58 protein-coding genes (2 of these 58 only partly in view) are annotated in these 56,990 nt (G+C 63.9%); 49 read left to right on the forward strand and 9 right to left on the reverse strand.

Annotation, left to right across the window (positions count from 1 at the left end; translation table 11 throughout):
• Both D779_RS01900 and D779_RS01905 read right to left on the reverse strand, forming a co-directional pair.
• A protein-coding gene (locus D779_RS01900) for a hypothetical protein (protein ID WP_198295648.1) crosses the window boundary here: on the reverse strand, positions 1-693 show its 5' portion. 1,263 nt of this gene lie to the left of the window's left edge; the window shows 693 of its 1,956 coding nt (coding positions 1-693); the start codon lies at positions 691-693; its stop codon lies beyond the left edge, outside the window.
• Between the two features lie 38 nt (positions 694-731).
• The gene (locus D779_RS01905) at positions 732-1,286 is read right to left on the reverse strand and encodes a Smr/MutS family protein (protein ID WP_043748626.1); all 555 of its coding nucleotides are present in this window, start codon (positions 1,284-1,286) and stop codon (positions 732-734) included.
• 309 nt (positions 1,287-1,595) lie between these two features.
• On the opposite strand from D779_RS01905, the gene surE reads away from it, so the two are divergent.
• The 23 genes from surE to D779_RS02020 all read left to right on the forward strand — a co-directional run bounded on the left by surE (position 1,596) and on the right by D779_RS02020 (position 23,935).
• Positions 1,596-2,345 (forward strand): 5'/3'-nucleotidase SurE, encoded by a 750-nt coding sequence (gene surE / locus D779_RS01910; protein ID WP_043748628.1) that lies wholly within the window; start codon positions 1,596-1,598, stop codon positions 2,343-2,345.
• Complete coding sequence (locus tag D779_RS01915; RefSeq protein WP_094300749.1) at positions 2,345-3,007, forward strand: protein-L-isoaspartate(D-aspartate) O-methyltransferase; 663 nt, start codon at positions 2,345-2,347, stop codon at positions 3,005-3,007. Before surE ends, D779_RS01915 begins: the two co-directional genes overlap by 1 nt.
• Before the next feature lie 171 nt (positions 3,008-3,178).
• Positions 3,179-3,955: a peptidoglycan DD-metalloendopeptidase family protein gene (locus tag D779_RS01920; RefSeq protein WP_052347689.1), complete on the forward strand. Its 777-nt coding sequence runs from the start codon at positions 3,179-3,181 to the stop codon at positions 3,953-3,955.
• Between the two features lie 29 nt (positions 3,956-3,984).
• On the forward strand, positions 3,985-5,007 hold the full coding sequence (rpoS, locus tag D779_RS01925; protein WP_052347721.1) for an RNA polymerase sigma factor RpoS: 1,023 nt from the start codon (positions 3,985-3,987) through the stop codon (positions 5,005-5,007).
• Between the two features lie 278 nt (positions 5,008-5,285).
• The gene (gene ccoN, locus D779_RS01930) at positions 5,286-6,737 is read left to right on the forward strand and encodes a cytochrome-c oxidase, cbb3-type subunit I (protein ID WP_043748635.1); all 1,452 of its coding nucleotides are present in this window, start codon (positions 5,286-5,288) and stop codon (positions 6,735-6,737) included.
• Positions 6,738-6,754: 17 nt separating this feature from the next.
• On the forward strand, positions 6,755-7,501 hold the full coding sequence (gene ccoO / locus D779_RS01935) for a cytochrome-c oxidase, cbb3-type subunit II (protein ID WP_043748638.1): 747 nt from the start codon (positions 6,755-6,757) through the stop codon (positions 7,499-7,501).
• Entirely contained in the window at positions 7,494-7,706 is a 213-nt protein-coding gene (locus D779_RS01940) for a cbb3-type cytochrome c oxidase subunit 3 (RefSeq protein WP_043748640.1), read from the forward strand. The genes ccoO and D779_RS01940 overlap by 8 nt, the downstream gene beginning before the upstream one ends.
• Complete coding sequence (ccoP, locus tag D779_RS01945) at positions 7,693-8,595, forward strand: cytochrome-c oxidase, cbb3-type subunit III (protein ID WP_043748642.1); 903 nt, start codon at positions 7,693-7,695, stop codon at positions 8,593-8,595. The genes D779_RS01940 and ccoP overlap by 14 nt, the downstream gene beginning before the upstream one ends.
• 177 nt (positions 8,596-8,772) lie before the next feature.
• On the forward strand, positions 8,773-10,194 hold the full coding sequence (gene ccoG, locus D779_RS01950) for a cytochrome c oxidase accessory protein CcoG (protein ID WP_043748811.1): 1,422 nt from the start codon (positions 8,773-8,775) through the stop codon (positions 10,192-10,194).
• A gap of 24 nt (positions 10,195-10,218) precedes the next feature.
• The gene (locus D779_RS01955) at positions 10,219-10,728 is read left to right on the forward strand and encodes a FixH family protein (protein WP_043748645.1); all 510 of its coding nucleotides are present in this window, start codon (positions 10,219-10,221) and stop codon (positions 10,726-10,728) included.
• 52 nt (positions 10,729-10,780) lie between these two features.
• A complete protein-coding gene (locus tag D779_RS01960; RefSeq protein WP_052347723.1) occupies positions 10,781-13,288 on the forward strand; it encodes a heavy metal translocating P-type ATPase in 2,508 nt (835 codons plus the stop codon).
• The gene (gene ccoS / locus D779_RS21460; protein WP_081763273.1) at positions 13,288-13,506 is read left to right on the forward strand and encodes a cbb3-type cytochrome oxidase assembly protein CcoS; all 219 of its coding nucleotides are present in this window, start codon (positions 13,288-13,290) and stop codon (positions 13,504-13,506) included. Before D779_RS01960 ends, ccoS begins: the two co-directional genes overlap by 1 nt.
• 88 nt (positions 13,507-13,594) lie before the next feature.
• Entirely contained in the window at positions 13,595-13,888 is a 294-nt protein-coding gene (locus D779_RS01970) for a PilZ domain-containing protein (protein ID WP_043748818.1), read from the forward strand.
• A 133-nt stretch (positions 13,889-14,021) separates the two neighbouring features.
• On the forward strand, positions 14,022-14,246 hold the full coding sequence (locus D779_RS01975) for a DUF2835 domain-containing protein (protein ID WP_043748648.1): 225 nt from the start codon (positions 14,022-14,024) through the stop codon (positions 14,244-14,246).
• Between the two features lie 96 nt (positions 14,247-14,342).
• Positions 14,343-15,500, forward strand: coding sequence for a DUF5610 domain-containing protein (locus D779_RS01980; RefSeq protein ID WP_043748650.1), 1,158 nt, complete (start codon positions 14,343-14,345; stop codon positions 15,498-15,500).
• A gap of 205 nt (positions 15,501-15,705) precedes the next feature.
• Entirely contained in the window at positions 15,706-16,911 is a 1,206-nt protein-coding gene (locus tag D779_RS23070; protein WP_043748652.1) for a methyl-accepting chemotaxis protein, read from the forward strand.
• Positions 16,912-16,931: 20 nt separating this feature from the next.
• Positions 16,932-17,300 carry a response regulator gene (locus D779_RS01990; RefSeq protein ID WP_043748655.1) on the forward strand — a complete coding sequence of 123 codons (369 nt, stop codon included), beginning with the start codon at positions 16,932-16,934 and terminating at the stop codon, positions 17,298-17,300.
• A gap of 20 nt (positions 17,301-17,320) precedes the next feature.
• The gene (locus D779_RS01995; RefSeq protein ID WP_052347691.1) at positions 17,321-17,650 is read left to right on the forward strand and encodes an STAS domain-containing protein; all 330 of its coding nucleotides are present in this window, start codon (positions 17,321-17,323) and stop codon (positions 17,648-17,650) included.
• Positions 17,647-19,866 (forward strand): chemotaxis protein CheA, encoded by a 2,220-nt coding sequence (locus D779_RS02000; protein ID WP_043748657.1) that lies wholly within the window; start codon positions 17,647-17,649, stop codon positions 19,864-19,866. Before D779_RS01995 ends, D779_RS02000 begins: the two co-directional genes overlap by 4 nt.
• A gap of 33 nt (positions 19,867-19,899) precedes the next feature.
• Positions 19,900-21,855, forward strand: a complete 1,956-nt coding sequence (locus D779_RS02005) for a HAMP domain-containing methyl-accepting chemotaxis protein (RefSeq protein ID WP_043748660.1) — start codon at positions 19,900-19,902, stop codon at positions 21,853-21,855.
• A gap of 13 nt (positions 21,856-21,868) precedes the next feature.
• Positions 21,869-22,441 carry a chemotaxis protein CheW gene (locus D779_RS02010; RefSeq protein WP_043748663.1) on the forward strand — a complete coding sequence of 191 codons (573 nt, stop codon included), beginning with the start codon at positions 21,869-21,871 and terminating at the stop codon, positions 22,439-22,441.
• A complete protein-coding gene (locus D779_RS02015; RefSeq protein ID WP_052347693.1) occupies positions 22,428-23,297 on the forward strand; it encodes a CheR family methyltransferase in 870 nt (289 codons plus the stop codon). The genes D779_RS02010 and D779_RS02015 overlap by 14 nt, the downstream gene beginning before the upstream one ends.
• Positions 23,298-23,317: 20 nt before the next feature.
• Positions 23,318-23,935, forward strand: a complete 618-nt coding sequence (locus tag D779_RS02020; RefSeq protein ID WP_052347695.1) for a chemotaxis protein CheD — start codon at positions 23,318-23,320, stop codon at positions 23,933-23,935.
• A gap of 199 nt (positions 23,936-24,134) precedes the next feature.
• On the opposite strand, the gene D779_RS02025 is transcribed toward D779_RS02020, so the two are convergent.
• Together D779_RS02025 and D779_RS02030 are read right to left on the reverse strand one after the other, a co-directional pair.
• On the reverse strand, positions 24,135-25,751 hold the full coding sequence (locus tag D779_RS02025) for a methyl-accepting chemotaxis protein (RefSeq protein ID WP_043748666.1): 1,617 nt from the start codon (positions 25,749-25,751) through the stop codon (positions 24,135-24,137).
• Between the two features lie 188 nt (positions 25,752-25,939).
• Positions 25,940-26,545 (reverse strand): YfbR-like 5'-deoxynucleotidase, encoded by a 606-nt coding sequence (locus D779_RS02030; RefSeq protein WP_094300750.1) that lies wholly within the window; start codon positions 26,543-26,545, stop codon positions 25,940-25,942.
• A 177-nt stretch (positions 26,546-26,722) separates the two neighbouring features.
• Between D779_RS02030 and D779_RS02035 the strand changes: the two genes are divergently transcribed.
• From D779_RS02035 to D779_RS02065, 7 genes are all read left to right on the forward strand, one after another.
• Positions 26,723-28,522, forward strand: a complete 1,800-nt coding sequence (locus tag D779_RS02035) for an AAA family ATPase (RefSeq protein WP_043748668.1) — start codon at positions 26,723-26,725, stop codon at positions 28,520-28,522.
• A gap of 121 nt (positions 28,523-28,643) precedes the next feature.
• Positions 28,644-29,432 (forward strand): putative metalloprotease CJM1_0395 family protein, encoded by a 789-nt coding sequence (locus D779_RS20870; protein ID WP_052347699.1) that lies wholly within the window; start codon positions 28,644-28,646, stop codon positions 29,430-29,432.
• A gap of 114 nt (positions 29,433-29,546) precedes the next feature.
• Positions 29,547-29,867, forward strand: a complete 321-nt coding sequence (locus D779_RS02045) for a hypothetical protein (protein ID WP_043748669.1) — start codon at positions 29,547-29,549, stop codon at positions 29,865-29,867.
• Between the two features lie 74 nt (positions 29,868-29,941).
• Positions 29,942-30,223: a PilZ domain-containing protein gene (locus D779_RS21465; RefSeq protein WP_081763284.1), complete on the forward strand. Its 282-nt coding sequence runs from the start codon at positions 29,942-29,944 to the stop codon at positions 30,221-30,223.
• Positions 30,224-30,358: 135 nt separating this feature from the next.
• The gene (locus D779_RS02055) at positions 30,359-31,261 is read left to right on the forward strand and encodes a hypothetical protein (RefSeq protein WP_052347701.1); all 903 of its coding nucleotides are present in this window, start codon (positions 30,359-30,361) and stop codon (positions 31,259-31,261) included.
• Between the two features lie 132 nt (positions 31,262-31,393).
• Complete coding sequence (locus D779_RS02060; protein ID WP_043748674.1) at positions 31,394-32,605, forward strand: HDOD domain-containing protein; 1,212 nt, start codon at positions 31,394-31,396, stop codon at positions 32,603-32,605.
• 37 nt (positions 32,606-32,642) lie between these two features.
• Complete coding sequence (locus D779_RS02065; RefSeq protein WP_043748675.1) at positions 32,643-33,521, forward strand: HDOD domain-containing protein; 879 nt, start codon at positions 32,643-32,645, stop codon at positions 33,519-33,521.
• A 31-nt stretch (positions 33,522-33,552) separates the two neighbouring features.
• On the opposite strand, the gene D779_RS02070 is transcribed toward D779_RS02065, so the two are convergent.
• From D779_RS02070 to motA, 4 genes are all read right to left on the reverse strand, one after another.
• Positions 33,553-34,320 carry an OmpA/MotB family protein gene (locus D779_RS02070; RefSeq protein ID WP_052347705.1) on the reverse strand — a complete coding sequence of 256 codons (768 nt, stop codon included), beginning with the start codon at positions 34,318-34,320 and terminating at the stop codon, positions 33,553-33,555.
• On the reverse strand, positions 34,317-35,420 hold the full coding sequence (locus D779_RS02075) for a hypothetical protein (protein WP_043748677.1): 1,104 nt from the start codon (positions 35,418-35,420) through the stop codon (positions 34,317-34,319). Before D779_RS02075 ends, D779_RS02070 begins: the two co-directional genes overlap by 4 nt.
• Before the next feature lie 218 nt (positions 35,421-35,638).
• On the reverse strand, positions 35,639-36,526 hold the full coding sequence (gene motB / locus D779_RS02080; RefSeq protein ID WP_043748680.1) for a flagellar motor protein MotB: 888 nt from the start codon (positions 36,524-36,526) through the stop codon (positions 35,639-35,641).
• 15 nt (positions 36,527-36,541) lie between these two features.
• On the reverse strand, positions 36,542-37,396 hold the full coding sequence (gene motA, locus D779_RS02085) for a flagellar motor stator protein MotA (protein WP_043748839.1): 855 nt from the start codon (positions 37,394-37,396) through the stop codon (positions 36,542-36,544).
• A 143-nt stretch (positions 37,397-37,539) separates the two neighbouring features.
• Here motA and D779_RS02090 point away from each other — a divergent pair, with 143 nt between their 5' ends.
• Positions 37,540-38,961 carry an HDOD domain-containing protein gene (locus tag D779_RS02090; RefSeq protein ID WP_198295649.1) on the forward strand — a complete coding sequence of 474 codons (1,422 nt, stop codon included), beginning with the start codon at positions 37,540-37,542 and terminating at the stop codon, positions 38,959-38,961.
• A 22-nt stretch (positions 38,962-38,983) separates the two neighbouring features.
• On the opposite strand, the gene D779_RS02095 is transcribed toward D779_RS02090, so the two are convergent.
• Positions 38,984-39,265: a late competence development ComFB family protein gene (locus tag D779_RS02095; RefSeq protein WP_043748685.1), complete on the reverse strand. Its 282-nt coding sequence runs from the start codon at positions 39,263-39,265 to the stop codon at positions 38,984-38,986.
• Between the two features lie 179 nt (positions 39,266-39,444).
• On the opposite strand from D779_RS02095, the gene D779_RS02100 reads away from it, so the two are divergent.
• The 18 genes from D779_RS02100 to flhA all read left to right on the forward strand — a co-directional run.
• Positions 39,445-39,999, forward strand: coding sequence for a PilZ domain-containing protein (locus D779_RS02100; RefSeq protein WP_043748688.1), 555 nt, complete (start codon positions 39,445-39,447; stop codon positions 39,997-39,999).
• A gap of 149 nt (positions 40,000-40,148) precedes the next feature.
• A complete protein-coding gene (locus D779_RS02105; protein ID WP_052347707.1) occupies positions 40,149-41,579 on the forward strand; it encodes a sigma-54 interaction domain-containing protein in 1,431 nt (476 codons plus the stop codon).
• Positions 41,580-41,950: 371 nt separating this feature from the next.
• Positions 41,951-42,289 carry a flagellar hook-basal body complex protein FliE gene (fliE, locus tag D779_RS02110; RefSeq protein ID WP_043748693.1) on the forward strand — a complete coding sequence of 113 codons (339 nt, stop codon included), beginning with the start codon at positions 41,951-41,953 and terminating at the stop codon, positions 42,287-42,289.
• 34 nt (positions 42,290-42,323) lie between these two features.
• Positions 42,324-44,021, forward strand: coding sequence for a flagellar basal-body MS-ring/collar protein FliF (gene fliF, locus D779_RS02115; RefSeq protein ID WP_043748696.1), 1,698 nt, complete (start codon positions 42,324-42,326; stop codon positions 44,019-44,021).
• Positions 44,011-45,021, forward strand: a complete 1,011-nt coding sequence (fliG, locus tag D779_RS02120) for a flagellar motor switch protein FliG (RefSeq protein ID WP_043748842.1) — start codon at positions 44,011-44,013, stop codon at positions 45,019-45,021. Before fliF ends, fliG begins: the two co-directional genes overlap by 11 nt.
• Positions 45,018-45,989 carry a FliH/SctL family protein gene (locus tag D779_RS02125; RefSeq protein WP_081763275.1) on the forward strand — a complete coding sequence of 324 codons (972 nt, stop codon included), beginning with the start codon at positions 45,018-45,020 and terminating at the stop codon, positions 45,987-45,989. Before fliG ends, D779_RS02125 begins: the two co-directional genes overlap by 4 nt.
• Positions 45,986-47,383: a FliI/YscN family ATPase gene (locus D779_RS02130; protein WP_043748699.1), complete on the forward strand. Its 1,398-nt coding sequence runs from the start codon at positions 45,986-45,988 to the stop codon at positions 47,381-47,383. The genes D779_RS02125 and D779_RS02130 overlap by 4 nt, the downstream gene beginning before the upstream one ends.
• Before the next feature lie 2 nt (positions 47,384-47,385).
• Positions 47,386-47,823 (forward strand): flagellar export protein FliJ, encoded by a 438-nt coding sequence (locus D779_RS02135; RefSeq protein WP_043748701.1) that lies wholly within the window; start codon positions 47,386-47,388, stop codon positions 47,821-47,823.
• A gap of 19 nt (positions 47,824-47,842) precedes the next feature.
• Positions 47,843-50,041 (forward strand): flagellar hook-length control protein FliK, encoded by a 2,199-nt coding sequence (locus D779_RS20875; protein ID WP_052347709.1) that lies wholly within the window; start codon positions 47,843-47,845, stop codon positions 50,039-50,041.
• A gap of 81 nt (positions 50,042-50,122) precedes the next feature.
• On the forward strand, positions 50,123-50,698 hold the full coding sequence (locus tag D779_RS02145; protein ID WP_043748703.1) for a flagellar basal body-associated FliL family protein: 576 nt from the start codon (positions 50,123-50,125) through the stop codon (positions 50,696-50,698).
• A gap of 9 nt (positions 50,699-50,707) precedes the next feature.
• Positions 50,708-51,685, forward strand: a complete 978-nt coding sequence (gene fliM, locus D779_RS02150) for a flagellar motor switch protein FliM (protein ID WP_043748705.1) — start codon at positions 50,708-50,710, stop codon at positions 51,683-51,685.
• 73 nt (positions 51,686-51,758) lie between these two features.
• Positions 51,759-52,259: a flagellar motor switch protein FliN gene (gene fliN, locus D779_RS02155; protein WP_043748708.1), complete on the forward strand. Its 501-nt coding sequence runs from the start codon at positions 51,759-51,761 to the stop codon at positions 52,257-52,259.
• Between the two features lie 149 nt (positions 52,260-52,408).
• Positions 52,409-52,705 carry a flagellar biosynthetic protein FliO gene (fliO, locus tag D779_RS02160; RefSeq protein WP_232424039.1) on the forward strand — a complete coding sequence of 99 codons (297 nt, stop codon included), beginning with the start codon at positions 52,409-52,411 and terminating at the stop codon, positions 52,703-52,705.
• A 20-nt stretch (positions 52,706-52,725) separates the two neighbouring features.
• Positions 52,726-53,460 (forward strand): flagellar type III secretion system pore protein FliP, encoded by a 735-nt coding sequence (gene fliP / locus D779_RS02165; RefSeq protein ID WP_043748713.1) that lies wholly within the window; start codon positions 52,726-52,728, stop codon positions 53,458-53,460.
• Positions 53,461-53,471: 11 nt separating this feature from the next.
• Positions 53,472-53,741 (forward strand): flagellar biosynthesis protein FliQ, encoded by a 270-nt coding sequence (gene fliQ, locus D779_RS02170; protein ID WP_043748715.1) that lies wholly within the window; start codon positions 53,472-53,474, stop codon positions 53,739-53,741.
• Between the two features lie 26 nt (positions 53,742-53,767).
• Positions 53,768-54,541, forward strand: coding sequence for a flagellar biosynthetic protein FliR (fliR, locus tag D779_RS02175; protein ID WP_043748717.1), 774 nt, complete (start codon positions 53,768-53,770; stop codon positions 54,539-54,541).
• Positions 54,542-55,687 (forward strand): flagellar biosynthesis protein FlhB, encoded by a 1,146-nt coding sequence (gene flhB, locus D779_RS02180; protein ID WP_043748719.1) that lies wholly within the window; start codon positions 54,542-54,544, stop codon positions 55,685-55,687.
• A gap of 6 nt (positions 55,688-55,693) precedes the next feature.
• Positions 55,694-56,990, forward strand: the 5' portion of a protein-coding gene (flhA, locus tag D779_RS02185; RefSeq protein WP_043748722.1) for a flagellar biosynthesis protein FlhA. The gene runs 812 nt beyond the window's last position; 1,297 of the gene's 2,109 nt are visible here — the first part of the coding sequence; it begins with the start codon at positions 55,694-55,696; its stop codon lies off the right edge, out of view.

The following is a 56,990-nucleotide window of genomic DNA, read 5'->3' on the forward strand; positions in this document are numbered from 1 at the left end:
TTGTCCCGGGGTGCCGCGTGTCCGGACGCGGACGCCCTTCGGATCCGGTTTCACATAGACCGATGTGGGCGGGAAATAGAAGTTGATCTCGTCGGTGCTGCGGTCGGTCGTGGGTGGCGAGCCGTTTCCCGGATGGAAGCTGACCCGGTTGTCGGTCCACACGGGCATGGTGGCATAGCCCCGGCCGTCGATCTCGCTCCAGTATCCCGCCTGAAATCCCGCGCCATAGGTCGCGAGCCGGAGCGGCGCGCCCTCGGCGGCCTCGGCCAGAAAGGCGAGCTGGCGGAACACGGATGCCTGATGGTCGACCTCCCGGGCCGGCAGGGGCACCTTGCCCTCGAAGCGTCTGAACAGGGTCCGGCTCCATTGGGCGTCGGTGGCGCCGCGCAGTGCCGTTGCGGCGAATTCGAGACGGCTGTCGGCCTCAATGTTCATCAGGCGTCCCGCTGCATCGAAATAGAGATGGACGTGGCGTTGGGCGCGCAGCAGCGAGCGCTCCGGATCCTCGATCGAAAGGCCGCCCTTGTAGGTGTTGAACGACGGGGTATAGAAGCGATCGCTCGCGTAGGGGTTGTCCGGGAATTGGCTCCATTGGCCGACGTAGGGCTGATAGGCCAGGCCCATCTGGGGCGCTGCGCCCAGTGCGGAGGACAGCCAGGCGATGCAGGCGAGTGGAAGGAGGCGGTTCGGCATGATGGATGGCATCCGTGGTCGGCGTGTCTCCGGTCGGATCAGCGGCGGGTGCCCCGGCGGTCTTTGTCCGGGTTGCGCAGCAGCACGTAGACGGCGCCCGTGCCGCCGTCGCGCTGGGTCGCCGAGCAGAATGCCTGCACCTGGTCGTAGAGACGCAGCCAATAGTTGATCTTGCTCTTGAGTACCGGCTGGCGCCCGGAGGAGCGGCGCCCCTTGCCGTGGATGATGCGGGCGCAGCGCACGCGGCGGTGCCGGCATTCGGCGAGAAACTCGCCGAGAAGGTGTCGGGCGTGCTCGGCGTAGAGTCCGTGCATGTCGACCTCCAGTCCGACATCGATCGCCCCGCGCTGGAGGTCGGCCAACACACGGTGCTGGATGCCGGGGCGGGCGAACAGCAGGTACTCGGGGGTTTCGACCTGGGCTTCGGAGAGTCCGTCCGAGGTCTCTGCGTCCGGGAATTCGGCCTCCTTGGGGCGCGGTATCGGGGGCGGTTTGCGGCGGTAGGGCTCGGCCGCCTCGGGTGTCAGGCGCGCAATGCCATCGACCTCCTCGCGAAACAATTCCAGGTCGGATTCTTGGATTTGTTTCTTCATGACGGGGTATGGCGACTGCGTCTCATCGGGAATGCGCTGTAGTATATCAGTGACAGCTGGCGGGGGACTCGGTTGCAAGCGTCGTCCGTCTCTCCCGGCAGTTGCAGAAATGCATCGGCGTCGATGTCCCGTGGCGAGGATGTCGGACAGGACGCTTTTGGGTATGATCTCAAAGCTTCACCGTCGCCTTGATCGGGGCGGCCGGTCACCGTTCAGCCTATCGCGGGATGCGAATGTCATCGGCTGTGCGGATGGGTCGCGTCCTTGCCAACGATCCGTGCGTCAGCCATAAGGGGCAGTCTCAAGCTCATGAAGATCCTCGTCAGCAACGACGACGGCTATCAGTCGCCAGGATTGATCGCGCTCGCCGACGCGCTCGGCCAACTCGGAGAGGTCTCGGTCGTGGCGCCGGAGCGCGACCGCAGCGGCGCCAGCAATTCGCTCACGCTCGAGGTTCCGCTGCGGGCCAAGCGCATGGACAACGGTTACATCCGTGTCGACGGCACGCCGACCGATTGCGTGCACCTGGCGCTCACCGGGCTGGCCGAATCCGATCCCGATATCGTGGTCGCCGGCATCAATCACGGACCCAATCTCGGCGATGACGTTCTCTATTCGGGGACCGTCGCGGCGGCGACCGAGGGGCGTTTCCTGGGACTGCCCTCGATGGCCGTATCCATCGCGGCCTATGAGCCGCGCCATCTCGACACCGCGGCGCGCGTGGCGGTCCAGCTGGTCTCGCGGTTGCGCGAGACGCCGCTGGAGCCGAGCACCATCCTCAACGTGAACGTTCCCGACCGGCCCTTCGAGGAACTCGCCGGCTTCCGGGCGACGCGTCTGGGCCACAGACACAAGGCCGAGCCAGTGGTGTCCGCGCGGGATCCGCGGGGACGCACCATCTATTGGGTCGGCCCCGCGGGGCACGAGCAGGACGCGGGGCCGGGTACGGACTTCCACGCGGTGCGCAGCGGCCATGTGTCCATCACCCCCTTGCAGGTCGACCTCACCCGACACTCTGCGCTCGAATCGCTGGGGCGCTGGCTGGCGACATGCAATTGATGGCGGAACCATTCGATCTGGGGATCGGGATGACCTCCCGGCGAACGCGCGAGCGACTGATCGGGCGCTTGTCCGAGGCCGGTATCCATTCCCAGGAGGTTCTGCAGGTGATGCGTCATCTGCCGCGCCATCTGTTCGTCGACGAGGCCCTGGCCAGTCGGGCCTATGAGGATTCGGCGTTGCCGATCGGGCATGGCCAGACCATTTCCCAGCCCTATACGGTCGCGCTCATGACACAGGCGCTGATCGCGCGCGGCCGGCCGGACACGGTGCTCGAGATCGGCACCGGATCCGGATTCCAGACGGCGGTCCTGGCCTCGCTGGTACGCCGGGTCTACAGCGTCGAGCGCGTGCGCGAGCTGCTCGATCGCGCCCAGGAGCGACTGGTGGCGCTCAAGATGCGCAATATCCGCCTTCGTCATGGCGACGGCGCCCAGGGCTGGCGCGAATACGCGCCTTTCCAGGGCATCATGGTGACCGCCGCCCCACGCGGCGTTCCTCGGATGCTCGCCGAGCAGTTGGCGCCGGGCGGTGTGATGGTCATGCCTATCGGCGAGGAGAGCCAGCAGATGCTGGTGCGTGTGGTCCGGGGCGAGGATGGCTTCGAGCAGGAGATCCTGGATTCGGCCAGCTTCGTGCCCTTGTTGAGCGGGGTCTCCTGATGGTCGGGGAGGCCGTCTGACGGATTGATGCGGACGGGATTCGAGCCCCGTCCCCCGGATATCTCTCATGCGGGAGAAGGCATGCTGGATGAAGACCAGGATCAAACGCTCGATCCGATCTTGTTCCGGGCGTTTCGGTCCCCATTCTCTTGGACGTGCCGCAGACGATCCATGGCCCTGATCCTGTTCCTGTCCGCGCTGGTCGGTACGGCGATCTGGCTGGCCGGCTGCGCCTCGCGCCATCCTGCCCCCGTGTACGGATGGAACTGGACCGGCCCGGTTCCCGAGGGCTTCTATCTCGTGCGCCAGGGGGATAGCCTGAGCGTGATCGCGGAACGCTTGAATATCAGCAGTCGCAGACTGGCGAAATGGAATCGTCTGGAACCCCCTTTCACCATCTATGCCGATACCCTGCTGCGAATCGCGCCTCCCGGCAAGGCCCCGCCGCGTCGTCTGGCCCCGGTGGCCGCGGCTCCCGGGGCCGATTCGCCGCCTGCGGCAACGCGCCGTTCGGTCGGGCGTCAAGCGAAGGGGGGCGACCTGGAAGGCGCCGGCAGTCGTCGCGCGGCATCCGGAGTCGTTTGGTCCTGGCCGCTCGATGGCCCCTTGATCCAGACGTTCAGGGAGGGCGACCGGACGCACTCGGGGATCCGGATCGGCGGCGCCCCCGGTGATACCATTCGGGCGACGGCCGATGGTCAGGTCGTCTACAGCGGCGGTGGACTCAAGGGTTACGGCAACCTTATCATCGTCAAGCATAACGATAAGTATCTGAGCGCCTATGGCTTCAATCGCCGGCTATTGGTGGTCGAGGGGGAGAGCGTCAAGCGCGGGCAGGCAGTGGCGGAGATCGGGCAGGGCGGCGAGGGCCGATACCTGCTGCATTTCGAGGTGCGCCGCAACGGAACGGCTGTCGACCCCATACTCTACCTGCCCCCGCGCAACTGAGCTTTCCGGCATCGTGGAGAGAGATGGATATGCCAACCGCCAAAGATCGCGATCTGAACGAGAGCTCGGCGGAGCTCGACAGCGAGTCCCTGCTATTGATGGGTGGGGATGTCGATTCGAGCGAAACGGATAGCGATGAGGGTACCGGTTCGGGAACCGAGGAGTCTCTCGAGACGGAAGAGGTCGAGTCCACGACGGAGCGCTATGCCTCCGGAGAGACCGATTTCGATGCCACGCGTCTGTATCTGAACGAGATCGGCGAGTCCAAACTGCTGACCGCCGAGGAAGAGGTGTACTACGCCCGCCGGGCACAGGCCGGCGACAACGCGGCACGTCAGCGGATGATCGTCAGCAACCTGCGGCTGGTGGTGAAGATCGCGCGCCGCTACCTCAACCGCGGACTGCCGCTGCTCGATCTGATCGAGGAGGGCAATCTCGGACTCATCCGGGCGGTCGAGAAATTCGATCCCGAGCGCGGATTCCGCTTCTCGACCTATGCCACCTGGTGGATCCGCCAGACCATCGAGCGGGCGATCATGAATCAGACCCGCACGGTTCGACTGCCCATCCATGTCGTCAAGGAGATCAACGTCTATCTCAAGGCGGCGCGCAAGCTCGCCCAGCGGCTCGATCACGAGCCGACGACGGAGGATATCGCCGGTCTTCTGGACAAGCCGATCGGGGACGTCAAGCGCATGCTCGGCCTGAACGAGCGGATCGCCTCGGTTGATACGCCCTACAGCAAGGATGCCGACAAGCCTCTCGTGGACATGCTGCAGGACGAGGCCGCGAACGACCCCGCCGACCGGATACAGGACAACAACGTCCAGACCAATATCGAACACTGGTTGGGGAAGCTGAACGAAAAACAGCGCGAGGTGGTCGAGCGCCGTTTCGGTCTCCACGGCTATGAGTATTCGACCCTCGAAAGCGTGGCCCAGGAACTCGGGGTCACCCGCGAGCGTGTGCGTCAGATCCAGATGGACGCCTTGAGGCGACTGCGCGATATCCTCGAAAAGGAAGGCTTTTCGGTCGATTCGTTCTTCAAGTGAGCGATCGGCTCCGGATCTCCCCGGCCGCTCTCTTGAGATGGTGTCGATAGGCTATATATCCCATCCGCTCATGCCTGTTTTTGCCCGCGCCGCGGTTCCAGGACGACTGGCTCGGGCGCCGCTTCGATCGTCTCGATAAACGCGTTCCTTGTTGCTCTTCGGTCGATGTTCCGTCGATGCGGGCTCCTCGGAGTCCAGGGAGCGAGGCAGCGAGTCCTGCGGCTGGATTGCCTCGATCACACGAATCTATTCCCACGCGGTCTCCTTGGGAGGGGTCTATGGAAGCCAGTCTGGAACCGAAATCCAGTTTGGAGCAGAAATACAATTTCGAGATCGTGCGCTGGTTCACGGTGATGGCCGTCGTCTATCTGGTGCTCGGCGCGGCCGTCGGGGTCTACATCGCATCCGAGCTGGCCTGGCCGTTCCTGAACTTCGACAGTCCCTACATCTCCTTCGGGCGTCTGCGTCCGGTGCACACCAATACCGTCATCTTCGCCTTCGGCGGCTGTACCCTGATGGCGACGGCTTTCTATAGCGTCCAGCGCACCTGCGGTGTCAGGCTGTGGAGCGACAAATGGGCGCGCTTCACCTTCTGGGGCTGGAACGCGGTCATCCTGCTGGCCGTGCTGACCCTGCCGTTCGGTCTCACCCAATCCAAGGAGTATGCCGAGCTCGAATGGCCGATCGACATCCTGATCGCGGTCGTCTGGCTCGCCTTCACCATCAATTTCATCATGACCATCGCCAAGCGCAAGACCTCGCACATCTATGTGTCGAACTGGTTCTTCCTCGGCATGATGGTGATGATCGTCTATCTGCACGTCGTCAACAGCTTGGCGATTCCGGTCGGGCTCTTCAAATCCTACTCGATCTTCTCCGGCGTCCAGGACGCCATGATCCAATGGTGGTGGGGGCATAACGCGGTCGGCTTCTATCTGACGGCCGGGTTCCTCGGGATCATGTACTACTTCGTTCCCAAGCAGGCCGGCCGGCCGGTCTATTCATACCGTCTCTCGGTCATCCATTTCTGGTCGCTCATGTTCGGCTACGTCTGGCTCGGCGCCCACCATCTCCAGTACACCGCGCTTCCTGACTGGACCGGATCGCTCGGAGCCGCCGTCTCGATCGCCATGATCATCCCCTCCTGGGGCGGTGCCGTGAACGGGATGATGACCCTGTCCGGCGCCTGGGACCGTCTGCGCACCGACTATGTGCTGCGCTTCCTCATCATCGCCCTGGCCTTCTATGCCATGTCGACCTTCGAGGGGCCGGTGATGGCGCTCAAGACGGTCAACGCGCTCTCGCACTACACCGACTGGACCATCGGTCACGTCCATTCGGGCGCCCTGGGCTGGGTCGCCGGGATCTCCATCGGTGCCATCTACCACCTCATGACCCGCCTCTACCACACGGAGATGTTCTCGGTGCGGCTCATCAACTTCCATTTCTGGACCGCGACCATCGGGACCGTCATCTACATCGTCGCCATGTGGGTCTCCGGGATCATGCAGGGTCTCATGTGGCGCGCCTACGACGAGTACGGCACCCTGGCCTATACCTTCGTCGAATCCGTGGACGCCATGCATCCCTACTACGCCATGCGCGCCATCGGCGGGATGATCTTCCTGCTGGGTGCCGTCGTGATGCTCTTCAACGTGCTCATGACCGTCCGCAAGTCCGTGGTTTCGGGCAGCCTGGCCAAGGCCCGGGCCGTTCCGGCCGCCGCCTGATCCGAGGAGTCGCACTCATGTCCGAAGCAAAGGTGAAACCGAAGGGCTTCCAGGAATGGATGGAGATCAACATCTGGGCACTTCTGATCGTTCTGGGGCTCGTGCTCTCCGTGGGCGGATTGGTCGAGATCGTGCCGCTCTTCTTCATGAAGAACACCCTGGAGCACACCAAATTTCCGGAGATCGTCTGGGACAAGAGCGGCAGGGAGCCGATCGTCACGGTCGACGAGGCCGGCAAGACGGCCTGGAACTGGCAGCCGGGAGACGGGGTGCGTCCCTATACGGCCGTCGAGGTGGCCGGGCGCGACATCTTCCAGCGCGAGGGCTGCTATCTCTGCCACTCGCAGATGATCCGGCCCTTCCGCGACGAGAAGGAGCGCTATGGTCATTATTCCCTCGCCTCCGAGTCCATCTTCGACCACCCCTTCCAGTGGGGATCCAAGCGCACCGGACCCGATCTGGCCCGGGTCGGCGGCAAATACTCGGACGAGTGGCACCGTCAGCACCTGCGCGATCCGCGGGCGCTGGTTCCGGAATCGGTGATGCCGGGCTATCCGTGGCTCGACGAGTCCTATGTCAACGGAAAGAGCGTCAGACGCCATATGAAGGGTCTGCGTCTGGTCGGCGTGCCTTACTCCGACGCCGATGTCGAGTCCGCCCCGGCCCTGCTCGAGGGCAAGACCGAGATGGACGCGCTGGTCGCCTATCTGCAGGTCCTGGGCACCATGGTCAAGCTCGATGATTCGAAGGCCTATCGTGAATAGTCTGGCGGACTATTTCCAAACCGACTGGCAGGCGATGACGCTCAACGACTGGATCGGGACCATTCTGACGGTCGTCGTCTTCCTGCTCATGATCGTGGCCTATTTCCAGGTCTTCCGTCCGAAGAATCGGGAGCGGCTCGAATCCAAGAAGCACATCCTGTTCGACGAGGACGAGCACAACGGAGACAACGATGGCGGACAATAATCCCTTTCCCGGCGAGAACAATACCGGCCACATCTGGGACGAGAATCTGCGCGAGCTGAAGAATCCGCCTCCGCGCTGGTGGATGATCGGGCTGTGGGCGTCGATTCTCTGGGTCGCCGGCTACACCATCCTCTATCCCTCCTGGCCCGTCGGACAGGAACCGACCCAGGGTATCCTCGGCTGGAGCCAGATCAAGGAATACCAAAGCGGACTCGAGAAGGTGGCGGCCAAGCGCGCCGAGTTCGAGGACCAGATCAAGGGCATGACCGTTAACGAGATCATCGCCGATCCCGGCCTGACCCAGTACACCCTGGCCTCCGCCAAGGTACTCTTCGGCGACAACTGCTCCGCCTGTCACGGCAGCGGCGGTCAGGGCAATCCGGGCTATCCGGTCCTGGCCGACGACGACTGGCTCTATGGCGGCACCACGGGCAAGATCGCCGAGACCATCAAGGGCGGTCGTCAGGGCGCGATGACGGCGCATCAGAGCATCCTCGAGCCGGACGAGTTGGATACTCTCGCCAACTGGGTCGTCCAGATGAGCGAGACCTTGGGCAAAGGCGGCAGCGAGGAGGGCTGGGCCCTATTCCGGACCAAGGGCTGTACGGCCTGCCATGGCCAAGCCGCCAACGGCATCCTGGCCGAGATGCCCAATGGCGATGTGGTCACCGTGGGCGCGGCCAACCTCACCGACGGGATCTGGCGCTTCGAGCCCGGCGGCTTCGAGAGCGCCAAGCACACCATCATGTACGGAGTGAACCAGCCCGGCGTGGCCGAGACCCGCAATGCCGTGATGCCGGCATTCGGTTCCACCGACACTGGCAAGCTCTCCGAGGAAGACATCAAGAAGCTTGTGGTCTATGTACACGAACTGGGCGGAGGGAAGTGAACCACACGGCCAGAGTTCGTTCGCGCCGAGGGTGAGGGCGCTTCCGCCCTCTTGCCTTCGGCGGGAGCGGCGCGTCCCGCAGATCTATCAATGGGGGGGATGAGATTCTCTGCCGGAGGGCTTGAGAGCAGGGCCTGTCGGAACCAGTTTGACCCAGCAGTGGAGAAGGTCAAGTCGATGCGCAATCAAGAGGTTTCTGCTTCATCCGTCGACGCGCTCTATCGCGAGGCAGACGACTGGCATGTGAATACGGGCGGCGAGACCATCCATGCCAAGCGTCTACCGGGCCGGTGGCGCCGCTTAAAGTGGCTGATGGCCTCGGTGTGGCTGCTCTATTTCCTGGGTCCCTATCTGCGCTGGAACGGCCAGCAGGCCGTGCTCTTCGATATCCCGAATCGCCAGTACCATCTCTTTTCCGCGACGGTCCTGCCGCAGGACTTCTGGATGCTGTCGCTGCTGCTGCTCTTCTTCGCCATCCTGCTGGCCGTGGTGACGGCCCTGGTCGGGCGTGCCTGGTGCGGTTTCTTCTGTTTCCAGACGGTCTGGACCGACGTCTTCACCTGGATCGAGCAGCGGCTCGAGGGACCGCCGGCGGCGCGCCGCAAGCTCGACAAGGCGCCGATGAGCCTGGGCAAGCTGCGGATCAAGTCGATCAAGCACGGCATCTGGATCGCGATCGGATTCTTCACCGGCTTCAGCTTCGTCGCCTGGTTCACGGATGCCTTCGTCCTCTGGCAGACCTTCTTCTTCGGACAGGCGAACGGGGCGGCCTATGCCACGGTGGCGCTCTTCACCGTCGGGACCTATGTCCTGGCGGGATTCCTGCGGGAGCAGACCTGTTTCTGGCTCTGTCCCTATGCCCGTATCCAGGGTGTGATGCTGGACAAGTCGACCCTGGTTCCCGCCTACGACGAGCAGCGGGGCGAGCCGCGGGGCCGGGTGCGCCGCGACGAAACCGGAAGAACCGCCGGTGACTGCGTCGACTGCAATCAGTGCGTCGCCGTCTGTCCGACCGGTGTCGACATCCGTCAGGGGCAGCAGGAAGGTTGTATCACCTGCGCGCTCTGTATCGATGCCTGCGATCAGGTCATGGACAAGGTGGGGCGTCCGCGCGGGCTCATCCGCTATGCCTCCCTGGACGAACTGGAGGGACGCCCGACCCAGACCCTGATGCTGCGGCCCAGGGTGTGGGTCTACACGGGCATTCTGGGCCTGGCGCTGGCCGGCATCCTCTATGGACTCACCTCGCTCGCTCCGCTCGAACTCAAGGTGCTGCACGAACGCGCGCCCCTCTACGTCCTGCTGAGCGACGGATCCATCCAGAACAAATACACCCTGAAGGTGCTCAACAAGACCCACGAGCCGATCTCCGTGCGTATCGGCGTCTCCGGGCACGATCGGATGACCCTCGTCGGTGCCGATGATCCGGTTCAGGCCGAACCGGGCAGCGTCACGCCGGCCATGGTCTTCGTCAAGATTCCGCGTCGGGCATTGGCGGCGCAACAGCAGCCCATCGTCTTCCACGCCGAGACGCGGCTTCCCTCGGGTGCGACGGCGGAGGCCGAGCGCGAGAGCGTCTTCATCGGTCCCGACCGTTAACCTTCTGCCAGCGACGAGATTCCAATGACCACCCACACGCCTTCGACGGACAATGCACCCTTCCGCAATCCCTGGGTCATCGGCTGGATCGGCCTGGTGGCGACCGTACTGGCCGTCAATATCCTGATGGTCTATCTGGCCTTCGAGACCAGTCCGGGGCTGGTCAACGCGGATTATTACGAGCGCGGCCAGTACTATGAGAATACCCTCGTGTCCAAGCGCGCACGCAGTCCCAATTGGGCGATGCGGGCCGACATCCCGGACGATCTGATCGTCGGCGAGCAACGGCCCATCCGTTTCTTCCTGGTCGACAAGGCCGGACAACCGGTGGATGCCGAATCCGTGACACTCTATGTCTATCGCCCCTCCGATGCCGCGCGCGACTTCTCGCTGCCGATGACGCGCGAGGGTCGTGGCCGCTACGTCGCTCGGGCCAGCTTTCCGCTCATGGGGATCTGGGATACGCTCATCGCGGTCAGGTCGGGAGAGGACGAATACAGCCTGAGCCAGCGCGTGAATGTGGGCGGTCTTTGATTTGGTGTCGGTCGAGGGCGCTGTCTCGCCTGGGCAGATCGGACCGGCGCTGATGCCGGTGGAGGATGAGCGCTGCTATCACTGCGGTCTGCCGATCGATTCCAAGACGGTTGCGACGGCGCGGATCGCCGGGGCCGAGCGCCGTTTCTGCTGCTCCGGTTGCAAGAGCGTCTGCGAGGCCATCCACGCGGCCGGGCTGGAGGGCTTCTATCGGCGTACCCCCGAGGGCGAGGTGCTGGGGCCGCCCCCCGAGCCGCCCAAGGACCTCTCGCTCTTCGACCTGGACGCGGTCCAGGAGGAATTCACGGATGTCTCCTGCGAGGGCCGCGAGATCGATCTGCTGGTCGAGGGGATCCACTGCGCCGCCTGCGTCTGGCTGATCGAACGCGGACTGGAGGGGCTCTCGGGCGTCGAGGAGGCCCGGGTGAACCTGACCGGCCGGCGTCTGCACGTCCGCTGGGACAATGCGCGGCTGCCGTTGTCGCGGATCCTGCGCCGTCTGTCCGATATCGGCTATCGCGCCACGCCTTTCGATCCAGCCTCGGCCGAGGGCGCGATCGGTCGCGAGAACCGCAGACTGCTCTACCGGCTCGCCTGGGCCGGCTTCGCGATGATGAACCTGCTGTGGATCTCGATCGCGCTCTACAGTGGTGCCGACGAGGGCGAGTTTCGCGACCTCTTCCACTGGATCGGCTTCGTCCTGGCGACCCCGACGCTGCTCTATTCCGGCTCGCCCTTCTTCAAGGGGGCCTGGTCCGGACTGAGGAACGCGCGGCTCGACATGGATCTGCCGATCGCCATCGGTGTGACGGCGACCTACGGCTATTCGCTCTATGTCACAGTCGGCGGCTCGGAGACCGGGGCCGTCTACTGGGACACGGTGGTCAACTTCCTCTTCGTGATCCTGGTCGGGCGCTATCTGGAGGCCATCTCGCGGCGGCGCGCGGTCGCCTCGACCCAGCGTCTGCTCGATCTCCAGCCCAAGGTGGCCACTCGCCTGGAGGACGGGCGGGAAGAGGTGGTGCCGATCCGCTCGCTCGTGGTCGGCGAGCGGGTTCTGGTGCGTCCGGGTGAGCGGATTCCGGTCGACGGGGAGGTGGTCTCGGGGCGCAGCGGGGTGGACGAGTCCATGCTGACCGGCGAGTCGCATCCGGTCTCCAAGTCGGTCGGCCATCAGGTCGCGGTCGGGACCATCAATGGAGCGGGGGCACTGGAGGTACGGATCTCGGGGCTGCTGCGCGAGACCGCGCTCGGACGCATCATCCGGCTGGTCGAGGAGGCCCAGTCCAGCCGGGCCCCCATCCAGCGGCTGGCCGATCGGATCGTACCCTGGTTCGTCGCCGCCACCCTGGCGCTCGCCGCGATCACCTTCTTCGTCTGGCTCGGGACCGATCTCGAATTCGCATTGATGGCGGCGACCTCGGTGCTCATCATCACTTGCCCCTGCGCCTTCGGTCTGGCGACGCCCATGGCCATCGCCGTGGCCTCCGGGCGCGGGGCCGCGCGCGGGATTCTCGTCAAGAACGGTGCCGTGCTCGAGCGGCTTTCGAGCATCCGGACCTTCGTCTTCGACAAGACAGGGACTCTCACCGAGGGCCGTCCGGCCGTACTGGGCTGGTCCCATGCCGGGGGCGACTGGCGCTCGGCCGCGGTGGACGTTCCTCGATTGACCGAGCGGGAGCGCAGGCTATTCGCACTCTGCGGTGCCTTGGAGCGATTCTCCGAGCACCCGGTTGCTCTGGCGATTCGGGATTTCTGCGAGGCCGCCGGGATCGACCGCACGGGCGTGCGGGTCGAGGACGTCGAGGTCGCGCCGGGGCTGGGGATCCGGGGGCGCGTGGGTAGCGGGTTCCTGACGATCGGCACCCGCGATTGGCTGGTGCGCAATGGTGTGCGGACACGCGATTCCGTCGAGACGGGACGGGATGTATGCGGCGCCGAAGGTCTGGTTCACGCGGCGCTCGACGACCTGGAGGTCTTGCGTCTGCGGGTCGAGGACAGGCTCCGCACGGGTGCCGCCGACATTATCGGACGCATGCGCCGGCAGGGTCTCGAGACGATCCTCCTGACCGGCGATCGGCGCGAGGTCGGAGAGCGCGTCGCGGCGCAGCTCGGCGGGATGCGGGTGATCGCCGAGGTGCTGCCCGAGGACAAGGATGCGGTCGTCGCCGATCTGCAGGGCCAGGGACATGCGGTCGCCATGGTGGGCGACGGGGTCAACGACGCCCCGGCGCTGGTGCGGGCCGATGTCGGCATCGCCATGGGCAGCGGGACCGACGTCTCCATCGCCAGCGCCGACATCGTGCTCATGTCGAGCGAGCTCGATCGGGTGATCGAGGCGGCGGATCTGTCGCGTCGTACTCTGAGAACCGTTCGTCAGAACATCGGGATCTCGATTCTATACAATCTGATCATGGTGCCCCTGGCGATGGCCGGGATCGTGACCCCCCTGATCGCGGCCGTGTCCATGCCATTGAGCTCGCTCGCCGTCATCGCCAACTCGGCCCGCATCCGCGTGGGTGCGGGTTCGCGTGGAGAAACGCCGATTCAGGAGGCATGATGGACGTCATCTATGGTTTGATTCCCGGCATGCTGGTCCTTGGTCTGGCTGCCGTGGCTGTTCTGTTCTGGGCGGCGCGGAACGGCCAGTTCGACGATTTCGAAGGTGATGCTCGGCGTATTCTTCTGGATGAGGACGAGATCGATCCGCGCCGCGTTCCGGATGCCGAACCCGACCCGGATACCGACCCCGATCGCTTGGATGTACCGCGAGAATGAACCGGGCTTGCGCGCGGGAGGTTCGAGGTTATGCTGTCGATGCCGGTCCTGATGCTTGGTTTTCAATGCAATCGAAATGGAGACGAAGATGCTAGTAGATGACGAACGGCGGGATTTCATGCGTCTTGTGACCGAGACCGAGGTCTCCATCACGCGTCTGGCCTCCGGTCAGGTGATCACGGCCAAGCTGATCAATCTGAGCGCCTCCGGCTGCGCCTTTCACACCGACAAGGTGCTCGATTCCGGAGAGGAGCTTGAAATCCTGGTCCGCAGTCCGAGCGAGCGGATCGAGCCTCTCAGGCGTGGTGCCCGGGTGGCGCGTATCAGTCAGGGTGAATCTCAGCATCTCGTGGGCGTCGAGTTCATGAACGCAGAGGACTGAGGCGTCTCGTCCCGGTCATCCCTTCCCGGCAAGCCATCCCGTCGAGCCAGGCGCGACACGGGGGGCTTGCGTCAGGGGGCGCCGATTCGAGCGAGGTCTCCCTTCGATCCGGGGGCTGCATCTTCATCTATCCATGCAACGCTTCTATTTCAGACTCCGTATCTCACCCACCGAGTATCTGCGACATTATCAAGGGAGTGCCGAGCGGGTAGTGGTGCGGGCCCAGGATGGACGGAATATCTCCTTTCCGGCATGGAATCTACGCCAGTTCGTGACCACGGACGGTATCCATGGCGACTTCTGTCTGACCGTCGACGAGAATCATCGGCTGGTCTCGATCGAGCGTCGGACCTCCTGATCCGCCAGGATCCCAGCGAATTCGTCCGAGCCTCGCTAAAGCTTGGATCCAGTCGGCCGATATTCTCCGTGTGCCCACAGCTTCAGGAAGCCCGCCGTGATCAACATCCATTCGCAATCTTCGGTCTTGAGCAGCGCCTACAATGCGCTCGTAACCCGTTCCCATACGTCGGGGCAGGACGCCCAGAGCGGCCAGGATGCATCCGTTCTCGCGCTGTCCAAATTGCAGGACAAGGCGTTGGCCGGCATCGCTCGCGAGATTCCAGGGATGGAGGTCGGGGACCTCAAGAAACTGGATGCCAGCGACTATACTCCGGACAAGATCGCCGATCGCATCAGTCAGTTCGTTTCGTCCGGGCTCCAGAACGCACGCGCCCGCGGCAAGTCGGACGAAGAGATTCAGGCGCTCTACGACAGTGCGATGAAGGGCGTGGAGCGGGGGTTCAAGGAGGCCAAGGACATTCTGTCGAATCTCAAGGTCCTGGAGGGAGATATCGCCACTCAGGTCGCCGACACCGAGAAGGCGACCTTCGACTCCTTGGCCGAGCTCGATCCCTCGAAGCAGACGGCGAGTCTGACCGAAACGGTCGTGGCGGCGGCCATGTCCGAGCGCTATCAGCGCGCGGAGGATTTCTCGCTCCAGCTCAGAACCAAGGAAGGCGATACCGTCAAGGTGAGCTTCAGCCGTAACCTGGACATTCAGAACAGCGTCGCGGCGGCGGCCGACGGAGAAGGCAACCAGGCGATGACCTGGGATCTGAGTCGCACCGAAAGCACCGGCTATCGCTTCAGTGTCCAAGGGGACTTGAACGAGGACGAATTGCAGGCGATCCAGAGCCTGGTGCAGGATGTCGGGAAGGTCGCCTCCGAGTTCTACAGCGGTGATGTGCAGAAGGCCTTCGAGCAGGTCTCGGACGTCTCGTTCGACAGCTCGCAACTGGCTTCGATGAATCTGCGCATGAGCCGATCGGAGCAATACTCGGCCGCTCAACAGTATCAGCAGACCCAGCAGCTGGAGAATCCAGACCAGGCCCGAGCAGGGAAGCGGCTGGGGCATCTGATGAACGATATGGCACAGAGCTACAGCAATCCGGCGCTCGAATTCCTCGACCAGGCGCGCGAATCCGCCACCCAGATCATGAAGAATCTGGTCGAGCAGGATAGCCTCTTCAAGGATGCTTCGAGCGAGCAGCAGTCGCTCTACCAGGGGCATCTCGACAAGTTCTTCGACGCGCTCTCCGGTATGGACTCGTAAGTCCGGAATTTCCGGAATTCCACTTGCCGTCGCATGATGTGTTCGCCTGTGTGGAGGGGGCTCAGATCCGAGGGGCGCCATGGGGTTGAAGGCGCCCTGCTCGCGGGTTAGCATCCGGGCTATGAATTCGGAGAAGCCGTATGCAGGATTATCCGGCATGCCGAATCGGAGGTTGAATCGCGCGACTGAATAGGAGGAGCGGGAAGTGGCGATCGACCGGCGGGCCCAAGTCGAGAATGCATCCCTGCCAGCTTGGGCGCTCCTGCTGTTCGGCGCGGCTGCGGCCTCTGCGACGCTTCTTGTCGATCCTTTCTCCATCCTCTCCTGGACGCTTGCAGCCATCCTCATTCTGGGGGGCGGCGTTCTGTTTTTCCTTCAACGCAGAAGGCTGGCGGCGGCTCTCGCCGCAGCCGAGGCGCAGGCACGGTCCGAGTCCGAGCAGCGATCCGGGCAGTTCGATGTCTGTACCCATGCCTTCGAGCGTCTGGGCATCGAACTCTTTCCCATCTTCGTGCGTCATATCGAGCATTCTCGAAGACTCGCCGAGGATAGCGTCACCCATCTCTCCTCGAGTTTCGGACAACTGGTCGCGGATCTCGACCGCGTGATCGGCGCCTCTCGGGCGGGGGGGGCGCAGGATCAGCTGATCATGAGTCAGTTCAAGGAGAGCGAGGAGACCTTGGCCGCTCTGATCGGCGATTTCGCGACCATGCTCCAGCGCGAGGCGGCGATGGGCGAGCAGGTGGAGCGACTGGCGGCCTATGGCGACGAGATGCGCAAGATGGCTCAGGACGTTCGCGCCGTCGCCCAACAGATCAATCTGCTGGCGCTCAATGCCGCGATCGAGGCTGCTCGCGCGGGCGAGCAGGGCAGGGGGTTCGCCGTGGTGGCGGACGAGGTGCGCAAGCTGGCCGGCTCTTCCGCCGAAACGGGTGGGCGGATCAGTGCCAAGGTCGAGGAACTGGCCGGGTCGCTGCATCAGACGCGGTCTCTGGTTCGCGATTCCATGTCGAGCGCCGATGTCCTGGTCAAGGATTCGGAGGGCAAGGTCGAGCAGGTGCTGACGCGGCTGCGTCAGACGACTGACGCGCTCAACGAGGATGCCCGTCAATTGCGGCAGCTCAGCGAAACCCTGCAGGGCGAGATCGGGGCCTCGCTGGTTCATTTGCAATTCCAGGACCGGATGAGCCAGGTGCTCGCCCATGTATGCGGAGGCTTGGAGGACCTGAGCGCTCGATTGCTGGACTGCTCCAAACATGAACTCATGGAGCGCAAGCACGACATTCTGGAGATCGACGCGCTACTGGCCAAGATGGTCGATTCCTACAGCACGATCGAGGAGCTCGATCTGCATCATGGTGCGGCTGACCCCTCTGCCCGCGATGCCGGATCCGATCTCACATTCTTCTAGTCGACTGGAGTCGCTAACTCATGGCTAAGTCCATACTCTTGGTTGACGACTCGGCATCGCTGCGAAACGTCGTCGCTATCGCCCTCAGAGGGGCCGGATACGATGTGATCGAGGCTGCCGACGGTCGGGAGGCCCTATCCAAGCTCACGGGCCAGAAGGTCCATCTGATCATCAGCGACGTCAACATGCCGAATATGGATGGCATCACGCTGGTCAAGGAACTGAAGAAGCAGGCGACCTATCGCTTCACGCCCATCATGATGCTGACCACCGAGACCCAGCCCGAGAAGAAGCAGGCCGCCCGTGAGGCGGGCGCCAAGGCCTGGCTGGTGAAGCCCTTTCAACCCCCTGCACTGCTCGATGCCGTATCCAAGCTGGTGCTTCCCTGAGTCTTCCGGAGACGGCACATATGAGTCCGCATCCCGTCGGATTGGATGAAGACGAGAGACTCGCCTTCGAGGGCGAGCTGACCATCTACACCGCGGCCGAATCCTATGCCAGGTTGCGCGCCTTTCTCGCGGACCGCGACCGATGCGTGCTCGACCTCTCGGCCGTGTCCGAGCTCGACTGCGCCGGTCTGCAGGTTCTGCTCTGGACCAAGCAATTGGCCGAGCGGCAAGGCAAGCAGTTGCTCCTGGATGCAAGGAGCCCGGCCCTGGACGATGCGATCGCGATCTTGCATCTGGCGCCCGGGCTCGGTATCGAATCGTGTCCGATGGATCAGGACGTGGGCCCATGAATCTGGAGGACGCCCGCCAGGCATTCATCGGCGAGGTCGCCGAACTGCTGGATTCGATGGAGGATGCCCTGCTCACGCTGGAAGAGGATCCGCAGGATTCGGAGTCTCTCAACGAGGTGTTCAGGGCCATGCACACCATCAAGGGAACGTCCGGCGTCTTCGGCTATGCACCTGTGGTCGAGTTCACGCATGCTGTCGAGACGCTCATGGACCAGGTCCGATCCGGTCAGCGTCCGCTCACCAAACCGCTCATCGCCACGCTCTTCGAGTGTCGCGACCATACGGCTCGTCTGGTCGAGGTCATCGAGGAGCAGGGCCCGGACGGAGACGAGGAGGTCCAGTTCGGAGAGGTGCTGCGCGAGGCCGGCGAGTCACTGTTGCAGCGGCTCGGTCAGAGCGGCGCGACCTCGCCCATGGCGTCCGCCGAGCGGCCGGCCGATGGGGCGGCGGACAAGCGGCTGCCGGTGTCGAGCGAGCTCTGGATGATCACGCTCGAATTCGGTGCCGACGCCTTCCGCAACGGCATGGACCCGCTGTCCTTTCTCCGCTATCTCGGATCCCTGGGCGATCTGGTCCATGTCTCGACCCTCTTGCGTCTCGATCCCAGCCAGGAGGAGGGTTTCGACCCGGAAAGCTGTTATTTGTGCTTCGGGATCGCCTTCCGCAGCGATGCGGACAAGCAGACCATCGCCGGAGTGTTCGAATTCGCCGATCAGGACTGCGAGATCCGCATCCTCGAGCCGGAATCGACCCATAGCCGATATATGGAACTGCTGGAGTCGGTCGCCGAGGACGAGGTCGGCTGCATCGGCGAGCTGCTGGTGCAGGTCGGCGCCCTGACCCGGCGCGAGCTCGAGCGTGCCCTGCAGATCCAGGAAACCGAGACTTCGGCCTGCTCGATGACCAGCTGCTCCAACCTGAGGCGGCGCCTGGGCGAGATCCTGGTCGAGCAGGGATCCGTCAAATCCGCCGTGGTGGAGCAGGCGGCGAAGACGCAGGAGACGGTGAGGGCTCGGCGTCAGGATGAAAGTCGGTTCATTCGTGTCGACGCCCAGCGCCTCGGCCATCTCATCGATCTGGTGGGCGAGTTGGTGACCAGCAGTGCCGCGATTCGGGTCATGGTCAATCGGGCCGGGATCGATGATGCGACCGAGGTGGTCGACGGTGTCGATTATCTGGTCTCCGAGATCCGGGACAGCGCGCTCCAGCTGCGCATGGTCCCGATCGAGGAGTGTCTGTCGCGTTTCAGGCGGGTGGTGCGCGACGCCAGTCAGGAGCTCGGCAAGCAGATCGATCTGGTCATCACGGGTGGCGAGACCGAGCTCGACAAGACCGTCATCGAGCGACTGACCGATCCGCTGACCCATCTCATCCGCAATGCCGTCGATCATGGTATCGAGACGCCCGATGTCCGCGCGGGGCGAGGCAAGCCGGCGTCTGGCACCATCCATATCAACGCCTTCCACGACTCGGGTCATATCGTGGTCGAGATCGCCGACGATGGTGCCGGCCTGGATCCGGCGCGTATCCGCGCCAAGGCTGAGGCCAGGGGGCTGGTGAAGCCCGATGACAGCCTCCGTGAGGACGAAGTGCTGCGTCTCATCTTCGCTCCAGGTCTGTCGACCAAGGAAGAGGCCACCAATCTGTCCGGTCGTGGGGTCGGGATGGACGTGGTGCGGAGCAACATCGAGGCGCTGCGGGGATCGGTCGAATTGGATAGCAGTCCTGGCGTCGGGACCAAGGTCACCATCATCCTCCCGTTGACCCTCGCGATCATCGAGGGCTTCCTGGTCGGGGCGGGAGAGGACAGGTTCGTCATCCCTCTGTCACAGGTCGCCGAGTGCGTGGAGATGGAGGCCGCGGATGCCTTGCATCGCCGGGGGCGACATTACATCAATCTGCGCGGCGAGGTCTTGCCCTTCATTCGCTTGGCCGAAATCTTCGAGAGCGGCGGGACGCGAGAGGCCGGGCGGCGCGAGAGTCTGGTGGTCGTGCGCTTCGGGCACCATAAGATGGGCCTGGTGGTGGACAGTCTCCTGGGCGAGCTGCAAACGGTGATCAAGCCGCTCGGGATATTGTTCGAGCGTCTGCGCGGGGTCGCGGGCGCGACCATTCTGGGAACGGGAGACATCGCCTTGATATTGGATGTCGCGGAGTTGGCTGCGGTCGATCAGGGGGCTCGCTCTCCTTCGGGTAGCGCTCGGGCGACTCGCTGAATTCTGGATTCCTGAATCGATAAGGAGAAAGACATGTTGCGTTCCATGACGATGGCCAAGAGACTCGTTCTCGGGTTCGGAACGGTGCTCGTCCTTTTGATCGCGGTGGGAGGCCTGTCGTTCTTCACCATCGATCAGGCTTCGACGGGATTCACAACCTATAGGGATAAGGCGATCCGCTCCAATCGCATGGGCGAGATGCAGACCAGCATGCTGTTGGCGCGCATCCAGGTCATCAGCTTCCTGCGCACTCGCAGCGAGAAATCCATCGAGCAGTACGGGACCTATATGGCCGCGGCCCGGTCGACACTCGATGAGATGACCGGGATCGTCCATGATCCCGAGCGCAAGGAGAAGCTTACCGAGTCCCGGAACAATATCGAGACCTATGACAAGACCTTCGAAGCGGTGGTGGCCAAGACGCGCGAAACGGATCGGCTCGAGACCGAGGTGCTCGCCGTCTTGGGGCGTCAGATCGAGCAGCTCCTGACTCGGATCCTGGAGGAGGCGAATCAGTCGGGCGATACCCAGGCCGTTCTGGCCAGCGCACGCAGTCTACGCAACCTGCTTCTGGCACGGATCTACGCGCAGAAGTACATGGGCAACAGCGCCCAACAGGCTCTGGATCGGGTCGGTCTCGAATGGTCCGAGCTGGATAAGCGTTTGGGCGAGCTGGACGCCAGCCTCCAGGATCCCGAGCGTCGTCGATGGCTGGCCGAGGCCACGCGGTTGAAGGAGGAATACAAGACCTCATTCGATCAGGTGGTCGGACTTACCGATGAGCGCAACCGGCTCGCGTCCGGAACCCTCGATGTGCTGGGACCCAAATTCGCTGCAACGATCGACGAGGTCAAGAGCTCCTACAAGGCGGAGCAGGAGGTTCTGGGTCCCAGGCTTCAGGCGTCCAACGATCGCGCCGTGCTGACCATCTCGGTCTTGGCCGTTCTCGCATTGCTGTTGGGAATGGGGATCGCCTGGTGGATCATCCGGACGGTGATGGGTCAATTGGGTAAGGATCCGGCGGAGATCGCCGAGGTCACGCGCCTGGTCGCGGGGGGGAATCTCGCCGTCGATTTCGACCAGGATGGGATGCGCGGTGTGTACAAGGATATGCACGGCATGGTCGAGCGTCTGCGTCAGATCGTCGGCGAGGTGCGGGTCGGATCCGACAATCTCTCGTCCGCGTCCAGCGAGGTGAGCTCGACGGCCCAGTCGCTCAGCCAGGGCGCGACCGAGCAGGCCGCGAGCGTCCAGGAGACTACGGCGAGCATCGAGCAGCTGAATGCCTCGGTCCAGCAGAACACGGAGAACGCCAGGGTCACCAATGGGATCGCCAAGAATTCGGCCGAGGAGGCGCGTCGTGGCGGCGAGGCGGTGCAGCGCACGGTGTCGGCGATGCGGGAGATCGCGAGCAAGATCGGCCTGATCGAGGACATCGCCTACAAGACGAATCTGTTGGCGCTGAACGCAGCGATCGAGGCCGCGCGCGCCGGCGAACATGGCAAGGGGTTCACCGTCGTGGCCGCCGAGGTGCGCAAGCTGGCCGAGAACAGCGGTGTGACCGCTCAGGAGATCAACAGGCTGGCGACCAGCAGCGTGTCCATCGCCGAGGATGCCGGACAGTTGCTCGAACAGATGGTGCCCAACATCGTCAAGACGGCGGATCTGGTGGAGGAGATCACGGCGGCCTCGGGTGAGCAGGCGAGCGGCATCGCCCAGATCAACGAGGCCATGACCCAGCTGGACAAGGCGACTCAGCAGAATGCCTCCTCGTCCGAGGAACTGGCCGCGACCGCGGAGGAGCTGAGCGGGCAGGCGAGTCAGCTGCAGGAGACCATGTCCTTCTTCCGCACCGGAACCGGGAGTTCGCACTCCGCCCCGCGGTCCGCACCTCAGGGTTCGCCGCAGAGCAGCCGCCGGGTGGACGGCTTCCCGGAAGGCTCGGCCGATCTCGCCGATTTCGCACACAAAGACTTCGAGCGTTTCTGAGCGGAGGCCGACAATGGGCGAGCTCGTATTGAGCGGCAAGGGGATGGGCGACAGGCGATCGGATGCCGGTCAGGATTCCGCCGAGGAGGTCTGTCAGTATCTGACCTTCTCGGTCGGCGAGGAGCGTCTGGCGATGTCGATCACCGCGGTCAAGGAGATCATCGAGACCCCGCAGATCACTCGCGTTCCCATGACACCCGAATACATTCGTGGCGTCATCAATCTGCGTGGCAGCGTGGTGCCCGTGGTCGATCTGGGGGCGCGGCTCGGGCGCGGCGTCCTGACGCTCACCCGGCGGAGCTGCATCGTTCTGGTGGAGGTGCGATCCGGTTCCGGAGACGGTCATGTGCTCGGCATGCTGGTCGATGAGGTCAAGAACATCCTGGACATCTCGCGCGAAGACATCAAACCGCCGCCCGAGTTCGGTTCCGAGATCCGAACCGATTTCATCGAGGCGATGGGGCGGGTCGAGGATGTCTTCGTCATCATCCTGAGCATGGATCACGTGCTGTCGATCCAGGAATTGGCCGCACTGCGCCGAATCAGCGAGGAGGCGGCCTCGTCGGGCCTGGATGTCGATCCTTGACCCTGCCGTTCCACCGCATTCGGCACTGGCGGTTTCGGATGCCGGGACCGAGGTCGTTTCTCTGACGGACGAGGATTTCGACGCCTTTCGCCGGTTCATCTACGACGCAGCGGGCATCAGTCTCGCTCCCCATAAGCGTCAGATGGTGAATGCGCGTCTGCAGAAACGGCTGCGTCAGCTGAAGATGCGGAGCTTCGAGCAGTATCTGAGTCACGCCTTGGCCTCCGATCAGTCTCTGGAGCGGCAGCATCTGGTCGATCTGCTGACCACCAACGAGACCTATTTCTATCGCGAGCCGGCCCATTTCGACTATCTGTCGGACCAGATTCTACCCGCCTTTCGTGGTCGATCGTTCAGGGCCTGGAGTGCCGCCTGCTCGTCGGGCGAAGAGGTCTACACCCTTGCGATGCTGCTGGCCGAGGGGCTTGGGATGGGTGATTGGCAGATTCTGGGGTCGGATATCAGTCAACGCATGATCGAGCAGGCGCGCCGCGGGCTCTATCCGCTCGAACGCGCCAAGCGCTTGCCTAATGCCTGGCTGACCAAATATTGTCTCAAGGGCGTTCGGAGTCAGGCCGGCAATCTACTCATCGATCCACGGCTGAGCAAACGGGTGCAATTCGAGATGCATAATCTCAAGCAGGGATTCAGTGATCAGCGGCAGTTCGATCTCGTGCTGTTGCGCAATGTGCTCATCTATTTCGATCAGCCGACCAAGCAACTGGTCCTGGACGGAGTCGTCCGCTGTTTGCGTCCGGGCGGTCATCTCATCATCAGTCACGTGGAGTCGCTGCACGGCCTGGTCAGCGGATTGCGGATGGTTCGGCCATCCATCTTTCGCCATCTCCCCACTTGAGCGAGGGCCTGTCTTCAAGGATGAATGCTTGGGTATCGGGCAAGCGCGATCTCGGCGGGACGCGGGTGCGCAAACGCTTTCTGCACCCGGGCGAGCATTATGTCACGGACGAGCCCATGCTCATCTCCACGCTGCTCGGGTCCTGTGTCTCGGTCTGTCTGTTCGATCCGGAGGCGCGGGTGATCGGCATGAACCATTTTCTTTTGCCCGCGCGCTCCTGGCCGACCGAGCAGCCTTTGCTGGAATCGGATGCGGGGCGCTATGGGCTGTGGGCGATGGAACTGCTCGTCAATGGCGTATTACGCCTGGGTGGCCGACGCGAGCGTCTGCGCGCCAAGGCATTCGGTGGAGCCAACGTGCTGAATGTGTCGGTGAGCCCGGATTCTGGTCGCGAGGGAATCGGTAGCGCGAATGCCCGTTTCGTTCGCCAGTTCCTGGAACAGGACGCCATACCCCTGGTCGCTCAGGATTTGGGCGGTGAGACGGGTCGCCAGATCCATTTCTATGGCGGGGACTTCGCGGTGTTCCTTCGGCGAATCCCGCGTCTGCAGGCGGCCAGGATCGAGGTGGAGGAGCGTCACTATCTGCATCGGGTCATACAGGACAAGGATAGACTGGGTTCTGCGGATTTCTTTTGACGCTCGGTTCCGAGGCGCGAGCGATCCAAGATTCTGCTCCGGGATGTCATCGAGGCGAGGGCCGTGATCGGCGGCGTCGGCCTCCTGCTCGGGTTGTCGGGGAATCCGAATATCGTTGCTCAGGCGCCGACGCGACGGGGTTATTCGAGCGCGGCGGCAACCTGAGACGCGATAGCGGGCTATTCCCTATAGGGGTTCCTCACACCTTGAAATGCCCAACCAGACTCTGAAGATCGGCCGCCAGACGAGCCAGCTGCTCCGATGCCTCCGTGGTCTGATGAGCCGCCTGGGCGTTGCCTTCCGCGGCGTCCATGATGCTGGAGACGTTGCGGTTCATCTCCTCGGCGACGGCGCTTTGTTCCTCGGCGGCGCTCGCGACCTGGGTGTTGACGTCGTTGATGGTGGCGACGGCCAGGGTGATGGAGTCGAGCGATCCTTCCGCTTCGATGGCGCTGGCACGGCTTTGGTCGGCGCGTTGCTGGCTGTCCTCCATGACCGAGACGGCCCGTCGGCTCGCCTGCTGCAGGCGCTCGATCATCGACTGGATCTCCTGGGTCGAGATTTGGGTGCGGTTGGCCAGCGAGCGGACTTCGTCGGCGACGACCGCGAATCCACGGCCCGCCTCGCCCGCCCGGGCCGCCTCGATGGCGGCGTTCAGCGCCAGCAGGTTGGTCTGTTCGGCGACGCCTCTGATGACGTCGAGCACCTTGCCGATTTCCTCGCTGTCGTGACCGAGCTCGCGGATGACCTCCGCGGCGTTCTGGACCTCCGAGGCCAGCTGGTCGATACGGTTCATGGTGCCGCTGACCACATCCTTGCCGGACGTGGCGGCACCCTGTGCCGCGTGGGTGGCCTCCGAGCCGTGCTGGGCGCTTCTGGCGACCTCTTGCGCGGTCGCGCTCATCTCGTTCATCGCCGAGGCGAGCTGGTCGACCTCCGTTCGCTGCTGACTCACGCCCGCATTGGTCCGCTCGGTGATGCTCGCGAGGTCGTCGGCCGCGGTCGCGAGCTGTTGGGTGGAATCGAGGATGCGCCGGATCAGATCCCGGAAGTTGTCCATCATGGCGTTGAAGGCGCGGCAGGCGCGGCCGATTTCATCGTCCCCCTTCGCCGAGAGTCGGCAGGCCAGATCGCCGTCGCCGGAGGCGATGCCTTCGAGTCCGCGGGTCATCTCGTCCAGAGGACGGGTGACGAATCGCTGCGTGAAATAGTAGAGCACGATCAGTACCGGGAGACTCAGCAGTGCGGCCATGCTGAAGATCTTGATCGCGAACATGCGCACGTCCGCGTTCACCTCGTCGAGCTCGATCTCCATGCTCACGGCCCCGAGCACCGAATCCTGCGGGGGCATGGAATGACACATGGTGCAGTCCTTGCCGAGGTACTCCTTGCGCGCGAAGGCGGGTGCCACGGCGCGCAGGAGGCTGCCGTCATCGGAGAGCCGGAGATAGGTCTCTCCGGTCTCCAGGACCCGGCGCTCGATCTCGTCGCGGGGCTTCTCGTGGTTGGTGCCCTCGCCGTACTGCATGGAGACGTTCTTGCTTCGCAGCACGCGAAGATCCTTGACGTTTCTGAGCTCGATGATCTGGTCCAGGAAGGCGGCTCGCTGCGAGATGGTGCCGGTGATCATCATGGTGGTGAGCCCGGCCAGGGTCATTTCGTGGAGTGTACTGGTGAACGCCTTGGCTTGGTCGATGGCGGTCTGGCGCTGTTGGTCGGCGGCCCAGAGGATAAGACCGGTCCAAGCGGGTATCAGGATGAGCCACATGGCACCGAGCAAGCGCATCCAGATCGGCAGGTCGTTGATACGTCTCATATGTTTTCTCTGATTGTCTCGCCGCACGCGCTTCGCTTGGTCAGTCTCCGACTCTGTCGTCTGTTCCGGGCGTCTTCGGTTGCGGTTTCAGTCTCAGTCATGGGGTCGGGGCATTTCGTGGATTAACACGCTCCTAATAGGTTAGTGTGGACCTATTCCATAGGTCAGCCAAGATTGAAATGAGCGTATCATTCGGTTGGTTGCGCTCGTTCAAAGAGAAACCGATTATCGGCGCCGCTTTCTCCTCGCATCTGGGAATAGAGTTCCATGACGGGCGACCAGTCGAGGTTCGGAAAGGCCGCTCGGGCCTCTTCGATCTTGTGTTTCAAGGCGATCTCGGACTTCTGGGCGACCATTGCCGCGTGGCGCCCGATGCCCTCCTCGTGGATGAACAGACAGCCGTCCATCAGATCGGCGAGCTTGACGATCAACGCCAGTGCCGAGCCCGCCAGCGCGGATTTGCGGGCGGCGATCTCCGGGGCGATCTCGCGCTCGATGCGGCTGAGCGGGTCGTCTGCGCCCGTGATCTCGGCGATTCTGCGCTTGAGCGGTGAGGGAAGATCGCCGGTCAGCAACTCGGGCGCGTCGTGGGTCAGGGCATATTCCAGTACGAGCAGGCGCGTCTCGGCAGGAAGCGCGTCGCCCAGGATCCGCATCATGAGCTCGCGCGTGATCATGGTGACCAGATAATGGTGCTCGGCGAGCGTCTGATTGCGCGCACAGCGTACCGAATGCCAGCGCGTGACATGGCCGGCGCGCGCAATGTCCTGCATGTTGAGTTTCACGTCATTCATGATCGCAGTCCGATGATAATCTCGATTTGCTCGGGGGCGTGGCTTGGTTCCGAATGATTCGTCGATGGAGGGATGTCGGGCGTTTCCCCGGGGCGCGATTGACTTGATGCCCTTGGGGGGCGGCGTGTAGCATGCTGCCGACATAGAATCCCTTACGCATAAATCGCGAATAAAATCATGCCCCTGGATCCAGATTGCCTGGCTCGGCTCAAGCTGCGTCAACCGCCGTTCGATCCGGCTCCGAGCGAGGAATTTCTTTACAGCGATCCGCTTCTGGAAAGCCTGGTCGAGACCGCGAGCCGGGCCATGACCGCCCCTGGCGCGGTCGTCATTCTGGCTGGGGCGAGCGGATCCGGGCGCAGCATACAGCTGATGCGGCTGCTCGGCGCATTGGCCGACCGTTTCGAGCTCATCGCCTTCCGCGGGCGTCCGGAGATCCCCTTCGACGCCGTCGATCTCACTATCCGCAATCATCTGCGTGCGGCCGGCCTCGATGATCCTAGCCGTCCTCTGACGGATCTGCTGCGAGAACAGGGTCGAACGGGGACCTCCATGGTGTTGGCGATCGACGACGCGCATCACCTGGGGATGGAGAGCATTCGTCAGCTGCTGAAGGTGCGTTCCGAGATCCTCGAGGCCAAGGGGCAGGGACTGAGGCTCATCTTGGTTGGCGACCAGGCATTGAGCCGCGGGCGGCTGCCTTTGAACGATCCGGCGGATGAGAATCAGGTCGTGCGTCTCAATCTGCGGCCCTTCAACCTCGAGCAGGCTGGGGCCTATCTGCGTCATCGGCTGCGTGTGGCTGGAGTCGACGATCCCGAGTCCTTCCTCTCCTCGGGCGATATCGCGGTGCTGCAAACCAACAGCAAGGGTCTCCCCGCGGCACTCAATCGGAATGCCAACGCCTGGCTGGCCCGTCGCTGTCGCAGCGCCGATGGCGGCAAGCAATCGGTCGTCGGCAAGCTCGGCGGGCTGGTTGCACAGTCTGGCGCCGCGTCCGCATCCGCCCGTGGGGCCAAGAACCCTGAGGCGATGAGCCATATCCAGTCGGAATCTCCCTTGCCGCCCCCGGAAGGGATCCTGGATATGGATTCGGACGTGGACGAGGATGTATTCGAGCCGAGCGATCCGCAGCTCTCCGATTTTCTGCGCCAAGAGGACAGTCGTGCGGACAACATCGATTTCGAACGGGTCCTGAGGCATGTGCGCAATCACGAGCTGACCCAGAAGCGTCTCGAGGCCGAATCGACAAGGGCGCAGGCCCCTTCCACGCCTGATTCTCCCGCCCGGCCGGTGCCCTATTGGAACCGGCGCTGGTTCATCCCGACCGTCGTTGCCGCCGTGCTGCTGGCGATCGTCGGTCCGGTCATCTTTCAGCTCTTTGGCAATCGGAGCGCCGCCCCCTTGTTGCAGGGTTCCGAGACGTCCACGGAGAGCGAGAGCGTTTCGGCCGAAATGCCCGACTCTCCCCCCGAGTCGGTAACAGCTGGGGTCCGGGCCGATGGCCCGGGCGTCGCAGAGGGCGGGGCGCCGGTGCAGGAAGACGCCGACGTCGGCGTATCGCCCGCCGCCGAGATCGCGCCCGAGGCAGCTGGGCTGGAGGCGAACCGCCCGGAGGACTCGGCGTCTCCGGATCGGGTGGCGGAGACCGCCGTTCAGTCCGAAGAGGTTGCGGCGCCGGCGTCTCGCTCGTCAGCCGTGGACGAGGATCTGGCATGGTTGCAGCGACAGGATCCCGGTCGGCTCACGATCCAACTGGTTGCGGCGCAGGATCTGAAAACGGCGCAAGAGTTCGTCGAGCGCCATCGATTGAGCGGCGCCCATTATGTGCGGACACGCTCCTTCGTCATCGCCGTCGTGGGCAGCTTTCCGAACCGATCGGCCGCGAGGCAGATGCTGTCGGAACTGCCCGAAGGCGCGCGATCGACCGGCCCTTGGATTCGCAGCATCGGCTCGGTCCTCGAATCCCGGCAATAGGCGGGGCGAGACCCGCAGGCCAGGGACGGCGATGTGCAAACCACTGTAATCGTGGACGAACTTCCAAATCGGATCATGGCGTTCGGCTATACTGTCAGACGGGAACACCAGGATAGCAGCCGTGGAAATCCATTCCGCCTTCACCGCGCCGTTTCATACCGCCTATCGTCCGGACACCCAGGTGTCGGATGTCGCGCGGCGGGATACGCTGTCCTCGGAATCGAATCGGGCCGCTGATACGGCCGTTTCGCCCTCCGGTGAAACCGAGGGGAATGCGGCCGTGAACGACGAGGCGCTGGGGGCGGAAGGCGCCGGTTCGGAGCGTTCCGATTCGGATCGGGCGGAGCCGGATCTGACCGAGGAAGAACTGCAGGAGATCGAGCTTCTCAAGGCGCGCGATGCCGAGGTGAGGGCCCACGAGCAGGCGCACATGGCCGCTGGCGGTGGTTATGTCACGGGGGGCGCGTCCTACAGCTATCAGACGGGTCCGGACGGCCAGCGTTACGCGATCGGCGGCGAGGTGGGTATCGATACGTCCATGTCGTCGGATGCCGCCGCGAATCTCCAGAAGGCGCGGACCATCATTCGGGCCGCCTTGGCTCCAGCCGAGCCCTCGGCCCAGGATTTCAGCGTTGCCGCATCGGCCCGGGCCATGGAGATGGATGCGTTGGGCGATCTTCGCGAGGAGCGGTTGGAAGAGCAGAAACTGGCCGCGGAGGAGGCAGTGTCCGATGCGCAATCCCGTGTCCTCGACGGCTCCTCGGTGGGCGTCGATGCCTCCGGCTCCCTTTCGGTCGAGGGTACCAATGAGGCATCCTACCCTCCGGATGCCTCGCGTAGGCGTCTCGAGGCGCGCATTTCCGCCTTCTTCGCTCCGCCCCGGGAAGAGGGGTTGAGCCAATTCGCCTGATCCGCAACGCGATTATCCGGCGGTGTCGCCGCTCTGATGGGCGTGCGGCCCTGATGGCTCAAGTTACCCGCATGCCGGCCGTTATCTCGAATGTCGCCACATGAGGAACAGGCCATGATGCTCGCCGCCACCAGATCCGAAACCCCCGCCGAATCGATTCCGAGCGTCCAAAATCTCGCATTCACCCCGAGTCTGTCGGTTGGATTTCTGCCGGCTTTCCGTCATCAGGAGAGTGGAGAGGTCCGTCTGTGTCAATTTTCCGACGGCTCGATCTCTCCCATTCATCTGATCGATTGTCTGCCCTCTCGCTGGGTCAGGGAGCGGGATGCGGAGGGGCGTCCCTCTGCCTTGATCGGCGCGATCGAGGCAGGTTTCCTGCGCGGAGCCGATTTCTGGAGCCTGCGGGATCTCTTGCATCCACGGCTCGATGGTTGATGTCCATGCGCCAGGAGGCGTCTGTGATAGGCCAGGCACCGACATGCGAGCCGGTTTCCACAGTGGAGGATTTCGTGTCGGACCGACGTGTTTATCCCAGGCTACCCTTGGCCGTCGAGGTCGAGCTGCACCGTTGCGGCGAGCTGCTGACCGTCGTTCGTACCGACGATCTCAGCAATGGTGGCGCCTTTCTGGTACTTGATGGCGTGGATCCCCCGCCCATGGGGAGCCGCGTCCAGGTCAAGGTCGTTGGGCCGCTCGGTGGTGGAGAGCCGGCCCCCTTGGTCGACGCCCTCGTCGTGCGCCATGCGCCCGATGGTGTCGCAGTGAAGTTCATCGATGAGTCGGCCGTCTGATGAATCCGGTGGTTGGACTCGATTCGAGGTGCGATCATGTCTATTTCATCCGTTTCACACCTTTCCTCATCCGTTTTTTCAAGCTCGCTTTTCAGTCTGAATCTGGTCGACGGACATCATTCATCGTCGAACCCCGTGTCGACCTCGACCTCAAGCGGTGCCTCGAGTACGCAGCATGATCTTCGCGCCTCGATCGCCACCCGCCTGGAGCAGGATCCGGATTATCAGATCCTCCGCAAGGTCTTCGCGCTCGAGGAGAGAATCCAGGGGTTCAGGCATGGGAATGCTTCGCATCAGGTCGACGCACCGCAAGACTCCCAGGGATCCACGCTGTCCGTGGAGCGGTCTTCGGCGCAGGATCTGTCCAATGAGACCTTTTCGATCAAGGAAGGAGGGTTGAGCTGGTGGCGTGAATTCACGTCAGTGGATCGCTTGGAGATCTCGGCCAGCGCCGGATCGAACGGCTGGTCCATCAGCACCGAGAGCTTCCAGCGGGCATCGGTTCGGCTGGATATGAGCATCGGTGTCCCCGGGGTGCGGGTAGGCGATCCCCTGGTTCTGGATCTTTCGGGTCAGGGCATCATGACGACGGGGGTCGACTCCGGTATTCGATTCGATCTCGACGGGGATGGCACCCAGGATCAAACGAGCTTTGCCACAGGCGGGAGCTGGTTCCTGGCGCTCGATCGCGACGCCAATGGTCGTATCGACAATGGTCACGAACTCTTCGGCGATCAGAACGGGGCTGCGCATGGATTCGCCGAGTTGGCTCGATACGACGATAATGGCGACGGCGTGATCGATGCCTCGGACGAGATTTTTTCCAAGCTGAAGCTCACCCAGGTCGACGAAAATGGTGAGCAGGTCGTCAAGACGCTCGCCGAGGCGGACGTGACGGCCCTGGATCTCGAGTATCAGAATACGCGCAAGGCGCTGAACCTCTACGATAGCGTCGCGCAGGTGGGGCGCTTCCACCGTTCCGATGGAACGACCGGAGAAACGGCGGACGTGCTCCTCGGCTATAGCGGCGTAGCATGATTCCGATGAATGTCGTGACCGGTGAGGTCCCAGGTCTCTGTCGGCGGATGAAATGGCGGCGATTTGCTCCACCGGTTTCGAAGTCGATCCTGCTAGACTAGGGATGAAGATCGACTTTCAAGGAATCGATTCATGCCGCAGACATCCGGTGTTCTGTCGCTCCTCTCTCAGATCGAGCTCACCCAGGATCTTTCCGAGGAGATCCTCGGCGAGCTTGCTGGGCAGTGCTGGCTCGGTGAGCTTGGCGCCAAGAAGCGCATTCGCTCCGGGGATGTCCGCGCCCATCGACTCTTTCTGGTCGACGGCAATATGGTTCGGATGTACGACGGGGTCACCGAGCGGCTGCAGAGTTTTCAGGAGCTGAGCGACCCCATCGACTTGTTTCCCGAGGCACGGCAGGAGAGCGATTGCGTCATCACGGAGACCCCCTGCAAGCTGCTCCGCATTCCGGTGGCAGCCCTGGACGCGGCGCTCTCGAAGAGCACGGAGGTCGACGACATCGACCTGGATCCGACCGAGGCCGCCTTCCTGGCCGAGCTCTATCAGCTCATTACCGCCAATCGTCTCGAATTGCCGGCGCGACCCGAGGTCGCGCTCAAGATCCAGGAGCTCACCTCGGATCCAGAGTCCGGTATCGACGAACTCACCGAGATCATCCAGCACGACGGTACCATCGCCGGGGCCTTGCTGCATGCGACCAACAGCCCGCTGTTTCGGGCGGCGAAGGAGATCCTGTCGGTGCGCGATGCCGTCGTCCGGCTGGGTTACCGCAATACCCGCATGCTCACCACCAATCTGGCCCTGCGTCAGGCATTCAAGGCCAAGCACGCCGTGACCCGGGAATCCATGAAGCAGGTCTGGACCGATAGCGTGCTCTGTTCCGCCTATAGTTATCTCATCTCCGATGTGCTGAAGGTCCAGCACCGCGAGCGCGCACTCCTGGCCGGTCTGGTCGCGGGAATCGGCGCGGTCCCCATCATCCAGTTCATCGAGATGCGCGATGACGACCCGAGACCGGCGATGATCGAGTCTCTGATCGAGAAGCTGTCGAGCATCACCGGCGTGCTGGTCATCAACTACTGGGGCCTGGGTGACGATCTGGTGAGGGTGGCGGAGGAATCCTCGAACTGGGGCTACGCCTCGGACGAGCCCGATTACGCGAGCATCGCCCTGGTCGCGAAATGGGCCATGCTGCAGAGCGAGGGCAGGCCCCATCCGGATGCGGCCGAGGTGCCCGCCTTCGGTGCCTTGGGGTTGGCGCCTCCGGCTCCGGGCGAACCCATTGCGGCCTTGGCCGACTGCGAAGAGACCCTTGAATCATTGAAGTCGATGTTCAACCTATGAGATTTATCCTTCTGGTCGTGGATGGGAGTCTGCGCGCGTGTCATCACTGACCCTCGAGAGCCTCGTTCGGAATACAGGCCGTCTGCTCGCCATTCCCCGTGTGGTGGGCGAGATACTGCGGTTGCTGGACGATCCGAACAGCCGGCAGGCGGATATCGCGGCCCTTCTGGCGCAGGATCCGGCCTTGGTCGCCATCGTGCTGCGTCTGGCGAACAGTCCCGCCTTCGCGCCCGCCCGGACGGTGGATTCGGTCGACCGTGCCATCATGCTGCTGGGCCGCGACCATCTGCGGCGTCTGGTCATCGCGGGCGCGGTGACCCAGGCCTCCGAACGTCTTCCCATGCAGAGTCTCCTGCCGTTGGAGGTCTTCTGGCGACACTCCTCCTATTGTGCGGTCATCGCGCGCCTGCTGGCCGAGCGTAAGTCGCCCGATCTGATGGGGACGGTCTTTCTCGGCGGACTCCTGCATGACCTTGGGCAGCTCGTGCTCTTCTCGCAGGCTCCCGAGGAGGCGCATTCGGCCTTTCTGAGCAGTCTGGAGCATCCGGACGCACTGAGCCCGGAGGCCGCCGAGCGCGACGTATTGGGCTTCGATCATGCGCAACTGGGCGCCGCGCTCGCCGAACGATGGGGGCTTCCGGACGTACTCTGCGCCTGTCTCGGCTATCACCATGCGCCATTGCAGGCGCCCGAGCCCTCGCGCGCTCCGGTCGGTTTCGTGCACCTGGCGAACTCGGCGGCCCATCTGGCCGAGCTCGATTCGCGGGATTGGCGTGACGCTCCTCCGACGGAGCCGGAGGTGCTGAAGGCGCTGGATATCGACCCCGGGCTCATCCTGGAGCTGATCGACGAGGCCCAGTATCAGGTTCTGGCCGTCGAGGCGCTGCGCAATCCCAAGCTCGCCGACGACGGCTGACCTCCTCCATCCCGTTTTACCTTCATCGGATTCATCGCAGCGGCGTCGAATCCCGATCGGCCGGTAGCGGCGAGGCGGATGTCTGGTCGCCCAGTCCGACAGGTTCGAGGAGTCGTGCCTCGAAGTTCGTGAGCACGCTGAACTCGACCCGTCGCGATGCTCTGGGATCCTCCCGGCCTTCGCTGTCTCGCACCGGATGCGAGGACGACATGCCGACCGCGGCCACCCGGTTGCGGAACCACTCCTGATCCTTGATCCCATCGAGCCCGTAGGCGAAGCGCAGGACGGCCTGGGTGCGCTGCTGGCTCAGACCCATGTTGGCGAAATAGGCGTCCAGTGGGCTGCTGTCCGCGCTCCATTCGCTCGATGTATGGCCCTCGATGCGGATCTCGCGGATCACGGATGCGAAGGGCGTCAGTTCGGCGACGTAACGCGGCAGGAAATCGCGCAGGATCGCTTCGAATTCCGGCTTGATCCGCGAGGAACTGCGATCGAACAGCACATCCGGCTCGCGGAATCGGAGCGTCAGCGTGGGCTCGACCAGCTCAGCGTTCCAGCGCTGCAGGTCGTCCCGGAATTCGTCGTCCAGGGCCTGGTAGATGGCGTGTCTGGATTCTGCGGCGGTGGTGCGGACCTCGGTTTCCACCAGATGGACGCGCTCGACCTGGGCCATGTGGAGTACGGCCAGGAAGAGGAAGATCATCATGAGGGTCGCCATCAGGTCGGAGACCACCAGCCAGTGGCCGTCCTCGTCGATTCCCGTCGGCTGGGCCGGCGGACGCGCGATCACCATTCTCATGCCCGTGCCCTCCCGACCAGATCGAGATGCGGTTCGGGCCGATGGCGCGGCTCTTCAGCGGCCAGCTGACCGAGACGCCGCTGGGCGTTCAGGGCGTTGAGCACGGCCCCCTCGATGCTCTCGAGCATCGTCTTGAGCCGGGTGTCGATGGCGGGGAATGCCTCCTGGGCGCGCTCGCGCAGATCGGCGATGCTGCCGAGCACGCTTTCCAGTTCCAGGGTCTCGCGTCTCAGTCCCTGGATCGTCGTCTCCTGATCGGCGATGTGGTTGGAGATCTGCAGCGCCTGCTGGGTCAGTGCCTGCAGGCTGGCCTCGGACTGGGCGACGCCCTCGATGGCGCGGTCCAGCTGGCGCCCGAGCGCATCCATATGGTCCTTGTATTGATCCTGCCACACCAGGAGCTTCTCGACCGAACCGTCGAGTCTGCGGAAATTCTCGCCGAACTGCTCTCCCAGCTGGGCATTGAAGTCCCGGATCACGGATTCGAGCGCGGCGATGAGCTGGCGCGATCCGAGCTCGCTCAGTTGGGTTGCGAAATCCGAGAATGCGGCGATCTGCTCGCGATGGTGGCGCTCGAGCGTGTCGACGAGGCGCTCGTCGAGCAATGACATCTGATCCACGATCTGCTGGCTGGAGACGAGCTGAGCCTCGGCCAGACGGCCCTGCTGCTGGAGAAGCTCGACGAGCGGGTCCGGCTCCTGCGCGTCCGCCGTCGTCTCGGACGAGACCTGCGGATCCGGGGATCGGCCGTCGCGGCGCACCGAGAGGATCAGACGCAGCGCGGCCGAGAGCAGGATGCCGATGATGCTCGTGGTGAAGGCCAGCTTGAGGCCATCCAGCAGCAGCGGGATGCTGTACTCGATGCGCGAGGAATCGAAGTCCAGCAGCCCGATGGCGATACCCAGAAAGGTACCGAGGATACCGATGGTGGTGAGCAGCGTCGGAGCGCTCTGGTAGAAGGCGACGGCGCGTCGGCGCACGATGGCGGCAAGCGCGCCGACGAAGAGTCCGGCCATGACCAGCACGAAGAGGCCGGTGACGATCGTCGAGTCCATGCTCTCGAGGATGCTGACTATGCCCAGGGCGATCGATTCGAACATGCTGTACCTTCCATCCGTCCGGATTCGGGTGGTGATGGGGCGCGGGACGCTGGGGCGTTCCACGCGATCCACGATGTCTGTCGAATCGAATGCAGGATCGGGGCCAGGCGAGGCTGGAGCGGGTCCGTGGAGCACGAGAGGCCCCACTCCCGGTCAGGATGTCAAGATGTCGACTCCGGGGCGGCCGGGGCGGCGGGGATGGTGGAGTCGGGTGCCGGTCAGGGCTCGATCAGCTGTTGGATCGGCGCGCTCGGTTCCTCGTGAATGGCCTCGTCGGCCTTCCTGTTCATGACGATGATGCTGATGCGCCGGTTGATCGGATTGTTCGGGTCGTTCTTGTCGAACGGGACGGTCGAGGCGAAGCCGACCACCCGCCCGACCTTGTCCTCGTGCATGCCGCCCGCGATGAGCGCCCGGCGCGCGGCGTTGGCACGCTCGGTGGAGAGCTCCCAGTTGCTGTAGCTGCCGCTGAGAGGGCGCGCATCCGTATGTCCGGTGATGCTGATGCGGTTGGGCACCTCGTTGATGATGGATCCGAGCTCCTCGAGGATCTCATCCGTGTAGTCCTTGAGCTTGGCGCTGCCGAGGTCGAACATGGTGCGGTTCTCCTTGTCGACGATCTGGATGCGCAGACCCTCCGGCATGATGTCGATCAGCAGCTGGTCCTTGTAGGGCGCGAGCGTCTGGCTCTTGTCCAGCGACTCCTCCAGCACCTTGCGCAGCGATTCGAGGCGTTCGCGGTCGAGCGCCTCGGCCATCTCGTCGATCTGCTCCTGCGTTTCCATGGGCTCTAGCGGGTTGTCTGGCGGCCCCATGTCGATCGCCCCCTCGAAATCGATGATGGACGGCTTGGATCCCGTTCCCTCGCCGACGGATTGAGAGGAGGAGGTGGCGACGCCCTCGAAGGCCGAGGGGTTGTTGAAATACTCCGAGATGGCGGCCTTCTGCGCGTCGGTGGTCGACCCCAGGATCCAGAGCAGCATGAAGAAGGCCATCATGGCGGTCGCGAAATCGGCGAAGGCGATCTTCCAGGCCCCGCCGTGATGACCGCCTCCCTTGAAGACCTTCTTGACGATGATGGGCTGCTTGTTGGTGTCGATGGCCATGCCGGATGACTCCTGTCAGCTCCCGCCGCGCAGCTGCTGCTCCAGCTCGGTGAAGCTGGGCCTGAAATCGGGCGGCATGGTCTTGCGGCCGAACTCGACCGCGACCTGAGGGCTGTAGCCCTGGACGTTGGCGAGGATGCAGGCCTTGAGGCAGGTGAGGTAGCTGGTTTCCTGGGCGGCGAGATCCTCGAGCAGGCTGGCGATCGGGCTGACGAAGCCGTAGGAGATGAGAATGCCGCTGAGCGTGCCGACCAAGGCCGCGGCGACCAGGTTTCCCAGCTCGGACATGGGGCCTCCGAGCGCGGCCATGGTGTGGACGATGCCGAGCACCGCCGCCACGATGCCGAATGCGGGCAGACCGTCGCCGACCCGCTGGATGGCGTGCGCCGGTTTCTCGGCATCGTGATGATGGGTGGTGAGCTCGACCTCCATGAGATTGTCGAGCTCGAAGGGGTTCATGTTGCCGCTGACGACCAGCCGCATGTAGTCCGAGATGAATTCGCAGGCGTGATGATCCTTGAGCAGGCGCGGGAATTTCTGGAAGAGAGGGCTGTTCTGCGGCTCCTCGATATCGGACTCGATCCCCATCAGCCCTTCCTTGCGTGCCTTGGTGAAGAGGGCGTACATGAAGCCCAGCGCCTCCATGTAGTCGGCCTTCTTGTATTTCGGTCCCTTGAAGAGGCTGGGAATGGATTTGAGCGATTTGATGACCACCCCCATGGGGTTGGCGATGATGAAGCCGCCGAAGGCCGCGCCCAGGATGATGACGAGCTCGAACGGCTGCCAGAGCGCAGCGATGTGGCCGCCGGCCATGCTGAATCCGCCCAGGACGGATGCGAATACGACGATGGCGCCAAGGATCAGATTCACGCGACGGAACCCTCTGGGACGTTGCCCGGCGTTGAGATGGACCGCTTGAGGGGCGGGCCGATAGCGGAAGATAATAATGAATTCGTGCCGCTCGTGCTCGGTCAACCAACGCGGGGCGGCGATCAATGGGGGAGGGTTCGAACGTGCTGTCGAGCTGGTTGAGCAGGGTGACGGCGGATGCCGCGCCCGAGGAACTGCCCGTGCTGGCGCGGACCCGGCGCCGTCTCCCCCGGGTTCTGGAGGACGATCTCGCCCCGAGGCGCACGCTGGCGATGGCGATCATGGAGGATCCGGGGCTGGCGCTGCGGGTGCTGCAGAGCGCGAACGCCATCCCGCATCGTCATTTCGGCGCCGAGCTCTTCATGCTCGAGGACGCGGCCCACATGCTGGGCTGTCAGCGGCTACTCGGGATCGCGACCGAGGCGAGCCAGGCCGAGGAGGTGCTCGACGCCAATCGTCTGGAGCACTATCGGCGCAGCGCCGGACGCGCGGTCCTGGCGGCCTTGCTGGCCCAGGATTGGGCTCGGATCGATCGCGACCGCTTTCCCTCCGAGGTCAGCCTGGCGGCCCTGCTCAACAATCTGGGCGAGCTCTATCTGCTCGCGCATGGCGATGCCCGAATGGCGCGCTATCTGGAGATGGTCGAGGTTCTTCACATCTTTCCGCACGAGGCGGAATACATGTCTCTGGGGGAGAGTCTCGAGGAACTGGGGCATGTGCTGGCGGTGCGCTGGGGGCTGCCCGAGATGGTCCGGGAGGCGATGCGGGCCCGCAATGCCCAGCATCTGAGGACCCTGTGCGTCATGCTGGCGACTCAGACGGCGCGCTATGCGTTTGCCGGATGGCGGCATCCGTCCCAGTTCACCGACCTGCGCCTGGCCGCCGAGATGCTCGACATGGACATCGCCTCGCTCATCCAGCGGGTCAATCAGGTCCTGGATGATTTCAACCGGATCGCGGCGAATTACGGTGTCTCGGCGCTCTCTCGGCTGCCGATCCACGCCGAGGGTGTCCTGATGTCGGGCGCCAGGCCCACCGAGCCGACCAGCGTCTGTCTGGCCCCGAGACGTGACGACTATCTGGCGGCGGAGCATCAGCTGAAGGGATCCGATCCGATGGATCGGGGCTGGCTGTTGACGTCGCTTCTGCGTGGGCTGCACCGGGGACTCGGGTTGAATCGGGTGGTGTTCGCGAGCTATTCCGACCACGCCCATGCCTTCAGGCCCGAGTATCTGGCCGGGACGGATTTCGAGCCGGCCTTCAACCGGTTCACTCTGTCGGTCGCCGAGGCCGGGTGTCTGGGTGACCTGATGCAGCGTCCGGCGTCCTTGTGGTTGAGCGACGAGAACGCGGCCGAACTGCTGCCGCGCCTGCCCCGACCGCTCTTGGAGCTGATCGGAGTCGAGCGATTCTTCGTCAAGTCGCTTTGGGTCGGGGGGCGGCCGGTCGGCATCGTTCATGCCGATCGGCGCACCGCCGACTGTCGGCTCGACGCCGCGGCCTATGATGCCTTTCGTCGGCTGGTGGACTTGGCCGGGGATGCCTTGGAACGGAGGGCGGCGTGAGCCGCTGACCGCCTCAGGGGGATCAGAGGTCCGGATCCCGTGCCGCGCGGCGCCGCTGAACGGTGGTGAGCGCCATCTCGACCGCCTCGCTCACCTGCTGGCGCATCCGGTCGTGCTCCGCGTCGGTCAGATGGGAGGCCAGGTCGATCGAGTGTCTGATGTAACGTGGGGGGAGGCCGTTGAGCGCGACGCAGGCGATGTCCTCGATATAGGTCGGCTCGTTCGGCGCCTGGTCCGCCTCGATGACCTCGCGGATGCGCTCCATGACGAGCCGCTCGTAATAGTTGCCGATGTTGGATGGCATCTGAGCACCTGTTCGGGTGGATGGTTTTGTTGTCGTCTCGTCTCGGGCGCTGCCCTTGGGATTCGGACGGCAAGATCCGATCTTAGCAAGAGCCACCCTCTGGGTGTGAATCCCTTCCCCCCTTGACCCTGAAGCGGTTAGGATCGGTCTAGCATGGTCTGGTATAGCGCGGTGTCCGCATGACGAACGAGATCTGGAGCGAGGTGCTCGGCGATGGACTCGCGGTGAGTCTGGAGCTTCCGGTCGGACCGAGCGAGCGTCCGATCACCGCCGGCGATTCGGCGGCCCATCTGCTCGAGGCCATCGCCCTGATCGAAGACGCTGGCCCGCAGCGTCCCAAGGACGAACCTCAGGCTCCCGATCTGCAGCGGCTCGAGGTCAAGATCGATCTGCTGACGGATTTGGTCTCGTCGCTGCTCGCCGATCGGATACCGCGGGGGACTCCCGTGACCGTCAGCGCCGATGGCCTGGTGCTTTCCACCTGTTCGCTGGCTTCGGACTGCGATCGCATCGAGATCTATCCTTGTCACTGGCTTGCTCAGCCCGTGGTTCTGGAGCTGGGACCGATCCTGGTTCGGGATGGTGTCTGCGGTGCAAGCTGGCGCTCTCCGGATCCGGTCCTGCGCGATGCGATCGGTCGATGGGTGTTCCGTATCCACAGGCGCGAGGTGGCCCGAAGGCGGATGCAGGGCGGTGCTGTCGCCGGTCCGGACGTCTCGCGGCGGGACCTCTAGTCATTGCCGTCCAGGGCCGTGGCGGGAAGCGCGATCCGTCTTCTTTCCGTTGCGTTTCAGTGAATCATTGGCTTTTGGGCGTCCTTGGACGCGCCGGGAATCATCTCGGGGCCGCGATTGACGGCACCGATCAAGCAAATTAGTTCAGAATATCCAGGGATTGCGTAAGGTCTTATGGACTCGGGGAATCCGCACAGGTGTTGAGAATCGGTCTGCACGGTCAGGAGTGGGCGCGTATCAGGACCGCTTGCGTCCTGGAGTTCCTCGGCTGCGAGGTCTGCGTGGTCGAGGTCCCGAGCGCGATTCCCTCGGATCTGGCTGCGCTCTGGCTCTGCGGCACGCCCTCCGAGCTGGAGCGCATCCTGGGTGTCCTGCCGGCCTCTCTCTCCATGCCGCTGGTCTGTCAGCCGACGGACGATTGCGGATTGAAGGAGGCCGGACTGCAACGTCGGGCCTTCGTCGTCTCGCCCATGACCCCCGGCCAGGTCATTCATGTCCTGCAGAGGATACGGAGCGAGATGGGGCCGGGCGCCGAGATGGATGTCGGACTGGTCGGTCGGCATTCGAGCATGCTGAACGTCAAGCGGCTCATCGCCCAGGTTGCCGACACGGATGCCACGGTGCTGATCCTCGGCGAGACCGGATCGGGCAAGGAGGTGGTGGCGCGCGCCATCCATGCCGCCTCGAGCCGCTCGAACAGACCCTTCGTCGCGGTCAATTGCGGGGCCATTCCGCCGGATTTGCTGGAGAGCGAGCTGTTCGGGCACGAGAAAGGTGCCTTTACCGGTGCTTTCACTGCGCGTGCCGGCCGCTTCGAGCTGGCCGCGGACGGCGTGCTCTTCCTCGATGAGATCGGCGACATGCCCTTGCCGATGCAGGTCAAGCTGCTGCGCGTGCTGCAGGAACGGACCTTCGAGCGGGTCGGCTCGAACAAGCCGCTGCAGACCAATGCGCGCGTCATCTCGGCGACCCATCGCAATCTCGAGGAGGCGGTGGGTGCCGGCAATTTTCGTCAGGATCTCTTCTTTCGTCTCAACGTCTTTCCCATCGACCTTCCGCCGCTGCGCGAGCGGCGCACCGACATCCCGCTGCTGATCGCGACGCTCGAGCGCCGTCTCGCGGATCAGGGCGGAAACCCGGCCAACCTCACCCCGGCGGTGGTCGATCATCTCCAATCGCTCGGCTGGCCCGGCAACATCCGCGAGCTGGCCAATCTGCTCGAACAGCTGTCCATCATGTATCCGGAGCAGCTGGTCGATCTCGCTCAGTTGCCGCCGAGATTTCGGCCCCCCGAGCTGGATCCCGTGCTCGAGCCCTTGCAGCCGCACTCTCCCGAGCCCGGCGTCCGGGACGAGGTCGTGCTCGGCGGCACGGTCATGGGGCTGCCTCCCGAGGGGACCGAGCTGCGCGAGTACATGAACGATCTGGAGCGTCAGATGATCGTCATCGCGCTCGCCGAGAACGATTTCGTGGTTGCGCGCGCGGCGCGCCGGCTCGGGATGCGTCGCACGACCCTGGTTGAGCGGATGCGCAAATTCGGTCTCGAGCGCGACGCCCGCGATGACATCCAGGATCTCTGATCGGCCACTCTTCTCGTCGTCGGTTCCGGCGACCGCGTGCCTGCTGTAGCATGAGGATTCGACCGGAAGCGTCAAGATTTCGTCCACTTGACTTCTCTCGCCCTGACGCGCCGTGCGTGCCTTTCCAGAGACCGCGTTTCGTGTCCGCGGATCTCCCCGATTTGTGCCATCGACGCCTATCCCGTCCGCAGCCGGGATTCTTCCTCGCCTTCGAAGATCTGCCCCCGATTCGCGGGTCCGATTCCTCGATTCCAGTCGTCTCGGTTGGCGCCTTATTTGCATAGGCATGTCATCGTTCCCTATGCGCCAGAATGCGGGCCCTTCCGTCGGCACTTCGGAGCGGGTCCAGGCGAATCACGGAGACGGCGATCATGAGCGACATGCAGATTCAGAACGTGCTGCAGCAGATGCGTGCACTCTCTCAGTCTGGCCGGGTGGAAGGCGCCGAGCCCGTCTCCAAGGTCGAGCCCGCTCGCGAACTCGATGGAGAGGATTTCGCGGACAAGATGCGCGATGCCATTCGCTCCGTGAACCGAATTCAGAAAGAGGCCACGACCATGCAGACCCAATTCGAGCTCGGCGACGCCAATGTCTCCCTTCCTCAGGTGATGGTGGCCATGAACAAGTCCTCGGTCGCCTTCGAGGCGACCAATCAGGTGCGCAACCGGCTGCTTTCGGCCTATCAGGAAGTCATGAGCATGTCGGTCTGAGGTCCTGGGATCGCGATCGCGGAGATAACCCTCAATGGCGTCCTCTCTCTCTGCAGCCCTTTCGACCGGAGTGACGAACTTTCGGGAGATGCCCGTCGGGCGCCAGATCGCGCTCATCGGCATGGTCGCGGGGGGCATCGTGGCGGCTGCCGCCATTCTCGTCTGGGCACTGAAACCCACCTACGCGCCTCTGTTCGGCCAAGTGGACGAGGCGGAGGCGGCCGAGATCATGCAGGCCCTGACGCAGATGGGCGTGCCCTACAAGGTCGACAATCTCTCGGGCCGGATCGAGATTCCCAAACAGCGGATCGCCGAGACCCGTCTGCTTCTGGCCGGTCAAGGTTTGCCGAAGACGGCCGATATCGGCTTCGAGCTCCTGCAGGAGGATTCCGGCTTCGGAACCAGCCGGCTGATCGAGGGCGCGCGCTATCAGCGGGCGCTGGAAGGCGAGCTGGGTCGCTCGGTCGCGGCGCTCGAGCCGGTCGAGTCGGCGCGCGTCCACATCGCCCAGGCGGAACGCTCGGTCTTCGTGCGCGAGCGCACCCCGCCCAGCGCCTCCGTCGTGGTTCGGCTCAAGGGCAACCGCAGTCTGACCGACGCGCAGGTCGCGGCGATCGTGCATCTGGTGTCCTCGAGCGTTCCCGAGCTGTTGCCGGAGCGCGTGACCGTGGTGGATCAGACCGGTCGTCTCATGACTACCAAGGACGACGACCAGGGCAACAAGCTGACGCTCGACAACCTGGATTATACGCGCCGGGTCGAGACTGGTTTCGTCGAGCGTGTACAGAGCCTGCTGACACCCATCGTGGGCCGGGATCGGGTGCGGGTGCAGGTGGCCGCCGATGTCGACTTCTCGCGGGTCGAGCGCACCCAGGAGAGCTACGATCCAGACCGCACGGCGATCCGCTCCGAGCAGACCAGCGAAGAGGAGCGGATCGGTGCGGATCCGGCCATCGGCGGGATCCCGGGTGCGCTGACCAACCAGCCGCCCCAGGGTGGGGTCGCCGGAGGCCAGGCCGCGGCCGAGGCCGCGGCCACCGTGCCGAGCAGCCGCAGCCAGCAGGCGACCCGCAACTATGAGGTCGACCGGACCATCGCCCATGTGCAGGAGACCCCGGGCGGCCTGAGGCGTATGTCGACGGCCGTGGTGATCGACTACCAGGATCAGGTCAACGATCAGGGCGAGCCCGTGCGCGTTCCCCGGTCCGAGGACGAGATGGACAAGATTCGGGCGCTGGTGCGCGAGGCGGTCGGATTCAACGAGGCCCGGGGCGATTCTCTGAATGTGAGCTCGGTCTCTTTCGTGCCTGATACACTCGATGACGAGATCGTCCAGTTCTGGACTCAGCCCTGGTTCCTCGAGCTGGTCAAGATCGTCGGCGGTTTCCTGACGGCCCTGCTGGTTCTGCTCATGGTCGTGAAGCCGGCCCTGTCGCAGCTGGCCCCCAGACCCGAGCCCGAGTCTCAGGAGGCGCTCGAGGGTGGCGGTATCGGCGATGGCACCCGCGCGCTGACCGACGAGTCTGGTGGTGGCGAGGAAGGCGAAGAGGGCGAAGAGGGCGAAGAGCAGCTGGCCCTGACCCAGGGAACCTCGTCCGTCGCGGCATTGCTCGGACCCAAGGGGCATGACCAGCAGCAGCTGGATCTGGACGCCGTGCGTCAGATGATCAAGGACGATCCCAAGCTCGTCGTTCAAGTGATCAAGACCTGGTTGAATGAAGATGGCAACTGATCCCTCGAAAATGAGCGGTGCCGAACGGACCGCGGTCTTCCTGATGAGTCTCGGCGAGGCGTCCGCGGCCGAGATCCTGCGCCATATGGGGCCCAAGGAGGTCCAGAAGATCGGTACGGCGATGGCGTCGCTCGATAAGATCACGCGATCCGAGATCGACTATGTGCTCAAGGAGTTCTCCGAGGCCGTGCAGGATCAGACCTCGCTCGGTGTCGGGGCCGACGACTATGTGCGCAGCGTGCTGCTCTCCGCGTTGGGCGAGGACAAGGCGTCGGGCCTCATCGACCGGATCCTGCTCGGGCGCAATTCCAAGGGCCTCGAGGCGCTCAAGTGGCTCGACCCGCGCGCCATCGCGGAGATGATCCGCAACGAGCATCCCCAGATCGTCGCGATCGTGCTCTCGCATCTGGATCCGGACCAGTCGGCCGAGACCATGTCCTATCTGCCGGAGCGGATGCAGTCCGATCTGATCCTGCGCATCGCCACCCTGGACGGGGTGCAGCCCGCCGCCCTGCAGGAGCTCGACGAGATCCTGGAGCAGCAGCTCTCCGGGAAGAATACTGCCAAGTCGTCGATGGTCGGCGGCATCAAGGCCGCTGCGGACATCCTGAACTTCGTGGATACGGCGCGCGAGTCGGTGATCATGGAGAGCGTGAATCAGGTCGACGAGGATCTGGCCGAGCGCATCCAGGAGCTGATGTTCGTGTTCGCCAGTCTGGTCAATGTCGACGACCGTGGCATCCAGACCCTGTTGCGCGAGGTGTCCACCGAGTCCCTGGTTTTGGCACTCAAGGGTGCCGAGGAAGAGTTGAAGGACAAGATCTTCAAGAATATGTCCAAGCGTGCCGCCGAGATGCTTCGCGAGGACCTGGAGACCAAGGGTCCGGTTCGGGTCAGCGATGTCGAGACGGCGCAGAAGGAGATTCTGACCGTCGCCAGACGACTGGCCGATAGCGGCGAGATCGTTCTCGGCGGCAAGGGCGGGGAGACCATGCTGTGAGCCGGCTGCAGACAGCGGCGGCCCAGGATCATGGCCCGGAGGTGCGCCGCTGGCTGCCGCCGGACGTGGGGGAGCCCGAGGTCCCGCCGGAGCCGCCGGAGCCCGAGGTCGAACCGCCGACGGAGGAGGAGATCGCCGCCATCAAGGAGGCGGCGCGGCTGGCCGGCGCCGAGGCCGGTTTTCGCGAGGGTTACCAGGCAGGGTATCAGGAGGGGCGCGAAAAGGCCGATGCGGAGGCGGCGGCGGAATCTCAAGAGCGCGAGGCGCGCGAGCAGGGGCTACGGGAGCAGACCGAGCAGACGCTGCGGGAGACGGTCGCGGCCTTGGAGGGGATCGCCCACGACCTCGCCGATCCCTTGGCCTCGCTCGGCGACGATCTGGAGCCCGAGCTCCTGACCTTGACGGTGACTCTGGCCGAACGGGTGATCATGGATGAGCTGGACAGGCGGCCCGACCTGTTGTTGGGCGTACTCCAGCGTGCCTTGGACCAGCTTCCGTCACGCCATCACAAGATTCGCATTCATGTCCACCCGGACGAGCAGAGGATCCTCGAGACCTATGCCCAGGGGATGGACGAATCCATCACCTGGGTAGCCGATCAGGAGATGCGGCGCGGCGGTTGCATCGTCGAGAGTGGCCCGAGCCGCATCGACGCCCGTTTCGAAACCCGCTTGCGCCAGGCGGTCGAAGCCATCTGGGGCGAGCTGACGCCGCCGGCTCCCGCGCAGGACGATCCGGCTCCCGAGGTCGAGGGTGGCGATCCGATCGATGCGGGCGATTCGATGGGGGGCGGGACGGACGAATCCCCGTTCGACGGCCAATCGCCAGGATCGATCGCCGATCTCGGCGAACCAGATGTATCGGAGCCGGAGCCGGAGCCGGTGCCCGAGCCGGTGCCCGAGCCGGAGCCAGCGACCGATCCTCAGATAAGTGAGCCCGAGACGGACCAAGCCGAGACCAATCCATGACACAGACCATTCGCGACCTTCAGGATCGGGGCACCGGACAGGTGGTGCAAGGGCTCCGCGAGCGCTTGGCCCAGTCGCGCCAGCGCATCGAGAAGGCACCGGACCCTCAACCGGAAGGACGCCTGTCGCGCATGGTGGGCCTGACACTGGAGGCGGAGGGTATCCGTCTGCCGATCGGGGGACGGGCGGCCATCCATACCGTGAGCGGCCACCGTCTGGGCGCCGAGGTGGTGGGCTTCAATGGCGAGCGGACCTTCCTGATGCCCGAGGGGCACCTGGATGGACTGATTCCTGGCGCTCGTATCGAGCCGCTGGAGCAGAGCCGTCGGATTCCCGTCGGTCCCGAGCTGCTGGGCCGCGTGGTGGACGCGATCGGCAAGCCGCTGGACGGAGGCGGTCCGATCCGGGCCCAGGACGAGGTCTCGATCGAGGGGCGGCCCATCAACCCCTTGACCCGGGCGCCGGTCAAGACCGCTCTGGATGTCGGCATCCGGGCGCTCAACGGGCTGCTGTCGGTCGGACGCGGTCAGCGTCTCGGTCTGTTCGCCGGCAGCGGCGTCGGCAAGAGCGTGCTCCTGGGGATGATGACCAAGCACACCGAGGCCGACGTGATCGTCGTGGGTCTGATCGGCGAGCGTGGCCGCGAGGTCAACGAATTCATCAACGAGATTCTGGACGTCGACTCGCGCAAGCGCACGGTGGTGGTGGCGGTTCCCGCGGATCAGTCGCCGCTCCTGCGTCAGCACGGGGCCTGGGTCTCGACCAGGATCGCCGAGTATTTCCGCGATCGCGGGCTCAACGTGCTGCTGCTGATGGACTCCCTGACGCGATTCGCCCAGGGGGCGCGCGAAATCTCGATGGCCATCGGCGAACCCCCGGCCACGAAGGGCTATTCGGCATCCGTCTTCGCCCGTCTGCCGCAACTGGTCGAGCGTGCGGGCAATGGCGACCAGGGCGGCGGTTCCATCACGGCCTTCTATACGGTACTTGCGGAGGGCGACGATCAGAACGACCCGATCGTCGATTCGGCCCGTGCCATCCTCGACGGTCACGTGGTGCTCTCGCGCGACATCGCCGCGACCGGGCGCTATCCGGCGATCGACGTAGGCGCCTCGGTCTCGCGCGTCATGAGTGCCGTGGTGACGCCCGAGCATCAGAAGGCGGCCTATCGTTTCCGCAATCTGCTCGCGACCTACACCCGCAACCGCGATCTGATCGCGGTCGGCGCCTACCGCAAGGGGTCCGATCCTCAGCTGGACGAAGCGGTGGCCATGCAGCCGCGGCTGGAGGCCTATCTCGGTCAGGATCGGGGAGAGGCGGCCGGGTTCGAGGCGTCCCGTCAGGCGCTGTTCGACCTGGTCTCGGCACCGGGCGGATTCAACCGAGGTCAGTGATCATGAGCGTGAAGCGTTTCGAACGTCTGCTCAAGATCCGCGAGGCCCAGGAGAGCGAGGCCGCCGTCGCGCTGGCGGACCGTCTCGCCGAGCTGAACCGCGTCGAGTCGCAGCGCGATCAGCTCTTGGAATACCAGAATCAATATCTGCATGCCTTGATCCCCAACGACGCCAATATGCTGAAACAGCTGGGTCTGATGCACCAGCAGTTGCGCGAGGCGATGCAGCAGCAGGATCTGCGCATCGCGGCGGCTCAGTCGCAGGTCGATCAGGCCCGGGACATCTGGTCGGAGCGGCACCAGGCGAGCCTGTCGCTGGACAAGCTGATCGAGCACCGTCGCCGTGCCGAGCAGGCGCGCGACGCGCGCAATCAACAGCGCGAGCAGGACATGTGGGCGACCCGAAAGGCGTTTCAGCAGGATTCCAATAACGAGATGTAACCGATCGAGGAGGTGCGGGATGATGCAATCGAATGGTTTGCAAGCCGGCTTATCGGGCCTGCTCGCTCAGTTGCTCGGCGGTACTGCAGGGAGCAACGGCGATTCTCTTCTGGGAGAGGGGGCTGAGTTTCTCGACACCCTGGGCGGCCAGCTGAAGGAGATGCTGGTCGATCGCGGGCTGGATCCGGCCGAGATCGCCGCCTACGATGGCCAGGAACTGCTCGCTCAGTTCGTGGCGCTGATCCAGGGGCCGCAATCGGTCCAATCGACTACCGGGGCGGGTGCCGGGTCGAATGCCGAGTCCATGTCGTCCGGCATCGATGATTCCTCGGATTTTCTCATCGAGACGCCGGCGGATCTGCTGGCACGCCTTCTGGAATCCATGTCCCCCGGAGCGGCGATGACCTCGGGCAGCGTGGCGTCCGGCTCGGGCGGTCGGTCCTCCGCCGGACCGAGTGACGAGTCTCTTCCGTCGGCTGCCGAGGGTTCATCGGGTAATCGCGCCGTGACGCCGACGGATCCGCTCGGGCGCCTTCTGGAATCGGCGTCCGCCGCAGCGGTGGTGACCTCCGACCGCTTGACGTCCGGCTCTTACGGTCGGTCATCATTGGCGGAACTGTCCAGTTTTCCGGGCTTTCGCGCCTCCTCGGACCGGTTGGCTCGGCTGATCGAGTCCGGGACCACGAAGGATCCGCTCGCTTCCGAGACGATGGGTTCGGACTCGAGCGTCACGACATCTCCGGACGCATCCATGGCCGACTCGACGCCCTCGGCTCGCAACGATCGGTCGGTTTCGGCCCCGCTCGAGACCCTGGTGACGGAGTCTGATACCGAGGATGACGCTGGCGCGTCCATGACGGTGACATCCGCTGTGCCGCGGTCTCAGTCTGAACGATCTCAGGCGGATCGGTTCGATCGGGTTCCGAGTCTGGTGTCCGATGAGGTGTCTCTCGATGCCCGGTTGCCCGATCCGGGCGCTTCGGATCCATCCGATCCGACCGCTCCGATCCCTGCAGCTCGCGGCGTTCGGATGGATCCCGCGGTGCGTGATCCGGTCGCGGTTTCGACCGCGGCGATGCCCGATGACAAAACGCAGCGGCCGGGCGCTTATGCCGACCCCGGCGCTGTCCGATTCGCGGGCTCCGATTCCGTCGAACAGTCGTCACCGGCATCGCAAGCGGCGATCGACCGACTGGGGCGGCTCTTGGAGTCCCTGTCCGCTGGGGGTAAGGTTGACGCCAGCGACTCTGGGTTCGGTTCGGACGTTCGGTCATTCCTGAACGATCTGGCGCGCACGGCCGCTGACCGGCGGGCGAGCGCTTCGGCCGATGCCGCGGGGGGCGCGATCTCGGATCCTCTCTACGAGGAGGGGGTGCCGGGCTCGCTGACTGGAGCCCTCCAACGACTGGCCGAGGCATTTCGAGGGGGCGGGTCGAATCAAGGGGTCGTTGGGACGTCCGAGGCGCGCGAATCCTCCGATCCAGTGGCCGTGGATCCTGAGGGCGAGGCGGTCCTCGACGCCCGATCCCATTCATCCCCGGTCCGGAGTGGCGGTACGACCGATCCTCTGAGCCCGATCCCGGATCAGGCCCGGGCGCCGCTTCAAGAAGAGGGCGCCGGGGGACTCGAAGAGGTCGTCGATGCCTCTTCGCGCGCGATTCAGGGGGATGCGGACGCCTCCGGAAGCGAGGGCGTATCGGTCGCGGCCACGGCTTCGACCAACTCGAACTCGGCTTCCGGGTCGGGTCTGCAACGCGCGGGGGCGTTGGATCTCTACCGTCTGTTGCAGCCAGGTGGAGAAGCCGCTCTCGGGGACGAGGTGAGATGGGCGTTGAGCGAAGGGCTCTCGAAGGCCGAGATGCGGTTGCAGCCGCCGAGTCTGGGGAGTCTGGATGTCAAGATCACCATGGAGGGCGACAAGGCCAGCGTCCTTTTCGTCTCCCCGCACCCCGTGGTGCGGGAGGTGCTCGAGGCGGCGATGCCGCGCTTGCGGGATGCGCTCGCCCAGGACGGGCTGTCTCTGGCGAACCTGTCGGTCGCCGATCAGGGTGCCCGGGGCGGGGACGCCTCCGGGCGGGACGGGACTGGGTCGAATGGATCCTCGTCGAACGGGACGTTTCAGCAAGCCGATGCGCTGGACGATGACATCCTGAGCGAGCCTCCATTGCTCAATACGACCGTTTCGGCCTTGTCGAAGCGTCTCGATTACTACATCTGATCGGTAGGCGGACCCCTGTGGCGCGGGCGGCCTGTCGATCTCCATCGGATCTCAGCGAAATAGATACCAGAGGTGTGAAGCATGGCCGACAAGAAGACGAAGGAACCCGCAGAGGACGTCAAGGCATCCGGAGGCAAACTCAAGCTCATCATCTTGATTCTGCTGGTGCTTCTGGTTCTGGGGGGCGGCGGAGGTGCGGCCTATTATTTTCTCGTTCTCGACTCTTCGGACGATTCGGCCGAGGAGGGCGTCGAGGGTTCGGAGACCGATTCCGCGGAGACCGAGGCCAAGCCGGCCGACTCCGAGTCTTCGGAGGCGACCGCGCCCGCATCCCCTCAGGATCCCTTGATCTATCATGCGCTCGAAACCATTACGGTGAATATCACAGCGCCTGGATCGGTACGCTTTCTCAGGATCAACATCACCATCGTCACACGCAACGAGCGGGTGGTGGCGGCCATCGACAAGCACCTTCCGGTGATCCGCAACGATCTGCTGGCGCACCTGTCGAGCCAGGATGCGGCGGTTCTGAACTCGCGTGAAGGCAAGGACGAGCTGCGCGGGGAGTTGCTTACCATGATCAAGGGTATTCTGACGCGATCGGCCGAGCCTTCCGACATCGTCGAGGTGCTTTTCACGGATCTGGTCATGCAGTGAGGCGGGGCCATGGCTCAGCAGACCGACATCCTCAGTCAAGACGAGATCGATGCCCTTCTGCATGGCGTCGACAGCGGCGATGTCGATACCGACGGAGATGCCTTTCCGGTCGACGGTCAGGCGCGTCCGTACGATTTCGCGACCCAGGATCGTATCGTGCGCGGGCGTATGCCCACGCTCGATATGATCAATGAGCGTTTCGCCCGTTATCTGCGGGTCCATCTCTTCAACATGCTGCGCCGGGCCTCGGAGATCTCCGTGGTCGGCACCAGGGTCACCAAGTTCTCCGAATATCTGCATTCGCTCTTCGTGCCGACGAGCCTGAATCTGCTCCGGGTCAATCCGCTGCACGGTACGGCCCTGATGGTGTTCGATCCCAAGCTGGTCTTCAGCCTGGTGGATAATTTCTTCGGCGGCGACGGTCGCTTCTATTCGCGAATCGAGGGCCGCGATTTCACGCCCATGGAACTGCGCGTGATTCGAAGCCTGCTCGACGCGGCCTTCCAGGACATGGAGAAGGCATGGGAACCCGTGATGGAGCTGAACCTGGAGTTCGTCAATTCGGAGGTGAATCCCCAGTTCGCCAATATCGTCAGTCCCAGCGAGGTCGTGGTCATCAACGATTTCCATATCGAGCTGGATGGTGGAGGAGGGAATCTTCACTTCACGGTCCCCTACTCGATGATCGAGCCGATTCGCGAGCAGCTGGACACGGGCCTGCAGTCCGACCGCTCCGGTGTCGATCGGCGCTGGTTGAATGCATTGCAGGAGGAGGTGCAGGTGGCGGAGGTCGAAATCTTCTCGCATTTGGTCGAGAAAACCCTGACGGTCCAGCAATTGCTCGACATGCGTCCGGGAGACATCATTCCCATCGAGTTTCCCGAGCAGGTCGTTGTCAACGTCGAGGATATCCCGATGTTTCGCGGCAAGTACGGGGTCTCGAACGGCATCAACGCCATCAAGATCTCCGAGACGCTGATCAAGTGATCGAGTGAGTGCAACCCTTGCCTGGGTGGTGGAACACAATGATTCATGGAAAGCGAATGGGTGACGAGATTCAATGAGCAGCGATAATCAGGATCCGAACGAGGCCATTGCCGACGATTGGGCGGCTGCACTGCAAGAACAGCGGGACAGTTCGACCGAGGATGACAAATCCGCGGATCTGATGGCGCAAGGCGCGGCGGCGGCCAAGTCTGCCGCGAGGGGTGGTTACGCCTCGGAATCGGCCGAGTCGCTCCAGGCCCGCACGGTGAGTCCGGAGGACTTCTCCGATTGGCAGGCGCCCGACCAGGCGTCCGACGTCAATCTCAACATGATCCTCGACGTTCCGGTCACCATCGCCATGGAGATCGGTCGGACCCGGATATCCATTCGCAATCTGCTGCAACTGAACCAGGGTTCGGTCGTGGAACTGGACCGGCTCGCTGGAGAGCCGCTCGACGTTCTGGTGAACGGAACCCTGATCGCCCATGGCGAGGTGGTGGTCGTCAACGAGAAGTTCGGCATCCGTCTGACCGATGTCATCAGCCCAAGCGAGCGGGTCAGGAAATTGAGATGATTCTCTGCAGGGGTACCGGTTCGGTTCGGCTCCAGTGCCTTGTGGCATGCGGCGCAGCGCTCGCGGGCTCGCCGGTGTTCGCGGATCCGCAGACGGGCGGGGCCCATGCGCCTGCGACATATCTGACTCAGCTGATCGGCTCACTTGCCTTGATCGTCCTTGCGATCCTGGTTCTCGCCTGGCTGTTGAAGCGATTCTCGGCCGGCGGGATGCAGGGACGCCAGATGATCGAGGTATTGGCGGTGAAGCCGCTGGGGATGCGCGAGCGGCTGATGCTCGTTCAGGTGGGCGAGGATCAGATCCTGCTGGCCATGACGCCGGCCGGGATCCGTCACGTCCATACCCTGTCACGACCGATCGAACCGCTCGATCCGGGCGTCCGTTCCCAGCCGGTGGCGCTCGACTTCGCGAGTCTGCTGCGGCGTTTCGGCGGCAAGGAGCAGTAGGGGTGAGGGTTCCCTGGCGGATGTTCGCGGGTCTGCTCCTGGGGCTGTTTCCGGTGCTCCTGTGGGCTCAGGTCGGCGGCGGGCTCAATGCCGTGACCGTGACCACGGCCCCGGATGGCGGCAAGGTCTATTCGGTGACCCTGCAGATCCTCATCATCATGACCATGCTGACGCTGCTGCCGTCGGCCCTGATCATGATGACCTCATTCACCCGCATCATCATCGTGCTGTCACTGCTGCGACAGGGATTGGGTACCGCCCAGGCGCCCTCCAATCAGATTCTGCTGGGGTTGGCTCTGTTCCTGACTCTGTTCGTGATGGCACCGGTGTTCCAGGAGGTCTACGACACCGCGGTCCTGCCCTACATGGACGAGAAGCTCGGCACGGAAGAGGCGCTGGCCAAGGCGGCCAAGCCGCTGCGGACCTTCATGCTGGAGCAGACGCGTGAAACGGATCTGCAGATGTTCGCCGAGATCAAAGGGATCGACGGCTTCGAGACGCCGGACGACATCCCCTTGACGCTCCTGGTTCCGTCCTTCGTCATCAGCGAATTGAAAACCGCCTTCCAGATGGGATTCCTCATCCTCATTCCGTTTCTCATCATCGATCTGGTGGTCGCCAGCGTGCTCATGTCGATGGGTATGATGATGCTGTCGCCCATGATCATCTCATTGCCGTTCAAGATCATGCTCTTCGTGCTCGTCGACGGCTGGTCTCTGCTCATGGGCACCTTGGCTCAGAGCTTCTATTCCTGAGGAGGTGTGACGTGACGCCCGAAATGGTGATCGACGTCGGAAAGGAGGCGGGCGAGATCGTCATCCTGATGGCGGCCCCGCCGCTGCTCGCGGGTCTGGTGGTCGGTCTCATCGTGAGCCTGTTCCAGACCGCGACCCAGATTCAGGAGATGACGCTCACCTTCATCCCCAAGCTGCTCGCCGTGGGGGCGGCCCTGGTGATCGGCGGTCACTGGATGCTGTCGGTGATCACGGATTACGTCATCCGTCTCTATCACAGCATCCCCAATCTGATCGGCTGACGGGCGGACGCTCGGTACGGATCGGGATGACCTTCGCGGCCGACGACATCCTGCTGTGGGTCGGTGCGATCATGTGGCCCTTCGTGCGCATCAGCGCCATGCTGCTGGTCGCGCCCATCTTCGGCGGGCGCAACGTGAGCGCTCGGGTGCGACTCGGGCTCGCCCTGCTGCTCGCCCTGATCGTGGCACCCGACCTGGAGCCCGTTCCCGAGATCGATCCGCTGAGCCTCGATGGACTGGTCGTGGCCATCCATCAGGTGATCGTCGGGATCGCCATGGGGTTCGTGGTTCAGATCGTCTTCGCGGCCCTGGTCCTCGCGGGGGAGAGCATCGCACTGTCGATGGGGCTGGGGTTCGCCTCGGCCATGGATCCGGTCAGCGGGATTCAGGTGCCCATGGTGTCCCAGTTCTACACGATCCTGGCGACACTCATCTTTCTCGCCCTCAACGGCCATCTGATTCTGCTCGAGCTCCTCCTGCGTAGTTTCCAGACGCTCCCGATCGCCGCGTCAGGGATCTCGACGGACGATCTCTGGGCCGTGGTCCGGTTCGTCAGCGGCATGTATTCCAGTGCCCTGCTGGTCGCCTTGCCGGCGGTGGCATCTTTGTTGCTTATAAATATCTCGATGGGGGTCGTCACGCGTGCCGCGCCCCAGCTCAATATCTTTGCGGTGGGATTTCCCGTCACCCTGCTCGCGGGTCTCATCATCATCGTGCTGACACTACCTCAGCTGAGCGTCCGGGTCGGCGAGCTCCTGTGGCTCGCCGTTCGGCTCGTTCGGCAGCTCGTGGGGGCTTAGATGGCCGAAAACGAAAATGGCCAGGAACGATCGGAACAACCGACCGCAAAACGCTTGCGGGAGTCGCGCGAAAAGGGTCAGATCGCCCGTTCGCGGGAGTTCAACACGGTCGTCGTCCTGCTGGCCGGCGCGAGCTCGCTGCTGCTGTTCGGGGGGTATTTCGGGACTCGAATCGCCAATCTGATGACGGATGCGCTCGATCTGGAGCGCGGACTGATCTTCGATCCCGCGCTCATGATTCCGCACCTCGCGGCCATGATCGAGCGTGCGCTGCTGATTCTGGCGCCGCTGTTCATGATGCTGGTCGTGGTCGCCCTGATGGGGCCCGTGCTCATCGGCGGGATCAATTTCTCGGCCGAATCGCTCACCCCCAAGTTTTCCAAGATGAATCCGCTCAAGGGTCTCAAGCGGGTCTTTTCCGTCACGGGCCTGATGGAACTGGTCAAGGGAATCGGCAAGTTCTTTCTGGTCGCGCTGGTCGCGGGTCTGGCGATCAATATGATCTGGGGCACATTGATGTCGCTCGGCGATCAGCCGATCAGGCAGGCCATCGTCCAGACCGGCCACATGGCCACGTGGGTCTTTCTCATCGCCTCGGTCGCGCTCATCCTGGTGGCGGCGATCGATGTCCCCTTTCAGCTCTGGAACCACAACAAACAGCTGAAGATGACCCTGCAGGAGGTGAAGGACGAATTCAAGGACACCGAGGGCAAGCCCGAGGTCAAGGGGCGGATCCGGCAGATGCAGATGGAGGCATCGAGGCGGCGCATGATGGCCGAGGTACCCAAGGCCGACGTGGTGATCACCAATCCGACCCATTATGCCGTTGCGCTCCAGTACGAACCCGCGACCATGCGTGCGCCGCGTCTGCTGGCCAAGGGGGCGGATGCCGTCGCCAAGGCGATTCGCGAGATCGCCGAGGAGAACCGGATCACGCTGGTGGAGGCGCCGCGAGTGGCGCGCGCCATCTATTTCACCACCGAACTCGATCAGGATATTCCCGGCGGTCTGTTCGTCGCCGTGGCCCGCATTCTGGCCTACGTCTACCAGCTCAAGCGCGAGGACTTCGGGGTCGAGCTCCCAGACGAGCTGCCGGTTCCCGAGGAATATCTGGATCCCCAGAGCGCGCGCCGGGTCCGGAGGTAGCGTCCGATGTCGACCATTGCCGAACGGCTCGGAGGGCTTGCGCGTCTCGGTCTGGGTGCGCCCGTCCTGCTCATCGCGCTGCTTGCGATGCTGGTGCTGCCGCTGCCGCCGTTCCTGCTGGATCTGCTGTTCACCTTCAATATCGCGCTGTCGCTGATCGTGGTGATGGTGGCCGTCTATACGCCGCGCCCCGTCGATTTCGCCGCCTTTCCGACCGTGCTGCTCCTGGCGACCCTGCTGCGCCTGTCGCTCAACGTGGCTTCGACCCGGGTCATTCTTCTCAACGGCGGCTCGGGTACGGAAGCGGCCGGCAAGGTCATCGAGGCCTTCGGCGAATTCGTGCTGGGCGGCAATTTCGCCATCGGCGTGGTGGTCTTCACCATCCTGGTCATCATCAATTTCGTGGTCATCACCAAGGGGGCCGGACGCGTCTCCGAGGTGAGCGCGCGCTTCACCCTGGACGCCATGCCTGGCAAGCAGATGGCGATCGACGCCGATCTGAACGCCGGGCTCATCTCGCAGGACGAGGCCCGCAAGCGGCGCGAGGGCGTCGCCGAGGAGGCCGACTTCTACGGTTCCATGGACGGTGCCAGCAAATTCGTGCGCGGCGATGCCATGGCCGGCATCCTCATCCTCTTCATCAACGTGCTGGGCGGCATCGTCATCGGAACGACCCAGCATGGCCTGACTTTCGAGGAGGCGACCAACAATTTCGTCCTCCTGAGCATCGGCGACGGGCTGGTCGCCCAGATTCCCGCGCTGCTGCTGTCGTCCGCGACCGCCATCATCGTGACCCGCAGCTCGACCCCGCAGGACATCGGGGAGCAGGTCTTCGGTCAGATGTTCGCCAACCCGCGCGTCCTCTATGTCGCGTCGGGGATCCTCGGCATTCTCGGCATGATCCCCGGGATGCCGAATCTGGTCTTCCTCGGGCTGGCCTCGATGCTGGGCGGGGTCGCCTATCTGAACGCGCGCAAGCCGGTCGCGCCCGCTCCCGACGTGGTCGAGCGCCTGCCGGACGGAATGGAGCTGCCCGCGCCCGAGGATCGCGATCTGTCCTGGGAGGACGTTCCGCCGGTCGACCTGGTCTCGCTCGAGGTGGGTTATCGCCTGATTCCACTGGTCGACCGCAGTCAGGACGGCCAGCTCATGGGGCGCATCAAGGGGATTCGGCGCAAGCTGTCCCAGGAGTTCGGGTTCCTCATCCAGCCGGTGCACATTCGCGACAATCTGGAGCTGTCTCCCAATCAGTACCGGATCTCGCTGCTCGGCGTGACGGCGGCGGAGGCGGAGGTCTTCCCGG

The organism is Imhoffiella purpurea (genome assembly GCF_000585215.1).
In the GTDB taxonomy this organism is placed as follows: domain Bacteria; phylum Pseudomonadota; class Gammaproteobacteria; order Chromatiales; family Chromatiaceae; genus Imhoffiella; species Imhoffiella purpurea.

Excerpts from the sequence above, each read along its gene's own strand:
- D779_RS01905 (WP_043748626.1), bottom strand. The coding sequence starts at position 1,286 with ATGAAGAAACAAATCCAAGAATCCGACCTGGAATTGTTTCGCGAGGAG.
- surE (WP_043748628.1), top strand. The coding sequence starts at position 1,596 with ATGAAGATCCTCGTCAGCAACGACGACGGCTATCAGTCGCCAGGATTG.
- D779_RS01915 (WP_094300749.1), top strand. The coding sequence starts at position 2,345 with ATGGCGGAACCATTCGATCTGGGGATCGGGATGACCTCCCGGCGAACG.
- D779_RS01920 (WP_052347689.1), top strand. The coding sequence starts at position 3,179 with ATGGCCCTGATCCTGTTCCTGTCCGCGCTGGTCGGTACGGCGATCTGG.
- rpoS (WP_052347721.1), top strand. The coding sequence starts at position 3,985 with ATGCCAACCGCCAAAGATCGCGATCTGAACGAGAGCTCGGCGGAGCTC.
- ccoN (WP_043748635.1), top strand. The coding sequence starts at position 5,286 with ATGGAAGCCAGTCTGGAACCGAAATCCAGTTTGGAGCAGAAATACAAT.
- ccoO (WP_043748638.1), top strand. The coding sequence starts at position 6,755 with ATGTCCGAAGCAAAGGTGAAACCGAAGGGCTTCCAGGAATGGATGGAG.
- ccoP (WP_043748642.1), top strand. The coding sequence starts at position 7,693 with ATGGCGGACAATAATCCCTTTCCCGGCGAGAACAATACCGGCCACATC.
- ccoG (WP_043748811.1), top strand. The coding sequence starts at position 8,773 with ATGCGCAATCAAGAGGTTTCTGCTTCATCCGTCGACGCGCTCTATCGC.
- D779_RS01955 (WP_043748645.1), top strand. The coding sequence starts at position 10,219 with ATGACCACCCACACGCCTTCGACGGACAATGCACCCTTCCGCAATCCC.
- D779_RS01960 (WP_052347723.1), top strand. The coding sequence starts at position 10,781 with ATGCCGGTGGAGGATGAGCGCTGCTATCACTGCGGTCTGCCGATCGAT.
- ccoS (WP_081763273.1), top strand. The coding sequence starts at position 13,288 with ATGGACGTCATCTATGGTTTGATTCCCGGCATGCTGGTCCTTGGTCTG.
- D779_RS01970 (WP_043748818.1), top strand. The coding sequence starts at position 13,595 with ATGCTAGTAGATGACGAACGGCGGGATTTCATGCGTCTTGTGACCGAG.
- D779_RS01975 (WP_043748648.1), top strand. The coding sequence starts at position 14,022 with ATGCAACGCTTCTATTTCAGACTCCGTATCTCACCCACCGAGTATCTG.
- D779_RS01990 (WP_043748655.1), top strand. The coding sequence starts at position 16,932 with ATGGCTAAGTCCATACTCTTGGTTGACGACTCGGCATCGCTGCGAAAC.
- D779_RS01995 (WP_052347691.1), top strand. The coding sequence starts at position 17,321 with ATGAGTCCGCATCCCGTCGGATTGGATGAAGACGAGAGACTCGCCTTC.
- D779_RS02000 (WP_043748657.1), top strand. The coding sequence starts at position 17,647 with ATGAATCTGGAGGACGCCCGCCAGGCATTCATCGGCGAGGTCGCCGAA.
- D779_RS02005 (WP_043748660.1), top strand. The coding sequence starts at position 19,900 with ATGTTGCGTTCCATGACGATGGCCAAGAGACTCGTTCTCGGGTTCGGA.
- D779_RS02010 (WP_043748663.1), top strand. The coding sequence starts at position 21,869 with ATGGGCGAGCTCGTATTGAGCGGCAAGGGGATGGGCGACAGGCGATCG.
- D779_RS02015 (WP_052347693.1), top strand. The coding sequence starts at position 22,428 with ATGTCGATCCTTGACCCTGCCGTTCCACCGCATTCGGCACTGGCGGTT.
- D779_RS02020 (WP_052347695.1), top strand. The coding sequence starts at position 23,318 with ATGAATGCTTGGGTATCGGGCAAGCGCGATCTCGGCGGGACGCGGGTG.
- D779_RS02025 (WP_043748666.1), bottom strand. The coding sequence starts at position 25,751 with ATGAGACGTATCAACGACCTGCCGATCTGGATGCGCTTGCTCGGTGCC.
- D779_RS02030 (WP_094300750.1), bottom strand. The coding sequence starts at position 26,545 with ATGAATGACGTGAAACTCAACATGCAGGACATTGCGCGCGCCGGCCAT.
- D779_RS02035 (WP_043748668.1), top strand. The coding sequence starts at position 26,723 with ATGCCCCTGGATCCAGATTGCCTGGCTCGGCTCAAGCTGCGTCAACCG.
- D779_RS02045 (WP_043748669.1), top strand. The coding sequence starts at position 29,547 with ATGATGCTCGCCGCCACCAGATCCGAAACCCCCGCCGAATCGATTCCG.
- D779_RS02060 (WP_043748674.1), top strand. The coding sequence starts at position 31,394 with ATGCCGCAGACATCCGGTGTTCTGTCGCTCCTCTCTCAGATCGAGCTC.
- D779_RS02070 (WP_052347705.1), bottom strand. The coding sequence starts at position 34,320 with ATGAGAATGGTGATCGCGCGTCCGCCGGCCCAGCCGACGGGAATCGAC.
- D779_RS02075 (WP_043748677.1), bottom strand. The coding sequence starts at position 35,420 with ATGTTCGAATCGATCGCCCTGGGCATAGTCAGCATCCTCGAGAGCATG.
- motB (WP_043748680.1), bottom strand. The coding sequence starts at position 36,526 with ATGGCCATCGACACCAACAAGCAGCCCATCATCGTCAAGAAGGTCTTC.
- D779_RS02095 (WP_043748685.1), bottom strand. The coding sequence starts at position 39,265 with ATGCCATCCAACATCGGCAACTATTACGAGCGGCTCGTCATGGAGCGC.
- D779_RS02100 (WP_043748688.1), top strand. The coding sequence starts at position 39,445 with ATGACGAACGAGATCTGGAGCGAGGTGCTCGGCGATGGACTCGCGGTG.
- fliE (WP_043748693.1), top strand. The coding sequence starts at position 41,951 with ATGAGCGACATGCAGATTCAGAACGTGCTGCAGCAGATGCGTGCACTC.
- fliF (WP_043748696.1), top strand. The coding sequence starts at position 42,324 with ATGGCGTCCTCTCTCTCTGCAGCCCTTTCGACCGGAGTGACGAACTTT.
- fliG (WP_043748842.1), top strand. The coding sequence starts at position 44,011 with ATGGCAACTGATCCCTCGAAAATGAGCGGTGCCGAACGGACCGCGGTC.
- D779_RS02130 (WP_043748699.1), top strand. The coding sequence starts at position 45,986 with ATGACACAGACCATTCGCGACCTTCAGGATCGGGGCACCGGACAGGTG.
- D779_RS02135 (WP_043748701.1), top strand. The coding sequence starts at position 47,386 with ATGAGCGTGAAGCGTTTCGAACGTCTGCTCAAGATCCGCGAGGCCCAG.
- D779_RS20875 (WP_052347709.1), top strand. The coding sequence starts at position 47,843 with ATGATGCAATCGAATGGTTTGCAAGCCGGCTTATCGGGCCTGCTCGCT.
- D779_RS02145 (WP_043748703.1), top strand. The coding sequence starts at position 50,123 with ATGGCCGACAAGAAGACGAAGGAACCCGCAGAGGACGTCAAGGCATCC.
- fliM (WP_043748705.1), top strand. The coding sequence starts at position 50,708 with ATGGCTCAGCAGACCGACATCCTCAGTCAAGACGAGATCGATGCCCTT.
- fliN (WP_043748708.1), top strand. The coding sequence starts at position 51,759 with ATGAGCAGCGATAATCAGGATCCGAACGAGGCCATTGCCGACGATTGG.
- fliP (WP_043748713.1), top strand. The coding sequence starts at position 52,726 with ATGTTCGCGGGTCTGCTCCTGGGGCTGTTTCCGGTGCTCCTGTGGGCT.
- fliR (WP_043748717.1), top strand. The coding sequence starts at position 53,768 with ATGACCTTCGCGGCCGACGACATCCTGCTGTGGGTCGGTGCGATCATG.
- flhB (WP_043748719.1), top strand. The coding sequence starts at position 54,542 with ATGGCCGAAAACGAAAATGGCCAGGAACGATCGGAACAACCGACCGCA.